This window comes from Arthrobacter sp. STN4, from assembly GCF_024539665.1.
Classification (GTDB): domain Bacteria; phylum Actinomycetota; class Actinomycetes; order Actinomycetales; family Micrococcaceae; genus Specibacter.
In genome coordinates this window covers 1-57,671 of record NZ_JAKZGX010000011.1, presented here as the reverse complement: position 1 = coordinate 57,671, position 57,671 = coordinate 1, and the positions used below count along the sequence as shown (strand labels likewise).

The following is a 57,671-nucleotide window of genomic DNA, read 5'->3' as shown; positions in this document are numbered from 1 at the left end:
CGTGCTGCTGGGCCACTCCTTTGGCTCCATCGTGGCCAGCCACTTCGTGGCGGCGCACCCGGGCCGGACGTTCCCGCTGATCCTGGTCAACCCCATTGCCGCCCCCGCCCTGGAAGGCTCCCAAGGCATCATGGCAAAACTCGCCGTGTCCTACTACTGGGCCGCTGCCAGGCTCCCCGCACCCCTGGGCAACGCGCTGCTGCGCAACTGGGCCATCGTGCACGTGATGAGCATGGCCATGGCGAAGACGAAGGACCGCACGCTGCTGGCGTTTATCCACGGCCAGCACCACGCCTACTTCAGCGCCTTCGCCAACCGGGACATGCTGCTGGAGTCCTTTCGCGCCTCCGTGGGCGGCACGGTGCGCCAGGTTGCACAGCAGCTGGCCGTGCCGGTGCTCCTGATCGCCGGGGCCGAAGACCAGATCGCCACGCTGCCCAACCAGCACAAACTCATGGAACTCCTGCCCGACGGCGAACTGGTGGTCATCGGCGGCGTGGGCCACCTGATCCACTATGAGACCCCGCAGCCGGCCGCTGCCGCCATCAACAACTTCCTGGAAAGGCACCCCGCCCCGTGACGCCCCGCAGCACCCCGGCCCCCCCTCACGACGGAGGCACGGCCGGCAGCCAGGGAGCCGCCGGCCCCGGCACCCGCCGGCCCCGGATCGTCATGGATGCCCGCTTCACCCGGCTGGACCACCACGACGGCATCAGCCGGTACGGCGCCAGCCTCATGGCCGCCGTCGCACCGTACGCGGACGTGACCATGCTCATCCACGACGAGCGCCAGCTGGCGCTGCTGCCGCAGCTGCCCTGGGTCAAGGTCAACTCGCCGCTGTCGCCGGTGGAACTGTTTGTTGCCCGCCACGTAAACAAGCTCCGCCCCGAGCTGGTGTTCTGCCCCATGCAGACCATGGGGAGCTGGGGCCGGAAATACCCGCTGGTGCTGACACTCCACGACCTGATCTACTACGAGCACCCGGCCCCGCCGGGCTTCCTGCCGGCGCCGGTGCGCGTGCTGTGGCGCCTGTACCACAAGGCGTACTGGCCGCAGCGGCTGCTGCTGAACCGGGCGGACACGGTTGCCACCATCAGCCGGACCACGCTGGGGCTGATGGAGAAGTTCCGGCTGACGCGCAGGCCCATCCGGATTGTCGGCAACGCACCCCAGGGCGGGCGCGTCCCGCGGGACCCCGCCGTGGCACCGGAAAAGTCCCTGGCCTACATGGGCTCGTTCATGCCGTACAAGAACGTGGAGACACTCATCGCCGGAATGGCCGGGCTGCCGGACTTCACGCTGCACCTGCTCAGCCGCATCACCCCGGAACGGCGCGCGGAGCTGGAGGCACTCATCCCTGCGGGCGCCAGGGTGGTGTTCCACAACGGCGTGACGGATGCTGCGTATGACGAACTGCTGCTGCGCACCACGGCCCTGGTGACGCTTTCCAAGGCCGAGGGCTACGGCCTGCCGCTGGTCGAGGCGATGGCCCTGGGCACGCCGGTGGTCGTGGCGGACACGGACATCTTCCGCGAAGTGGGCGGCACGGCCGCGCACTACGTCCCGGCCGACTCCCCCACCGCCTTCGCCGCCGCCGTCCGCGCCCTGGACGACCACGAGGCCTGGGCCGCCAGCTCCACGGCCTCCGTGGCCCGGGCGGCAACCTTCAGCTGGGACGATTCCGCCAGGGAACTGCTCGCGATCGTCGAGGAACTGCGCACACGGCGGTGATGCCCGCGTTGCACGGCATGGCGGAGCGGGCGTTCCGGGATGAAGCTTCCGCTTCGCTGAAGCCGGCGCCTAGATGTAGCAGCCGCCTAGATGACGTCGACGCCGTCGCAGCGGACCTGGACGGGCTGGCCGACGCGGCGGGCGGCATTGGACGCCTTGAGGGCACGCATGGCCGCCGTGACGGTGCCGGCGATCCCGTACGGGAAGAACAGCAGCGTGCGGTAGTCGGGGGCCTCCCCCGGAGCGGCCGGCCTGCCGGGGGACGGAGCGGGGAAGCGGGACGCCGCCAGTGGGGCGGGACCGATGACACGCACGGCCGCCGGCAGCTTGAGCGCGGCGGTGAACGCTTCCACGTCGTGCTCCGGGCCGGTCAGCGAGGCGACGCGGACGGCCGGCGGCAGGCCCAGCCCGTGGCGCAGCCCGAACTCCCGTTCGGCATAGCCGGCAGGGTCCCAGCGGACCAGGGCCGCCACCTCCACTGAGTCCTCGGCCGTCACCACCACGACGCCGCCGTCGCGGGCCGGGCGGACCAGCGCGGCCGCGTTCATCCACCGGCGCAGCGTGTCCTCCCCGGCGCGCAGCGATTCACGCCGCAGCAGGGAGTCGCCGTCCAGCAGCAGGGCCGCGGCGTAGCCGCGGGGCGCCACCGGTTCGGCGCCCACTGTCGCCACGACGATGGCCGGACGGTCGGGGATGACGGTCTTGATGTGGTCGCCGGAGGAGGAAACCACGGTGGCCGAGGGGAACGCCCGGCCCAGTTCCTCGGCCGTCCGTGAGGCGCCGACCGCCAGCGCCCGCAGGGACCGGTTGCCGCAGGTGGGGCAGTTGAAATTGTTTTCGGCGCGGCCGCACCACCGGCAGATGACCAGCACCTGCGTGGACCCGTCGGCACGGGCCTGCATGAGCGGGCCGGTGCAGGCGGTGCAGCGCGCCACTTCGCGGCAGCGCTGGCAGGCGAGGGCCGGGGCGTAGCCGGTCCGCGCCACCTGGACCAGGACGGGGCCGGCAGGCAGCGCCGCCCGGGCGGCTTCCCAGGCACGGTGCGGCAGCCGCGCCAGGGACGCCAGGGGGTCGCGTTCCTGTTCGTAGCTGTCCGAGGTGCTGATGACCCGGGCTGTGGCGGTGCGGGCCGCGGGCCGTCCGGCCACGAGGGACTGCGCCCAGCCGGTGGCCACGAGCCGCTGGGATTCGATGCTGCGGCTGTGGCCGGCCATGAGCACTGCCGTGTCTTCAATCCCCGAGCGCAGCAGGAGGACGTCGCGGCTGTGCTGGTACGGGGCGCGGCGTTCAAGGTGGAGCTCGTTGCCGTCGTCCCAGCAGCACACGAGGCCCAGATCCTGCACGGGGGCATAGGCTGCCGAGCGGGTGCCGATGACGATCTTCACCTCGCCGCTGAGCACGCGCAGGAAGTTCCCGTAGCGCAGGGTGGGGCCGTCGTCGGCAGTCAACTTCACAAAGCTGCCCGCCGGCAGCACGGCGGCAAAGGCCTGGTCAAGCAGCTCAAGGTCGCGCAGGTCCGGGACCACCACGATGGCGCCGCGGCCGGAGAGCCGGCAACAGGCCGCCGCCTCGGCCAGCTGGTGGTGCCACGACTGCGGGCCGTAGCCCTGCAGGGACTGCAGCACCCCCTTCGGCGAGGCGCCCATGGCCAGTTCCGCCAGGAACTCCCCGGCGTGGGAGTAGCCGGTGAACAGCGATGCGCCGGGAAGGGCCGGCGCCGCGGGCAGGGGGACGGCACCGCCGGCCTCAGCGGGCCCGCCCGGTCCGGCGGCGCCGCCCGCATCCGGCGCCTTGCGCAGGTAGTCCTTTTCCAGGCTGGCCACGCGGGGCGGGACGGCGACGCGCAGGACGTCGGCCACGGTGCCGCTGGAGCGCGCAGCCACCTGGCGGGCGAGTTCGAGCACCTGCGGCGCCAGGACCGGGACGGCCGAATAAACGCGGGACAGCGGCACCAGCCGCTCCGATTCCGATTCGGCGACGCGGTCCACGAGAAAGGCGTTGAGGTCCTGGCCGGAAAACTTCACCCGGACACGCACGCCCGGGCGGGCCTGCCCGTCGAGGGTCGTGGGCACCGAATAGTCGAAGATCCGGTCAAGGTGCGGCAGCGGTGAGTCGATGGACACCCGGGCCACGGGAAGCAGCGGGGCCAGTTCCACCCCGCTGTGCGGGTCCGCCACCCGTTCACGGCCCACGAAGCCGCTGAGCAGCGAAAGCTGGACGCCCTCCTTACGGGGCTGTTCCTGTCTGTCGTCCATGGCGTCCTCCTCCCCTGCCGTGCCGGCCCCGTTGCGAACTGCCGGGCCGGTCACGAAACCTGCCACCGGGGCCGCCGCCCGGCCCCACAACCAGCCAACCACAGGGCACCGACATGCGGACGGCCCCCGGGGCCGGTTGTGGACAACGCCCGTGCGTTGGCGGCCTTAGGCGTTGAAGAAGGCCTTCAGGGCGTCCACGCGGTCCAGGTTTTCCCACGTGAAATCCGGGTCGTCCCGGCCGAAGTGGCCGTGCGCGGCGGTCTTGGCGTAGATGGGGCGCTTCAAGTCCAGGTCCCGGATGATGGGACTGGGCCGCAGGTCGAAGACGGCCTCGATGGCCTGCTCGATCCGCCGAGGGTCCACGGTCTCGGTGCCAAAGGTCTCCACGTAGATGCCCACGGGGCGTGCCACGCCGATGGCGTAGCCCACCTGCACCTCGGCACGGGCGGCGAGCCCGGCGGCCACGACGTTCTTGGCCACCCAGCGCATGGCGTACGCGGCGGAACGGTCAACCTTTGACGGGTCCTTGCCGGAAAATGCGCCGCCGCCGTGCCGTGCCATGCCGCCGTAGGTGTCCACGATGATCTTGCGCCCCGTGAGGCCGGCGTCGCCCACCGGGCCGCCCACCACAAAGGGGCCGGCCGGGTTCAGGTGCGTCTTCACGGCCGAGAAGTCCAGGCCGGAGGCGTCCAGGACGGGCGCGATGACGAATTCCTGCAGGTCCGCCCGCAGCCGGTCCAGGGACGTGCCTTCGGCGTGCTGGCTGGAGATGACCACGGTGTCCACGGAGACGGGGACGTCGCCGTCGTAGCCGATCGTGACCTGGGTCTTGCCGTCGGGGCGCAGGTAGGCCAGCAGGCCGGACCTGCGCACGTCGGTCAGCCGTTCGGAGAGGCGGTGGGCCAGGAAGATCGGCGTAGGCATGAAGGATGCGGTCTCGTTGCTGGCGTAGCCAAACATGAGGCCCTGGTCGCCGGCACCCTGCGCGTCGTCCTCGTCCACGGCCGTGCCTTCGCGGACCTCCAGCGAGTTGAAGACGCCCTCGAAGATGTCCTGGGACTGCTGGCCGATCGATACCGACACGCCGCAGCGGGCCCCGTCGAAGCCGTTGGCGGAGGAGTCGTAGCCGATGTCCAGGATGGTGTTGCGCACAATCGCGGGGATTTCCACATACGCATCCGTGGTCACTTCCCCGGCGACATGGACCAGGCCGGTCGTGGCCATGGTCTCCACTGCGACGCGGGAATTGGGGTCCTCGGCCAGCAGCGCGTCCAGGATGGCGTCGCTGATCTGGTCGCAGATCTTGTCCGGGTGGCCTGCGGTCACGGATTCAGAGGTAAAAAGGCGCAAGGGGTTCGCTGTTGTCACTGCTCTACTCTACTAGTTTGTTGGCGGGCGCCGGCAGGCGCGGGGCGTGGGATGGCACACGGGGGCGGGCCGCCCGGTCAAGTGGTGCCGAGGCGCTCCGCGATGACCCGTACGACGGCGTCCGCCACCTGGCGCTTGGACCCTGCGGCCTGCACGGGGCCGGCACCGTCGCGGGCCAGGATCTCCACCTGGTTCCCGTCCCGGCCAAACACCCGCTCCTGCCCCGTCTCGCCCGGGCCGACCTCGTTGACCACGAGCAGGTCGCAGCCCTTGCGGGCCAGCTTGGCCTCGGCATAGCTGCGGGCATCGTGTTCCTCGTCGCCAGTCTCTGCGGCAAAGCCGACAATGAGCTGGGACAGGTTTTGCGCGGCGCGGTGCGCCACGACCTCCGCCAGGATGTCCGGATTGCGGACCAGCTTGATGACAGGGTCGGCGACGTCGTCGCGTTTTTTGATCTTGCCCGCGGAGATGGTGGCCGGGCGGAAGTCCGCCACGGCGGCCGCCATGATCACCACGTCGGCCCCTGCGGCCGCGGACAAGGTGGCCGCCCGCAGTTCCAGGGCGGTGTCCACGCTGTGCAGCTTGGCGTCCGGCGGCGGGGCCACGTCCATGTGCCCGTGGATCAGCATCACCTCGGCGCCGGCCGCGAGGGCTGATTCCGCCAGCGCGACGCCCTGCTTGCCGGAGGACTTGTTGCCAAGGAACCGGACCGGGTCCAGCGGTTCGCGGGTGCCGCCCGCTGTGATGACGACCCGCTTGCCGGCCAGCAGCCGGCTGCTGCCGTCGGCAGGTGCGGCGCCCGCGGCCGGCGCACCGGCCGCGGCATGGGAAGGCGCGGTACCGGCGGAACGATCAGTGCCGGGGGAAGGTACGGGGGCCGGGGACCCGGCGTCGTCCGCGGCGGAAGGACGGCCTCCCTCCACCAGCGCCATCGCGGCGGCGAAGATTTCCGCGGGCTCCGGCAGCCGGCCGGGGCCGCTGTCCGGGCCGGTGAGCCGGCCGGTGGCGGGCTCCAGGACATGCACGCCGCGTGAACGCAGGGTGGCCACGTTCGCGGCGGTGGCCGCATGCCGCCACATTTCGGTGTGCATCGCGGGGGCGAAGAGGACCGGGCCGCGCGCCATGAGCAGCGTGGTGGTCAGCAGGTCGTTGGCCAGGCCCGCGGCCGCCTTGGCCAGCACGTCGGCCGTGGCGGGTGCCACCACGATGAGGTCCGCCTCATGGCCGATCCTCACGTGGTTGACGCTTTCCACCGCGTCAAAGACGCTGTTGGTGGCGGGCCGGCCGCTGAGCGCCTCCCAGGTGGCCACGCCGACAAATTTCACGGACGCCTCCGTGGGGATGACCGTGACCTGGTGGCCCGCCTCGGTGAAGAGGCGCAGCAGCAGGGCGGACTTGTAGGCGGCGATACCGCCGCCCACCCCCAGGACGATGTTCAGTGCGGCCAAGGAACGCAATCCGCCCTTATGCGGTTTCGATCGGGGTGGAGACCAGCAGGCCCTCGTCGATCTCGCGGAAGGCGATGGAGAGGGACTTCTCGTTCAGCTTGGTGTCCACCAGCGGGCCCACGTACTCAAAGAGGCCCTCGTGGAGCTGCGCGTAGTACGCGTTGATCTGGCGGGCGCGCTTGGCACCAAAGATGACCAGCCCGTACTTGGAGTCCGCGGCCTTCAGCAGCGAATCAATGGACGGGTTGATGATGCCTTCGGGCTGTGTAGTCAATTTACTTCTCCAAAATGTGTATGGGTGGTGCCGGGTCAGCCACGGTGGTTGGGGGTTAGCCCCATCAGGGTGACAAGCTCGGCTGCGGCACGGCTGACATCATCGTTGACGATGGTGAAGTCAAACTCCGGTTGGGCAGCAAGTTCCAGTTTAGCCGTTTCCAGCCGGCGGTGCTGTTCCTGCTCCGATTCCGTGCCGCGGCCCACGAGCCGGCGGACCAGTTCATCCCAGCTGGGCGGGGAAAGGAACACGAAATCGGCTTCCGGCATGGCCGCCTTGACCTGGCGTGCGCCCTGCAGGTCGATCTCCAGCAGCACGGAGCGGCCGGCGGCGACGGCCGCCTCGACGGAGCTGCGCAGGGTTCCGTAGCGGTTGGTGCCGTGGACCACGGCCCATTCCAGCAGGTCCCCGTGCGCAACGAGCTCGTCGAACTGTTCGGGGGTCTTGAAGAAGTAGTGCACGCCCTCTTCCTCACCGGGGCGGGCCTGCCGGGTGGTGGCGGAGACGGACAGCCACACCTGGGGGTAGTTGTCCCGGATGAACGTGGAGACGGTGCCTTTCCCGACCGCGGTGGGTCCGGCGAGGACCGTCACCCCGCAGCGCGGCTTGGTGCGCAGGGTGTTTTCGCCCGGAACGTGGACGGCGCCGCCGGTCACAGGCCCTGGCCCAGGTAGTCGACGAGCATGCGGCGCTGGTGGATGCCCAGGCCCCGCAGGCGGCGGGTCGGGGCTATGCCCAGCTCGCTCATGATCACAGTTGCACGTACCTTTCCAATGCCCGGGAGGGCTTCCAACAAGTCTGTCACCTTCAGCCGCCCCAGGGCCGGTTCTGCGGCGGAGGCCGCTATGACGTCCGCCACGGACACGTCCCCCGTCTTGAGGCGCCGCTTGGTGTCCGAGCGGACGGTCCGGGCTGCCGCGGCCTTTTTCAGCGCCGCGGCCCGTTCCTGGTCTGAGAGTGGCGGCAAACTCACAACGGGCTCCTTGGCGTGGCAGCGGTGCGGACAGGTTCTGCACTACGGGGTGTGAATCGAACCTATCCGCACCTGGCCGCGAAAATCAATCCACAGCCGGCGGCACCGCCGCCCCTACAGACCCTGCAGGGTTTCCTGCGCGGCCCGGCGCAGGCCGGCAACGCTGGGCCCGGCCTGCAGGATGCCGCGGCTGGAGGTGGCCAGGACGGCCGGGTAGGCGGCCCCGAAGGTGTTCTTGATGTCCGACGCCGTTGCCCCCTGGGCGCCGAGCCCCGGTGCCAGGAGGGGCCCGTGCACGGCGGCCAGGTCGATCCCCAGCTCCGACAACGCGTTCCCCACCGTGGCGCCGACCACCAGGCCCACCGATCCGAGGGCCGCCCCGGCGTAGCGCTGGTTTTCGACGGCGGCCGCCCGGGCGATGCGCCGGGCCACCGAGTCGGCACCGCCCACGTGCTGGACGGAGGCGCCTTCCGGGTTGGAGGTCAGGGCGAGGACGAACACGCCGCGTCCGTTGGCGGCGGCCAGGTCCAGTGCCGGGCGCAGCGACTCAAAGCCCAGGTAGGGGCTCAGCGTCACGGAGTCCGCGGCGAGGGCCGAGCCGTCGCGCAGCCAGGCGTCGGCGTAGCCGGCCATGGTGGAGCCAATGTCCCCGCGCTTGGCGTCGGCGATGGTCAGCACGCCGGCCCGGGCGGCCGCAGCGAGCAGTTGCTCGAGCACGGCCAGCCCGGCCGAGCCGTGGCGTTCATAGAGGGCCACCTGCGGCTTGATGGCGGCCGCCACGGGTTCCACCGCTTCCAGGACGGCCAGCGAGAACGTGCGCAGGGACTGCACCGAGTCATCCAGCCCCCAGGCCGCGAGGAGCCCGGGGTGCGGGTCCACGCCCACGCACAGCGGGCCCCGGTCCGCCATGGCGGCGGCGAGCCGTGCCCCGAACGGTTCGCGGGTGCCGGCCTGCCCCGGGCGCGGGTCCCGGGAAGCCGGGCCGGCGGGGTCCGCGCTAGGCATTTTGCGCCGCCAGGCCGGCCTGGAGGACGGCCGCGTGTTCCTGCAGGCTGGTGACGCCCCACTCGTAGCTGCGCAGCGCCTCCATGGCCTGGACGGCTACGTTGAACTCCGCCACCGTGGTGATGCAGGGGCGGCCGTTGGAGACGGCCGCGGCACGGATCTCGTAGCCGTCGCCGCGCGCCTGGCCGCCGGAGGGGGTGTTGAAGACCATGTCGATCCCGCCGTCGTTGATGAGGTCCACAATGGTCGTCCCGCCGGCAGTGTCCTCGCCGATCTTGCGCACGGTGGTGGCAGGGATGCCGTTGCGGCGCAGCACATCGGCGGTGCCGCCCGTGGAGACGATCTCGTAGCCGAGGTCCACGAGGCGCTTGACGGCCATGATGATGGAGCGCTTGTCCCGGTTGGCCACCGAGACGAACACCTTGCCGGAGACGGGCAGGGCCCCGTTGGCCGCGGCCTGGCTCTTGGCGAAGGCCGTGTCAAAGTGCTTGTCGATGCCCATGACCTCGCCGGTGGAGCGCATTTCCGGGCCAAGCAGGGAGTCCACGACGTGGCCTTCGGGGGTGCGGAAGCGGCTGAAGGGCATGACGGCTTCCTTCACGGCCACCGGGGCACGGTCGGGCAGGGTGCCGCCGTCGCCCACTTCGGGCAGGATGTGGTGGACGCTGCGCAGGTGCGCGATGGACACCCCGGTGCCGATGAGGGCGGCCGCCTTGGCCATCTGCACGCCGGTGGCCTTGGAGACGAACGGCACGGTGCGCGAGGCGCGCGGGTTCGCCTCGAGCACGTAGAGGACATCGGAGGCGAGGGCGAACTGGATGTTGATCAGCCCGCGCACGCCCACGCCCTCGGCGATGGCGCGCGTGGCCTTGGCGACGCGTGCCTGCACGTCCTTGCCCAGCGTGATGGGCGGCAGCACGCAGGCGGAGTCGCCGGAGTGGATGCCGGCCTCCTCGATGTGCTCCATGATGCCGCCCAGGTACATGTCCTTGCCGTCATAGAGGGCGTCGACGTCGATTTCGATGGCGTCCTCGAGGAACCTGTCGATCAGGACGGGGTGTGCCTCGGTGATTTCCGTGGCGTTCTTGATGTAGCGCGAGAGGTTGGCCTCGTCGTAGACGATTTCCATGCCGCGCCCGCCCAGGACGTAGGACGGGCGGACCAGCACCGGGTAGCCGATCTCGTCGGCGATCTTCTTCGCGTCGCTGAAGGAGACGGCCGTGCCGTTCTTGGGCGCGACCAGCCCGGCCTCGTCCAGGACGCGGGAGAACATGCCGCGGTGCTCGGCCAGGTCGATCGCCTCCGGGGACGTGCCCAGGATGGGCACGCCGGCGTCGGCCAGCTCCTGCGCCAGCTTCAGCGGCGTCTGGCCGCCGAGCTGGACGAAGACGCCCATGACGCCGCCGGTGCGTTCCTCGGCCGCAATGACCTCCAGCACGTCCTCGAGCGTCAGCGGCTCAAAGTACAGGCGGGTGGAGATGTCGTAGTCGGTGGAGACCGTCTCCGGGTTGCAGTTGACCATGACCGTCTCGTAGCCGGCCTTGCGCAGTGCCATGGAGGCGTGGACGCAGGAGTAGTCAAACTCGATGCCCTGGCCGATGCGGTTGGGGCCGGAGCCGAGGATGATGACGGACGGCTTGGCGTGCAGGCCGATCTCGTCCTCTTCGTCGTAGGAGGAGTAGTGGTACGGGGTGTAGGCGGCGAACTCGGCCGCACAGGTGTCCACGGTCTTGTAGACGGGGCGGATGTCCAGTGCCCGGCGGACGCCGCGCACCACGGCCTCGCTGTTGTGCGTCAAGGCGCCGATCTGTGCGTCGGAGAAGCCGTGGCGCTTGGCCAGCCGCAGCATCTCCGGCGTCAGGGCCGTGGACCGGCGGATGGAGACGGCCACCTCGTTGAGCAGGACCAGCTGGTCCAGGAACCAGGGGTCGATCCCCGTGGCTGCGTAGAGTTCCTCCACGGTGCCGCCGCCGAGCAGGGCACGCTGGACCTGCGAGAGGCGCTCCGTCGTCGGGCGCTTGGCGGCCTCGATGAGCTCCGGGACGTCCAGGGCGTTGACGGAGGAGAAGTCCAGGCTGGCGCCCCGCTGTTCCAGGGAGCGCAGCGCCTTCTGCAGGGCCTCGGTGAAGTTGCGGCCGATCGCCATGGCCTCCCCGACGCTCTTCATGGTGGTGGTCAGGGTGGGGTCCGCCGCGGGGAACTTCTCGAAGGCGAAGCGGGGCACCTTGACGACGACGTAGTCCAGCGTGGGCTCGAAGGAGGCCGGGGTCTTCCGCGTGATGTCGTTGGGGATCTCGTCCAGCGTGTAGCCCAGCGAGAGCTTTGTGGCGATCTTGGCGATGGCGAAGCCGGTGGCCTTGGACGCCAGGGCCGAGGAGCGCGAGACGCGCGGGTTCATCTCGATGACGACGACGCGCCCGGTGTCCGGCTCGATCGCGAACTGGATGTTGCAGCCGCCCGTGTCGACGCCGACTTCGCGGATGACGGCGATGGAGATATCGCGCAGCTTCTGGTACTCGCGGTCCGTCAGCGTCATGGCCGGGGCCACGGTGATGGAATCGCCGGTGTGGACGCCCACCGGGTCAAAGTTTTCAATGGAGCAGACCACCACGACGTTGTCGTTCTTGTCCCGCATCATCTCCAGCTCGTATTCCTTCCAGCCGAGGATGCTCTCTTCAAGCAGGACCTCGGTGGTGGGGCTGTACTGCAGGCCCTGGCCCACGATGCGTTCCAGGTCTTCCGGGGTGTAGGCCAGCCCGGAGCCCAGCCCGCCCATCGTGAAGGACGGGCGGACCACCATGGGGTAGCCCAGGTCCTCGGCCGCCGTGTAGGCCTCGGCCATGGTGTGGATGATGTGGCTGCGGGCCGATTCGGCGCCGCAGCGGGCCACGACGCCCTTGAACTTTTCGCGGTCCTCGCCCAGCTCGATCGCGGCGATGTTGGCGCCGATCAGTTCCACGTCGTACTTGGCCAGCACACCGTTTTTGTCCAGGGCGATGGCCGTGTTCAGGGCCGTCTGCCCGCCCAGGGTGGGCAGGACGGCGTCGGGCCGTTCCTTGGCGATGATCTTCTCCACCACCTCGGGGGTGATGGGCTCGACGTAGGTGGCGTCGGCGAACTCGGGGTCGGTCATGATGGTGGCCGGGTTGGAGTTGACGAGGATGACCCGCAGGCCCTCCTCCTTCAACACGCGCAGCGCCTGGGTGCCGGAGTAGTCAAACTCGGCGGCCTGGCCGATGACGATCGGGCCGGAACCAATGACCAGGACGGACTTAAGATCTTCTCTCTTCGGCATTACTTGGCTTCCTCGGTCTTGGTCTTGGCGGTTTTGTTGTGGTCCATCAGCGCGATGAAACGGTCGAACAGGTAGGCGGCGTCGTGCGGGCCGGCCGCCGCCTCGGGGTGGTACTGGACCGAGAAGGCGGGGATGTCCAGGCACGACAGGCCCTCGACCACCTGGTCGTTGAGGCTGATGTGGCTGACCTGGACCCTCCCGAAGCGTTCCTCCGGGGCCTGGGTGGCGCCCTCCAGCGGGGCGTCGACGGCGAAGCCGTGGTTCTGGCTGGTGATTTCGACCTTGCCGGTGCTGCGGTCCATGACCGGCTGGTTCATGCCACGGTGGCCGTAGCGCAGCTTGTAGGTGCCAAAGCCCAGCGCGCGGCCCAGGATCTGGTTGCCGAAGCAGATGCCGAAGTAGGGCACGCCGGCTTCCAGGAAGCTGCGCACAAAGCCGACCTGGCGGTCCGCCGTGGCGGGGTCGCCGGGGCCGTTGGAGAGGAATACGCCGTCGGGCCGGTACGCCATGGCCTCCTCAAAGGTGGTGGAGGCGGGCACCACGTGGACGCGGACGCCGCGCTCGGCCAGGCGGTGCGGCGTCATGGACTTCATGCCCAGGTCCAGCGCGACGATGTTGAAAAGCGTCTCGCCCTCCCAGCCGTGGTCGGCCGGTTCGACGGCGTAGGCCTTCGGCACGGTGACCTCTTCGGCGAGCTGGAGGCCCTCCATGGACGGCTGGGCGAGGACTTCGCCGAGCAGTTCGGCCTCGGGGCGGGCGGCGGCGTCGCCGGAGAAGATGCCGGCCTTCATGGCGCCGCGCTCGCGCAGGTGCCGGGTGACGGCACGGGTGTCCACGCCCTGGATGCCCACGATCCCCTGGGCGGCAAGTTCGTCGTCGAGCGTCCCCTCGGAACGCCAGTTGGAGGGGCGGCGGGCGGCGTCGCGGACCACGTAGCCGGCAGCCCAGATGCGGGTGGACTCGTTGTCCGCGGCGTTGACGCCGGTGTTGCCGATGTGGGGGGCCGTCTGGACGATCAGCTGGCGGGCGTAGGAGGGGTCGGTCAGGGTTTCCTGGTACCCGGTCATGCCGGTGGTGAACACGGCCTCCCCGAGAGCGCTTCCCACTGCGCCATAGCTGGTGCCGCGGAACGCGCGGCCGTCTTCCAACAGCAGCAGGGCAGGTGTCGTTGCCTGTGCGGGCACGCTTGCTTCACTCATTCTCATCGTTCTTTCTTCCGTGGTCTGCGTCAGGTAATTCTGTTGCGGGCGGGTCCGGCTGCGCCGGGACCAGTGCCCGGAGGGCCGTCACGAGCGGCTTTTTCGCCGCGGCGTCGGTGGTGCGGAAGCCGGTGTCCACCAGCTTCTCCCCCAGCCGCCAGGTGATAACGACCAGGCCGTCCTTTTCGACAAATTTTCCGGCCATCCCCGCCTGTGTGGAGACTTCCGTCATGGCGTCCGCGGCGATGTACACGTCCGCGGCCCCCTTGCGGAGCAGGAGCACGCCGGTGGTGCGAAGTTCCAGGGTGGCGTTGGTGCGGATGCCCATGCCGTGCGCGGCGATCCTGTCCAGCCAGTCCCCGGCGGAGGTGGTGGTGACGTACTGGCCGGCCACACTCAAGGCGGCGGGCCCGGCGTCGTCCGGGACGGCGGGGAGCCCCGCAATGCCGGCCTGACGTCGGAGCCGGCCGCGCCAGCCCCACCACATGAGCACAAAGATGGCCAGCAGGATCGCGAACGTGATCAGCACCGGGACGGTGCGCGCGCCCACTAGTTCGCCCCGTGGAGGCAGGGGGTGTTCAGCGCGCCGTCCAGGACCGTGGGATGGCCGCGGAAGAACGTGGCCACCACGCGCCCGGGCAGTTCAAGTCCGGCAAACGGGGAGTTGCGGCCCTTGGTGGCCATGGCCTGCGGGTCCACCGTCCAGCGGGCGGCCGGGTCCACCAGGACCAGGTTCGCCGGCTCCCCCACTTCCAGCGGGCGGCCCTGGTCCGTGAGCCGGCCGATCCGTGCCGGGGTGGTGGAGGTGACGCGGGCAAAGTCCGCCCACGTCATCAGGCCGGTCTCGATCATGGTTTCCTGGACCACGGACAGCGCAGTTTCCAGCCCGGTCATGCCCATGGCGGCGGATGCCCACTCGCAGTCCTTGGCTTCGCTGGGGTGCGGGGCGTGGTCGGTGCCGACGATGTCGATGGTGCCGTCGGCCAGCGCCGCGCGCAGTGCGTGGACGTCTTCGTCGGCCCGCAGCGGCGGGTTGACCTTGTAGACGGGGTTCCAGCTGCGCACGAGTTCCTCGGTCAGCAGCAGGTGGTGCGGGGTGACTTCGGCCGTGACGTTGATGCCGCGTTCCTTGGCCCACCGGATGATCTCCACCGACCCTGCCGTGGAGACGTGGCAGACGTGCAGGCGGGAGCCGACGTGCTGGGCGAGCAGGACGTCCCGGGCGATGATGGATTCCTCGGCGACGGCGGGCCAGCCGGCCAGGCCGAGGACGGCGGAGACCTTGCCTTCGTTCATCTGGGCGCCGGCCGTCAGGCGCGGCTCCTGCGCATGCTGGGCGATGACGCCGTCGAACGCCTTGACGTATTCCAGGGCCCGGCGCATCATGACCGGGTCGCTGACGCAGATCCCGTCGTCGGAAAAGACGCGGACGCGGGCGCGCGAATCGGCCATGGCGCCCAGCTCGGCCAACTGGTCCCCGGCCAGGCCCACGGTCACGGCACCGACGGGGCGCACGTCCACCCAGCCGGATTCGCGGCCCAGCTGCCAGACCTGCTCCACCACGCCGGCCGTGTCGGCCACGGGCGAGCTGTTGGCCATGGCATGCACCGCCGTGAAGCCGCCCAGGGCCGCGGCGCGGGTGCCGGTCTCCACGGTCTCGGCGTCCTCGCGTCCGGGTTCGCGCAGGTGGGTGTGCAGGTCCACCAGGCCGGGCAGGGCAACCAGGCCGGCGGCGTCGATGACGGTGGTGCCGTCGTGGTCCAGTCCGTCGCCGATGGCGGCGATGGCCCCGTCGCGGACCAGCACGTCCGCCGTCGCGCCGCCCAGCAGGGAGGCCGAGCGGATGAGGTAGCTTGCGGGGGTCATGGCAGGTCCTTTACAAGGGGCAGGGCGGCAGATGGGGCGGGTGCCGGGGTGGACTTCAGGTCCCCTGAGAGCAGCAGGTAGAGGGCGGCCATGCGCACCGAGACGCCGTTGCGGACCTGGTCCAGCACGGTGGAGCGGGGCGAATCCGCGGCGGCGGAGGAAATCTCCAGGCCACGGTTCATGGGGCCCGGGTGCATGACGATGGTGTCCTTGAGCGCCAGCGCGTCCAGGCGGGCGAGCCGGGCGTCGTCGAAGCCCCAGCGGCGGGCGTATTCGCGGGTGGAGGGGAAGAAGGAGGCGTTCATGCGTTCGGCCTGCACGCGCAGCATCATGACCGCGTCCACGCCCTTTTCCAGGGCCGCGTCCAGGTCGTAGCTGACCTCGCAGGGCCAGTGTTCGACGCCGACCGGCAGCAGGGTGGGCGGCGCCACGAGCGTCACCCGGGCGCCGAGCGTGCGCAGCAGCCATACGTTGGAGCGGGCCACGCGCGAGTGCAGCACGTCCCCGGCAATGATCACGCGCATGCCGGCGAGATCCCCGCCCACGGAGGGCGTGCCGGCCAGCCCGGCCCAGTGGGCGCGCATGGTGAAAGCATCCAGCAGTGCCTGGGTGGGGTGGGCGTGGGTGCCGTCGCCGGCGTTGATGACGGCGGCGTCGATCCAGCCGGAGTTGGCCAGCCGGGCCGGGGCGCCCGAGGCCCAGTGCCGGATCACTACCGCGTCCGCGCTCATGGCCTCGAGGGTCTGGGCGGTGTCCTTCAGGGACTCGCCCTTGGACACCGAGGAGCCCTTGGCGCTGAAGTTGATGACGTCAGCGGACAGCCTTTTGGCGGCGGCCTCGAAGGAAATCCGGGTGCGGGTGGAGTCCTCAAAGAACAGGTTCACCACGGTGCGCCCGCGCAGGGCGGGCAGCTTCTTGACCTCGCGTTCGCCCACCGCCGACATTTCCTGGGCGGTGTCCAGGATGGCGATGGCGTGGTCCCTGCTGAGGCTTTCGGTGTCCAGCAGGTGCCTCATGCGCCGGCCTCGATGACAACTTCGTCGACAGTGCCGGGGCCGTCAATTTCGGCCAGCCGCACACGCACCTTTTCAGCGGAGGACGTGGGCAGGTTCTTGCCCACGTGGTCGGCCCGGATGGGCAGTTCGCGGTGGCCGCGGTCCACCAGGACCGCCAGGCGCACTGCCTGGGGCCGGCCGAGGTCGACGAGGGCGTCCAGGGCCGCACGGATGGTGCGCCCGGAGTACAGGACGTCGTCCACGAGCACCACCACCTTGCCGTCGATCCCGGAGGCGGGCAGTTCCGTGCGCTGCGGGGCACGGGTGGGCTGGTGGGCCAGGTCGTCGCGGAACATGGTGACATCGAGCTGTCCGGTGATGGCGGCCGGGTCGATGCTGGGATCGGTGGCGGCCAGCTTGGCGGCCAGGCGCTGCGCGAGCGGGAAGCCGCGCCGCGGAATGCCCAGGAGCAGGAGGTTTTCCGAGCCTTTGTTGGCTTCGAGGATTTCATAGGCAATGCGGGTCAGCGCACGGTCGATGTCCGCTGCGGATAGGACCATGCGGGACGGGCTGGGCGCTGCTGCGCCGGACGTGCGGTCCCCGGATGGTGCAGAGGTGCTGGTCATTTCCCTGGTGTCCCCTTTCCCCGCCTCACAGGACGGAATTAAAAGGTTGGTTAGTGCTTCCCAAGCTATCACAGCGTGCCTCCCCTCCTCCCCGGCAGCTCCCGCCGCCGGCAGGCCCGCCACGGCTCCCCGGCCGCCGCCGCGGGCCTCCGCGCGGGGCCGCCCGGCCGCTATAGGCTTAGGCGCATGACCGAACCGGGAAACTGGCGTGACCAGCAGTGGCAGCATCCGCAGGGCGGCGGGCCGGTGCAGCCGCCCGGGGGCGCCCCGGGCTCCCAGCTGACCCCCGCCCCCGCATATTGGGCCCATCCGGCACCGCCCGCGCACCGTGCCAAGCGGCGCACGCCCACGGCGAAGGTGACCAACATCATCGTGCTGTGCCTCTTCGTGGTCGTGGCCCTGGGCACCCTGGTGGTATTTTCCTTCTCCATCGGCACGAGCGTTTTTCTTGTCTGCGGGGCGCTGGCCCTGATCCCCCTGGCGATTTGCGTCCTGACGCTGGTGTGGATCGACCGGTGGGAGCCGGAGCCGAAGTCGGCACTGGCGTTGGGCTTCTGCTGGGGTGCAGGCATGTCCGTGGTGACCGCGCTGGTGGTGGGCGGCTGGGTGCAGCCCCTGCTGATCGCCTCCAATGCCTCCGCCGATCCCGGCATGGTCGGCGCCGTGGTGCAGGCCCCGCTGGTGGAGGAAGTCTGCAAGGGCGCCGGCGTCCTGCTGCTGTTCTTTCTGCGCCGGCGCACCTTTGACGGCCCCGTGGACGGGGTGGTCTACGCCGGCATCATTGCCGCCGGCTTCGCCTTCACCGAAAACATCCTTTACTTCGGGCAGGCCTTCAACGAAAGCGGCGGCCAGCCCGGCGGCCTTCTGGGGATCTTCGTCATGCGCGGACTGATGTCCCCGTTCGCGCACGTCATGTTCACCGGCGCCCTGGGCGCCTGTGTGGGCTATGCAGCCCGCCACGGCGGCACCGCCATGGTGCTCGTCGCCTGGGTGGTGGGCCTGGTCCCCGCCATGTTGCTGCACGGCCTGTGGAACAGCCTCACGTTCATCCACGGCAACTTCTTCGTGCTGTACCTGCTGCTTCAGGTGCCCATCTTTGTCCTGTGCATCACCGGCATCATCTTCCTGCGCCGGGCCGAGGCCAGGCTGACCCGGCGCCGCCTGTCCGACTACGTCCCGTCCGGGTGGTTCAGCCAGCCCGAGGTGCCGATGCTCGCCTCCGGTGCGGGCCGGCGTCGTGCGCTGGCGTGGTCCAAGACCTTCGGCGCCGAGAAGGTCATGCGGGAGTTCATCCGGCTGGCCACCAGGCTGGCATTCACACGGCAGCGGATCCTGGTGGATGCCAAGGGCGGCGCGGGCGGCGCCGCGGCGGCACGTCTCGCCGCCGCACAGGCGCAGGAGCTGCAGCTGCTCAACGCCGTCACGGCCGCCCGCAGCGAGCTGCTGGGCCGTCACGGCGCCGCGGCCTGGCAGGCCCGCCAGCACCCCTGAGCGGGCCCTTAAACGCAACTGGTTGCCAGTTGTTGCGGGTGATCAACTGATAAAAGTTGATGAATCCGCAACAACTGGCACCCAGTTGGGCGTGGGCCGGTGGACGCTAGGCGAGCAGGGTGGGCTTGACCTGTTGCAGGCGGCCCAGGAGCCCGTTGACGAACTGGGGAGACTCGTCCGTGGAGAGCACCTTCGCCAGCTCGACGGCCTCGCTGACCGCAACGGCGTCCGGGACGTCGTTGTTGTACAGCAGTTCCCAGGCGCCCAGGCGCAGGATGATGCGGTCGACGGCGGGCATGCGCTCCAGCGTCCAGCCCTGCGAATACGTCTGCAGGTGTTCGTCGATCTCCTCCTGCATGGCGCTGACGCCCTCGACCAGGTCAACCGTGTACGGGTTGATGATCTGGTCAGTCTTTTCACGGCGTGCGGTCAGCGCCGAAAATGCCGTGACGCCGCGCTGCTCGGACTCGAACAGGATGTCAAGGGCCCGGCGGCGGGCCTTGCTGCGTGCCGAGTTCGGCTTGCCCGAGGGGCCGTTTTGACTGCCGGCCACTACTCGTTGACTCGTCCCTGGTAGCTGCCGTCACGGGTGTCGACCTTGACCAGGGTTTCGTTTTCCACGAACAACGGCACCTGGATTTCGTAGCCGGTCTCCACGGTGGCGGGCTTGGTGCCGGCCGAGGACCGGTCCCCCTGCAGGCCGGGCTCCGTGTAGGTGATGCGCAGCTGGACTGACGGCGGCAGTTCCAGGTAGAGCGGGTTGCCCTCGTGGAGGGCGATGGTGACATGGAGGTTTTCCAGCATGAAGTTGGTCGCGTCGCCCACCACGGAGGCGGGCACGGTCAGCTGGTCGTAGTTGTGCGTGTCCATGAACACGAAGTCTTCGCCGTCCTGGTACAGGTACTCGTAGTCCGAGCGGTCGACGGTGGCTGTCTCGATCTTCAGGCCGGCGTTGAAGGTCTTGTCGACAACCTTGCCCGAGAGGACGTTGCGCATCTTGGTGCGGACGAACGCACCCCCCTTGCCGGGCTTGACGTGCTGGAACTCGATGATGTTCCAGAGTTGTCCTTCAAGTTTGAGAACAGTGCCGTTCTTGATGTCGTTGGTCGTTGCCACAGTAGCCTCTAACGTATAAGTGTTATCAAAAATCCCTTGACCATGTTACAGCATCGGGTGCCCGCGTCCCGCAGTTCCCGGTGGTCGTGCCTGCTAACCGCGCTCCTCCAGGTCCAGGGCGCGCTTGAGGGAAACGGTGGAGGAATAGATGGCCGCGGCGTCCGCCCCGGCCGCCACGCGCTGGTCCAGGGCCGCCGAGAAGCTGCGCGCCGCGGCCGGGTAGTTGCCGTTGCAGAAGAACACCTTGCCCAGCTGCTGGTTGATCCAGGCCCCCATGGACGGGTCCCCCACGGTGGGCAGCAACGCCTTGAGCACATGCTCCGCCCGGTCAAACTGCCCCCCGGCACGCAGCACCTCCGCGTCCAGGACCTGCAGCCGCAGCGATTCGGGGTCCAGCAGGCGGGCGTCGGCCGCCATCTCCGCGGCCTCGGCGTGGAGTCCGCGGGCCAGCAGCACGAAGACGTGGTCGGCCGCATCCCCGGATTCCTCCAGCGCAGCGGCGCACTGTTCCTCATCCACCACTTCCGGCAGCAGGGTGTGGGGGTTTACCGCCGTGCCCGGGAATCCCGCGAAGGGCCAGTCCTTGAGTCCCATCTAGGCTGCAATCTCCTGGTAGGCGGCGAAGAGCAGCGAAGGGTCCGGCACGTCCAGGATGCCGGGACGGCCGATCCCGTCCAGGACCACGAAGCGCAGCAGGTCCCCGCGGGTCTTCTTGTCCCGGCGCATGCCGTCCAGCAGTGCCTGCCAGCGGTCCTTCCGGTAGCTCAGGGGCAGGCCCATGAGCTCGAGGATGCTGCGGTGGCGGTCGGCGTCGGCGTCGCTGAGACGGCCCACGCTGCGGGCCAGCTCGGCGGCGAACATCATGCCGACCGAGACGGCCGCGCCGTGCCGCCACGAGTAGCGTTCGGCGTGTTCGATGGCATGGCCGAGGGTGTGGCCGTAGTTGAGGGTCTCACGCAGCCCCTGCTCCGTCAGGTCCGCGGAGACCACCTTGGCCTTGACGGCAATGGCGCGTTCGATCAGCTCGCGCAGCACGTCCGAGCGCGGGTCCTTGATGGCCTCCGGGTTGCCTTCAATCAGGTCCAGGATGACGGGATCGGCGATGAAGCCGCACTTGACCACCTCGGCCATGCCGGAGAGGAGTTCGTTCGGCGGCAGCGTGTCCAGGGTGTCCAGGTCCGCCAGCACGCCCGCCGGCGGGTGGAAGGCGCCCACCAGGTTCTTGCCTTCGGCGGTGTTGATGCCCGTCTTTCCGCCCACGGCGGCATCCACCATGCCCAGCAGGGAGGTGGGCAGGTGGACCACCTTGACCCCGCGCAGCCAGGTGGCGGCGACGAATCCGCCCAGGTCGGTCACGGCGCCGCCGCCGACGGCGACGATGGCGTCCGAGCGGGTGAAGTCGTTTTGTCCCAGGACCTGCCAGCAGAAGGCGGCGACCTGGATGTGCTTGCCTTCCTCGGCGTCGGGGATCTCCGCGGTCAGTGAGGTGAACCCGGCGGCCGCGAGGTCTTCGCGCACCGCCTCGCCCGTGGCCCGCAGCGCGCGGGGGTGGACCACCAGCACCCGTTTGACCCGCTCCCCCAGCAGGCCGGGGAGCTGGGCCAGGAGGCCGCGGCCCACCACAACGTCGTAGTTGTCGGTGGGGGCGGTGCCGGTGACCTTGATGACGGTGTTCATTGCATTCACGGTGCGGTGTTCTCTTTCCTTGATTCAGCGGCCAGGAGGGCAACGAGCTGGTCGACCAGCTCCGGCACGCTTGACTTGCCGACGTCGAGCGTGAGGTCGGCCAGGCGGTCGTAGACGGGGCCGCGGGCTGCCGCCAGCCGGGACCAGGCTGCGAGGGGATCGGCCGCCAGCAGGGGCCGGCCGGTGTTGCGGATGATGCGGTCCTTCACGGTTTCCACCGTGGCCCGCAGGAAAACGACGGTGGCGCGGGCCAGCAGCTGCTGCGTGCCGGTGTCAAGCACGGCGCCCCCGCCCAGGGAGAGCACCACGGCCTTGGGTTGCTGCGTGTCCAGGACATCGGCCACGGCGCGCGCCTCCAGCTGGCGGAAGTGCCGTTCGCCGCGGGAGGCAAAAATGCGCGGGATGGCCCCGTGCCTGGCCACGATCCGCTGGTCGGTGTCGACAAAGTCAATCCCGAGCTTGCGGGCCAGTTCGGCGCCGATCACGGACTTGCCCACGGCCATGGGCCCGATCATGGCGATCGGGCGCTCCGGCCGGTACTGCGGCTCCCCGGATGGACCCGTGCCCGCTGCCATCAATTCCCCAGTGTGTCCAGGTTGGCCGGGATGGCGGCCAGGTAGCTGTCCATGTTCCGCCGGGTTTCGGCCATCGAGTCCCCGCCGAACTTCTCCACGAGTGCTTCGGCCAGTACGAGGGCCGTCATGGCCTCGGCCACGACGCCGGCGGCCGGCACGGCACACACGTCCGAACGCTGGTGGTGTGCCTTGGCGGCTTCGCCGGTGGCCACGTCTATGGTTTTCAGCGCGCGCGGCACGGTGGCGATGGGCTTCATGGCCGCCCGCACACGCAGGACGTCGCCGATGCTCATGCCGCCCTCAATGCCGCCGGCGCGGTTGGAGGTGCGCATGACCTTGCCCGTGGCATCGCGCACGATTTCGTCGTGGGCGGCGGACCCGCGGCGGGCGGCGGTGGCGAAGCCGTCCCCCACTTCCACGGCCTTGATGGCCTGGATGCCCATGAGGGCCCCGGCCAGGCGGGAGTCGAGGCGGCGGTCCCAGTGCACGTAGCTGCCCAGTCCCGGCGGCAGTCCGTAGGCGAGGACCTCGACGACGCCGCCGAGGGTCTCGCCTTCCTTGTGGGCGGCGTCGACCTCGGCCACCATGGCGGCGGAGGTGGCCGCGTCAAAGCAGCGCAGCGGGTCGGCGTCGAGGGCGGCGACGTCGTTGAAGGTGGGGACGGCGGCATCCGCCGGGGACGCCACGCCGGCAATCTGGACGGTGTGGCTGACCAGGTGGACGCCGGCGGCGGCCAGGATCTGCGCGGCCACCACGCCCAGGGCCACGCGGGTGGCCGTTTCGCGGGCGCTGGCGCGTTCCAGGACGGGGCGGGCCTCGCCGAAGCCGTACTTTTGCATGCCGGTGAAGTCCGCGTGGCCGGGCCGGGGGCGGGTCAGGGGCGCGTTGCGTGCCTGCTCGGCCAGCTCGGCGGGATCCACGGGATCGGCCGACATGACCTGTTCCCACTTGGGCCATTCGGAGTTGGCGATCTGGATCGCAACAGGCCCGCCCTGGGTCAGCCCATGGCGTACGCCGCCCAGGATGGTGACGACGTCCTGCTCAAACTTCATCCGCGCGCCGCGGCCGTAACCGAGCCGGCGCCGGGCCAGCGCATCCCGCACCAGGGCGCTGGTGAGCTCCACCCCGGCCGGAACGCCTTCGATAATTCCCACAAGGGCCGGTCCATGTGATTCCCCGGCCGTCAACCATCGCAACATATCGTCCATCCTGCCATGTTCTGCCGGGGCTAATTGTGCGGGGGGCGCCGGCTGAGCCCAAGTGCGTCGCACATCACATCCAGCACGCCGGCGGCGCGCCGGCCTGCCACGTCCGCAAAACCGCCGGCCGCGGCGAACAGTTTGACCTGTTCCACGCCTTGGTACAAAAGCATCTCAATCCCGGGAACCACCGTTCCGCCGCACCTTTCCCAGGCAGCGGCCAGCGCACTGGGCCAGGGGTCGTAGGCAACGTCGAGCAGGCAGTGCCCGGCCGTGGCGGCCCCGGCGGCTGCGACGTCCGCGGCCAACGCGTCCGGGGCGTGGGGCGGAAGGGTGGAGATGACGACGCCGTACCCGGCGAGGGCGGCCGCCGCGCCCGAATAGGGCAACAGGGACGCCGGCACGCCCAACCTGCGGGCCACCTCCAGCGTGGCGGCCGCCTTGTCCGGGTTGCGCACGTAAATGTCGATGGCGGGGGCGCCCAGTTCCGCCAGGGCGGCGACGGCGGAGACGGCGGTCCCTCCCCCGCCAAGCACGGCAGCCCTGGGCAGCTCGGGGGCACCGGCGTGGCGCAGCGCATTGACGAGTCCGGCAACGTCCGTGTTGTCGCCCAACAGGTGGGTGCCGCCGTCGTCCGTGCGGGTGACCACCACGGTGTTGACCGAGCCCAGGGCGCGGGCGGCCGGGGTGAGCGTGTCCACGAGTTCGGCGGCCCGGTTCTTCAGCGGCATGGTCACCGAGAGGCCGTACCAGTTGCCGTCGGCGCGGACCTCTTCCAGGAAGGCCGCCAGCGCCGGGACCTCCAGGTCCACGGCGCTGTAGCGGTAGTCAAGCCCGAGTTCGGCATAGGCGCTGCGGTGCATCACCGGTGACTTGGAGTGACCGATCGGGTGCCCCAGCACGGCCCCTTGAAGCGCATGCGCCATTTACTTGCATTCCCCCGGGTTGGCGGCGCACCAGGCCGTGTACTTGGCCACGTTCTTCAGGTGTCCCGCATAGGTGGTGGAGTACAGGGTTTCGCCCGTCTTCAGGTTCACCGTGACCCAGAAGTAGTACGGGTTGCTCTCCGGGTGCGCCGCCGCCTCGATGGACGCCGCCGCGGGCGAGCCGATGGGTCCCACCGGCAGGCCCGGGCGGGCGAAGGTGTTGTACAGGTTCTTTTTGTCCGCCTTTTGGGCATCCGTGATGTTGTACGTCTTGATGCCCAGCCCGTACGCGACGGTGGCATCGGATTCCAGCCGCCCGCCTGTTTCCCCGTTGGGGTTGTTGATGCGGTTTTCGATGGCGCCGGAAATTTTGCCATAGTTGGCCTCGTTGCCCTCAAACTCCAGGATGCTGGCAATCGTCAGGTCGCGGTACTGCTGGGCCTGGTCGGTGACGCCGGCCTTGGCCAGGTTGGCCTTGGTGGCGCTGACCATTTGGGCCAGGATGTCCTTGGCGCCGAGCTTGACCGGGAAACGGTACTCCCCGGGTGCGAGATAGCCCTCCAGGTTTTTGGCCTTCGCGGGCAGGCCGAACAAGGCCGGTTCATTGGCCAGCTTTTCAAACTCGGCGACCGGGATGCCGGTACTCTTGGCCAGCACGGCCAGGGTTTCACCGATCCGCAGGTTTTGGTCCACGGCCGCATAGTGCACCTTGGCGGCGTCAATGGAGAGCAGGATCGACACGGCATCGGAGGACTTCATCTGCTTGCGCATCTTGAAGGAGCCCGGTTGCAGGGAACCGGCACCGTTGGCCGCGTCGAGGGCATCCAGGAAGGACTGTTCGCTGGCCACCACGTCCTGGGTGCGCAGCTCCTGGGCCACGTCGCGTGCGGAGGAGCCTTCGGGCACCACCACCTGCACCGTGCCGGTGCCCGGTCCGGGATAGTCCGCGGCCTGGAGCCCGCCCAGCATGGGCTTGACGGTTTGCACCACAAAGAAGACGACGACGGCGAAGAGGGCCAGGACCACGAGGAAGACGGCCGTGCGGCGCCGCCGCCGGACGCGCTTGGACACGCGGGCGCTGCGGCGGGACGGCAGGGGGTGCTCGTCAAAGAACGGGGCCGCCTCCTCCTGCTCCCAGGCCGGGTACCCTGCCGCATGGCCGGCGGCGTAGCCGGGCTCCTGCCAGGCGCCCTCCACGGGGAGGTCGTGTTCCTCGGACCAGTGCGGCCCGGACTCCATGGCCTCCCCATGGCTGTCGGCCAGGTGGGCTGCGTGATGGCCCCCGGTGCGCCCGCTCATTGTGCGGACCCCCCGTTGGTGTTCCCCTGCGGCCGGGTGGTCCCGACAGGTGGCACAGACATTGAATCGGAGATGGCCGAACCTTCTTTTTCCTCGGACGGATTGGCATTCCCCAAGGTGCCCGGCTGTGGTGCATGCACGAGTTCGCCAACGCTTTGGTTGCGCGCCTTCTGCATGTCCAGGGCCTGTTGGAGAATTCCAACGGCCGCTGCTTGATCCACCAGTTTACGATGATCACGGCTGCCAATGCCAGCCGCATGCAGCGCCTGGTGGGCGGTGACGGTGGTCAGGCGCTCGTCGATGAGCCTGACCGGCACGTCCAGGCCGGCCCCAGCCAGCGCCGCGGCGAGCAGCCCGGCATAGTCGCGGGCCATCCTGGCGGAGGCGGTTTCGGTGCCCTTGAGCGTCCGGGGCAGCCCCACAAACACCTCCACGGCGTGGCGGGCGGCTGCCTCCTTCACCACCACGCGGACGTCGGAGTTCTTTTTCACATCCCGCGAAAGCGTCTTCACGGGCGTGGCAAGAATGCCGTCGGGGTCGCAGGAAGCCAGGCCGACGCGGACCATGCCCACGTCGATGCCCAGCTTCACTCCGTGCAGGTGTTCCGGCTGCTCCATGCGGTCCTAGCGGTCCTTGACGGCGTTCATGACTGCGGCCAGGGCGGCCGGGATGGCCGCCACGTCCGTGCCGCCGCCCTGGGCCACGTCCGGCTTGCCGCCGCCGCCGCCGCCGAGGACCCCTGCGGCCAGTTTGACCAGCGCACCCGCCTTCACGCCGGCGTCGCGGGCGGCTTCATTCGTGGCGATCAGGATCACGGGACGGCCGTTGGCGGCCCCGGCCACGGCCACCGTGGCGGGCGCCGAGCCGAGGCGCCGGCGCAGGTCCAGGGCCAGGGCGCGGAGGTCGTCGGCGCCGGAGACCTGCCCGGCGTCGTGCGCGATCACCGTCACGCCGTTGGCATCCACGGCCGTGCCCGCCAGGTTTCCGGCGGCTGCGCTGAGCTGTTCCCTGCGCAGGCGCTCGAGCTCCTTTTCGGCGGCCTTGAGCTTGGCCAGGGTTGCGGCCACCCGTTCCTGCAGCAGGTTGGAGGGGACCTTGAGCATGTCCGTCAGCGACGAGACCAGGGCGCGCTCGGCGGCCAGGTGGCGGAAGGCGTCCATGCCGACGAAGGCTTCCACGCGGCGGTTGCCGGAGCCCACGGACTGCTCGCCGAGCAGGGTCAGGGAGCCGATGCGTGAGGTGCTGTCCACGTGGGTGCCGCCGCACAGTTCGCGCGACCACGCGCCGTCGATCTCCACGACGCGCACCTCGGAGCCGTAGTTCTCGCCGAACAGCGCGGTGGCGCCCAGTGCCTTGGCGGCGGTGAGGTCCATGACGGTGGTGTTGACCCGGTAATTGTTGCGGATGGCGATATTGGAGACTTCCTCAATCTCCGAGCGGGTCGCGGCACTGAGTCCCTCGCCCCAGGAGAAGTCGAAGCGCAGGTAGCCGGCCTTGTTGAACGAGCCGCGCTGGAGCGCTTCGGGGCCGAGGATCTGGTGCAGGGCGGCGTGCACAATGTGGGTGCCGGTGTGCGCCTGTTCGGCCGCATGGCGGCGTTCACGGTCGACGGCGGCACGCACCAGGGCGTCGGCAGGGAGTTCGCCTTCACGCACGATGGCCTTGTGGACGCTCAGGCCCTTGACCGGCTTTTGCACGTCCAGCACCTCGACGACGAAGCCGTCGCCGGTGATCAGCCCCGTGTCCGCGGCCTGCCCGCCGGCCTCGGCATAGAAGGGCGTCTCATCGAGGACGATCGACACCTCGTCGCCGGTGGCGGCGTGGGCGACGGGGGCGCCGTGGGAGAGGATGGAGCGCACGCGCCCTTCGCCCTCCAGTTCGGTGTACCCGGTGAACACCGTCTCCCCCTGGGCCAGCAGCTCGTGGAACACGGTCAGGTCCGCGTGGCCGCTCTTTTTGCTCTTGGCGTCCTTGCGGGCGCGGTCGCGCTGCTCCAGCATGAGGGTGCGGAAGCCGGCCTCGTCCACGGCCAGGCCGGCCTCGCCGGCCATTTCCAGGGTCAGGTCGATCGGGAAGCCGTAGGTGTCGTGCAGGGCAAAGGCCTCGGCGCCTGAAAGCGGCGTGTTGGCGGCCTTGGATTCCTTCACGGCCTCTTCCAGGCGGGCGGTGCCGCTGGCGATGGTGCGCAGGAACGCCCGTTCTTCGGCGTAGGCGATGCGGGCGATGCGGGCGAAGTCGTCTTCCACCAGCGGGTAGGCGCCTTTCATGGCGTCGCGGGAGACGGGCAGCAGCTCGGGCAGTACGGCCGTCTCCACGCCCAGGAGGCGCATGGCGCGCACGGCACGGCGGATCAGGCGGCGCAGCACGTAGCCGCGGCCCTCGTTGGAGGGCGTCACGCCGTCGGAAATGAGCATCAGCGCAGAGCGGATGTGGTCGGCCACCACGCGCAGGCGCACGTCGTCGGTGTGGTGCGGGTCGGCCGGGTCCTCGGTGGACGTGTACTGCTTGCCGGAGAGTGCGGCGGCCTTGTCCAGGACGGGGCGCACCTGGTCGGTCTCGTACATGTTCTCCACGCCCTGCAGAATCATGGCGAGGCGTTCCAGGCCCAGGCCCGTGTCGATGTTCTTGTTGGGCAGCTCGCCGACGACGTCAAAGTCGACCTTGGAGGTGACGTTGTCGATCTGGTACTGCATGAACACGAGGTTCCAGATCTCGATGTAGCGGGTCTCGTCGGCGATGGGGCCGCCCTCAACGCCATACTCCGCACCGCGGTCGTAGAAGATTTCCGAACAGGGGCCGGCCGGGCCGGGCTGGCCGGTGGACCAGTAGTTGTCCTCCTTGCCGATCTTCTGGATGCGGTCGGGGGCGACGCCGACCACGTCGCGCCAGATGGACAGGGCTTCCTCATCCTCGGTGTAGACCGTAACCCACAGCCTGTCCACGGGCAGGCCGAAGCCGCCGTCGGCCACGGGCGTGGTGAGCAGTTCCCAGGCGAACGGGATGGCCTTTTCCTTGAAGTAGTCCCCGAAGGAGAAGTTGCCGCACATTTGGAAGAAGGTGCCGTGCCGGACCGTCTTGCCGACCTCGTCGATGTCTGCGGTGCGGATGCACTTTTGCACGCTGGTGGCGCGCTTGTACGGCGGCTCCTCGCGGGCCGTCAGGTACGGGATGAACGGCACCATGCCGGCCACCGTGAACAGCAGGGACGGATCCGACGAGATCAGCGACGCCGAGGGCACGGCCGTGTGGCCCTTGCTGGTGAAGAATTCGATCCAGCGCTCTGCAATTTCGTGGGATTTCATCGTGCCTGGTGGCTCCTTCAATGGTTCTGTGGCAAAAAAGTCTGTTGTGTTGGTCCCGCCGCAGGCGCGCGGCCCGGCTGCGGGGCAGGGGCGCTAGTGGCGCGGTCCCACGGGGCGTTCGGCGTCCAGTCCGAGGGCTGCCCGGAGGTCCCCTTCGCGCTGCCCCATGTTCTGGCGCATGGCGTCGGCGAAGTCGTGGACGGCGTCGGACGCACGGCCCACGGCACGGTTGAGGCCCTCGGGCCCGACGGCCCCCCTGGCGGCGGCGAGCTTGCGGGCGGCCACCACGCCGATGGTGATGCCGACGCCCAGCCAAAATATCTTCTTCATGCGTGCTTTCCCTTCAAAACGTACTCCCGGGTTCCGTCCCTTTCGGCTCCGCGTTGCACGGCGGTGCCGGGGGCGGCGTTTTCCGGGTGGTCCGCACCGCCCCCTAGCGGCTGCGGCGGGCCCGGACGGGCTTCTTCCGCCCGGCAAACGCCTGGCGGACGCCGTAGGAGAACGCCGCGACCTTGATCAGCGGCTGGCCCAGCGTGGCGGCAAACAGTGAGGACAGCGCGGAGATGTTGGCGGTGGCGTCGGAGATGTTGTTGGAGATCCCGTCCACCTTGCCCAGCTGCGTGTTGGTGGTGGCCACGGTGTTGGTGACCTCGTCAATGAGGGGCGTGGTGCCGTCCCCGATTTGCCGGATGGTGGTGCGGATTTCGTCAAGCACCTTGCCGAGCTTGACGATGGGCACGGCCAGCAGCGCCACCAGGATGGCAAATACCGCCGCTGCAATCAGTCCCGCAATGTCTCCACCAGTCATGGAGGGCCGCCTCATTTCCGTTGATCTGAATGTTACCCATAGGTACTGTACCTAAAAAGCAGCCCGCGGCGAGTGCCGCGGGCTGCTCCCAAGGTGTCGAACCGGACAGTGCCGGCCCTACGTTCCGCCAGAAATTTAGCGTGAGTAGAATTCGACGACCAACTGCTCTTCACAGGTTACGGGAACCTCGACGCGCTTGGGCTTGCGAACCAGGCGGGCCTGCAGGCTCTCCAGCTTCACGTCCAAGTAGGCCGGAACGGCGGGCAGTACATCGCGGTGTGCACCGGCGGCAGCAAGCTGCAGCGGAACCATGGTCTGGCTGCGCGGGTGCACGTGGATCAGCTGACCCTCGGCAACGCGGAACGAGGGACGGTCCACGCGGGCGCCGTCAACCATGATGTGGCGGTGCACAACCAGCTGGCGTGCCTGGGCGGTGGTGCGGGCAAAGCCGGCACGCAGGACCAGGGCGTCCAAACGGGTTTCCAGGATCTCGACCAGGTTTTCACCGGTCATGCCCTTGGTGTGCTTGGCTTCCTCGAAGGCACGGGTCATCTGTGCTTCGCGGATGCCGTACTGGGCGCGCAGGCGCTGCTTTTCGCGGAGGCGGACGGCGTAGTCGCTGTCCTGCTTCTTGCGGGCGCGTCCATGCTCGCCGGGGCCGTACGGGCGGCGCTCAAGGTACTTGGCTGCCTTGGGGGTCAGAGCAATGCCGAGGGACCGCGAAAGGCGGGCCTGCCGGCGGGCACGTGTGCTGTTAGCCACTTGTGTCCTTCCAATATTTGCAACAACTGTGTGTCCTGGCCTCCATGGTGGAGAGTTGGGGCTGTTGCCGCCCTTTCGCTGCAGCACCCGGGCATGGCCATCCGCACAGGTTGGGGCGGCCGGGGCCGCATCAAAAGTTCCTGGGGTTGGGCATGGAGCCGGGGCTTGCCAGTGCGCCATCAACTCTACCACCCGCGGCCTTGCCTGTTCGACGCAGCGGTCCCGGCCTGGCCGGAACCCTGGGCCTGGCCGGAACCCTGGGCCTTGCCGGAACCCTGGGCCTTGCCGGGACCCTGGGCCTGGCCGCGGATGATCTCGCGCAGGCGTTGCACCCGCACCGTGAGGTCCCGTTCCAGTCCGTTTCCCGTGGGCTGGTAGTAGTCGCGTCCCACGAGGTCGTCGGGCGGGTACTGCTGTGTGGCGATGGAGTGGGGCGAATCGTGGGAGTAGATGTAGCCCTTCCCGTGGCCCAGGCCGGCGGACCCTGCGTAGTGGGCGTCGCGCAGCGGGGCCGGGACCATGGTGCCCCGCCCGGCCCGGACATCCGCGATCGCGGCGTTGATGCCGTTGTAGGCGGCGTTGGACTTGGGCGCGGTGGCCACGTGGACCACGGCCTCGGCCAGGATGATCCGGGCCTCGGGCATGCCAATGAGCGCCACGGCCTGGGCTGCGGCAACGGCCGTCTGCAACGCGGTGGGGTCGGCCATGCCCACGTCCTCGGCGGCGGAGATCATGATGCGGCGGCTGATGAAGCGCGGGTCCTCCCCTGCCTCCAGCATCCGGGCCAGGTAGTGCAGGGCGGCGTCGACGTCGGAGCCGCGCACCGACTTGATGAAGGCGCTGATGATGTCGTAGTGCTGGTCCCCGGCCCGGTCGTAGCGCACCGCGGCAGCGTCAATGGCGCGCTCAGCAATGGCGAGGTCGACTTCCACGGGGGTGCCGGCGTCCGGCAGGCCGCCCTCGGACAGTGCCACGCCGGCGGCGGCCTCCAGGGTGGTCAGGGCACGGCGGGCATCGCCGGCGGCCAGCCGGACCAGGTGGTCCAGCGCCTCGTCGGTGAGCGTGACCAGGCCGTCCAACCCGCGCGGATCGGCCACTGCGCGCTCCACCAGGCCCTGGATGTCGGCGTTGGTCAGGGGCTTGAGGGTCAGCAGGATGGAGCGGGAGAGCAGCGGCGCCACCACGGAAAACGACGGGTTTTCGGTGGTGGCGGCGATCAGCACCACCCAGCGGTTTTCCACCCCGGGCAGCAGCGCGTCCTGCTGGGCCTTGTTGAAGCGGTGGATCTCGTCGAGGAAGAGCACCGTGGTGCGCCCGTGCAGGTCACGGTCGGTGAGCGCCTGGTCCATGACCCGGCGGACGTCCTTGACGCCGGCGGTGATGGCGGACAGTTCCACAAACTTCCTGCCCGGGCCGCGGGCAATGACATGGGCCAGCGTGGTCTTCCCCGTCCCGGGCGGGCCCCAGAGCATGACCGAGGCCGGGCCGGCCGCTCCCCCGCTGCTGCCGCCTGCTGCCAGCATTTGCAGCGGGGATCCGGCGCCGAGCAGGTGCTGCTGGCCCACCACCTCGTCGAGGGTGCGCGGGCGCATCCGCACGGCCAGGGGGCTGCGGGGCCGCGAACCGCCGGCGGGGGTCCCGCCCAGGGAGGGGGTGCCGGCGTCGTCCCCGTCATCGTCGCCGAACGCACTGTCAAAGAGGTCAGTCACCCCTTTAGCCTATCGGCCGCCCGCGGGCGGTATCGTGGCAGGCGTGAGAGAGCCGAGCCGCACCGCCTTCGTTCCCGCCAACCGCCTGTCCGGCTGGGTGGCCCGGTTCGCCGACGGCCACGGCGGCCGCGACTCGCTGGCGGACACGGACGACGGCGTCAGGCTGGGCATGCGCGACGGCGCCGAGGCGGTGTTCGCCCCGCCGTGGCCCGAGGACGGGCGCCCCGGGCGCGGGCCCGGCCTGCTGGAGCGGCTGGAATCGCTGGCGTCGCAGGAGCGGACCCTGGGCCTGGTGCTGGTGCGCCGGGGCGGCTATGCCGTGGGCGTTGCGGTGGGCGGGGAGCTGCTGGGGCACAAGTGCGGCAGCAAGTATGTGCAGTCGAAGACCGCCGCGGGCGGCCAGTCACAGCACCGTTTTGCCCGGCGCCGCGCGAACCAGGCCGATTCGCTCGTGGCCAAGGCGGCCGCGGACGCTGCCCGGATTTTCCACGGACACACCTTTGAATACCTGGCCACGGGCGGCGACAAGGCGCTGGTGGAGGCCGTGCTGGCGGAGCCGGCCCTGCGGCCCTACGCGGCCCGGCCGCGGCTGGCCCCCCTCGCGGTGGGCGGGCCCAACCTGGCGGTGCTGGCCCGGGCGGCGGCCGACTTTTGTGCCGTCCGGATCCGCGTCACCGACCCGCCGGCCTAGCGCGCCCCGGGCGGACCGGCGTGCCGGGTCAGCAGGCCGGGGGTGCCCGCCGCAGCGGCGCCTGCCGGTAGTGGTAGCGGCCGGCCTCCGCGAATCCGGCCGATTCATACAGGGCCCGCGCCGCGGCATTGGCCTCGGTGGCCATGAGCCAAAAACGGGCTGCCCCGGCCTCCCGCCCGGCGCCCAGCAGCGCGTCCAGGACCGCCGAGGCAATGCCCTGCCGGCGGAACCCGGGATGGGTGGCCATGCAGTACACGCCGCCCCAGCCGTCGAGCAGGCTCAGCCGCCCGGTGCCCATGACCGTCCCCTGCCCGTCGACCGCCGACGCGTACAGGGACGGCGTGCCCTGGATGATGGACCGTGCCAGGTGGCGCTCCGCCGCGCCGCCCCTGCCGTCCACGCGCCACCACAGGTCCAGCCAATCCTCCGACGGTGTGTCCGCCAGGCTGACTGCCACACCGGGCGCCGTGCCGATGCCCGCCGCCGGGCCGGATACGGGCGCGGCGCCCGGCCCGGCCGCCGTCATGATCAGGGTCTCCGACTGGCGTGAATAGCCGTGCCGGTCCAGCAGGCGGGCCACGGCAGCATTTTCCGGCCGGTCCGTCAGCTGGAAGATGACCGGCTGGCGGCGGGTGGCATACCAGGCGGTGGCTTCCCGGAACGCCGCCTCCAGGTCCGGCGGCGCGGCGGCGGGCCACACCGAATTGGCCCGCTGGGTGACGGACCCGGCGGAACGCAGGACCCAGCCGTCAAGGACCTCCCGCACGGGTGCCGGCCAGGCCCGGTCCATCAAGGCTTCCAACTCGTCCAGTGCGGCGGGCGGAGGGGCGGCGTGGGTCATGGCACCATGTTACGTGCGCTGCCCGCCGGAAATTTCCTCCCGCCCCTGCCCACCGTCCCGGAGACGAACTAGAGTTTCACCAAGCCACTGCCCTCGGATTGCGGGCAGGCGGCCATCCAGCACGGCGGAAGTCATCCAAGGGGCGGTCAGCATGGAATGGACAAAAGTGACAAGCGCGCAGGAACTGGCGGACGCGTTCGGTTCCGGGAACCTGGCGGTGGAAGTGGTCGGCAGCCTGCGCGGCATGCCGTCGTTGACGCTGCCGCCCGGCGCGTCGCTGCGCGGCGGCAGCCTGGCCTTTGGCGCCAAGGGGCTGCGGCTCACGAGCAACAACACGGTGCAGGACACCACCATCACCACGGCGCCGCATGAGGTGGCCATCCATAACGACACCACCGTCACCGCACTGGGCACCCTGTCGCTGGCCAACGTCACCACCACCGGACAGGTCTTCCTCGCAGCGGACGGGCAGGTCCGTTCAGGGCGCATCGAGGCCGACGGCGTCCACGTCACCGCGGCCGACACACGAGGGCGCTTCGACCGGCCCGCAGGGTTCGGCGTGGAGGCCCTGCAGGGCGCGTTTACCGTCTGGAACCGCCAACCGGACCCTGCCGTGCGGCTCACGGCGCGCCTGGAACGCATCTCGGCCGGCAGCGCCGGCGAGCCGGTGCACGGCGGCGGCGTGTTTGTCGGCGGCCACGGCGACACTGCGGGGAAGGCGGACGGCGGGACGGTTGACGTCGAGCTGCTGAGCACAGGCGACGTCTTTTCCAACGGCGGCATTGCCCCCGGGACGCCGGATTTGATCAGCGGCGGGGTGTTTGTCATCAGCGGCGCCAACGTCGCGGAGGTCCGCAACCTGGGCACCACCACCACCTACGGCCAAAACGACATGGTCCTGGACAATTGGGGCGTCGTCACGGCCTGGTACGCCCACGGCGCCGTGACGTCATGGGGGCCCAGCGGGATCGGCTTTGTGAACTTTGGCGCCATCGGCACCCTGACCGTCGACGGGCCGGTGGAAACATTTGGCCTGGGCGCGCGCGGCTTCAACGTCTACGACGGCACCCTGCGCGAGGCCGTATTCGACTCCATCACGACCCACGGTGACGGTTCCGTGGGCGTGCAGGTCAGCCGTGAGCTGCCCCGGCTGACCATCCGGGCAGACCTGCGCACGGAGGGCGGCACGGGCGAATCACTCGTCAAGGGCGTACTGCTCCCCCTGTCGGCCATCGCCTTGAGCATCAAGCCCGGCGGGCGCATCGGCACGGTGTCAGTGGGCGGGGACGTCCGCACCGAGGGGGCGGGGGTGCCGGCCATGGAGCTGGAGGGCGGCCTCGGCTCCATCACCGTGGGCGGTTCCGTGACAGCGGCCGGCGTCCCCTCCGGCGTCGTGCACGCCGTTCCGGAACTGGCGGGCGTCCTGGCGGGCCTCACGGTTGAAGGACGGTAGGCGGGGCCGGCGTTGGAGCAAAAAATGCCGGCCCCCCGCTCGGGGGCCGGCACCTGTCGGGGCACTGTACGGGGCGCCTACTTGACCTCGGGCTTGAAGTCCACGCCGGCTTCCTTGCGCTGCTGCTCCGTGATCGGGGCGGGCGCCGCGGTCAGCGGGTCGTAGCCGCCGCCGGACTTCGGGAAGGCAATGACGTCGCGGATCGAGTCCATGCCGGCCAGCAGGGACACGGCCCGGTCCCAGCCAATGGCAATGCCGCCGTGCGGCGGCGCACCGAACTTGAATCCCTCGAGAAGGAAGCCGAACTTCGTCTGCGCCGCCTCCTTGTCCAGGCCCATGAGTTCAAACACGCGCTCCTGGACGTCGCGCTGGTGGATACGGATGGACCCGCCGCCGATCTCGTTGCCGTTGCAGACAATGTCGTAGGCGTAGGACAGCGCGCTCTCCGGATCCTTGTCAAAGGTGTCCATGAACTCGGGCTTGGGCGAGGTGAAGGCGTGGTGGACGGCCGTCCACTGGCCGCTGCCCACGGCGACGTCGCCGGAAGCCACCGCGTCCGCGGCACGCTCAAACATGGGCGCGTCCACGATCCAGACAAAGGCCCAGTCGGCGGGGTTGATCAGGCCGGTGCGGTGGCCGATCTCCACGCGGGCGGCACCGAGCAGGGCCCGCGAGGGGTTGACCTCGCCGGCGGCGAAGAAGATGCAGTCGCCGGGCTTCGCCCCGACGGCCTCGGCCAGGCCGGCACGCTCGGCGTCGGTCAGGTTCTTCGCCACGGGGCCGGCCAGTTCGCCGTCCTCCTTGTACAGGACGTAGGCCAGGCCCTTGGCGCCGCGCTGCTTGGCCCATTCCTGCCATGCGTCCAGCTGGCGGCGCGGCTGCGAGGCCCCGCCCGGCATGACCACGGCGCCAACGTAAGGTGCCTTGAAGACGCCGAAGCCGGTGTCCTTGAAGAATTCGGTCAGGTCGCTCAGTTCCAGGCCGAAGCGCAGGTCCGGCTTGTCGGAGCCGTAGCGGGCCATCGCATCGCGGTAGGTCATGCGCTGGATCGGCGTCGGGATTTCCACGTCGATCAGCTGCCACAGCGCGGCAACAATCTTCTCACCCAGGGCAATGATGTCGTCCTGGTCCACAAAGCTCGCCTCAATGTCCAGCTGCGTGAACTCGGGCTGCCGGTCGGCGCGGAAGTCCTCGTCGCGGTAGCAGCGTGCGATCTGGAAGTACTTCTCAAAGCCGCCCACCTGCAACAGCTGCTTGAACAACTGCGGGGACTGCGGGAGCGCATACCAGGAACCTGGCGCCAGGCGGGCGGGGACCAGGAAGTCACGGGCGCCTTCCGGCGTCGAACGGGTCAACGTGGGCGTCTCGATTTCCACGAAACCGTGCTCGTGCAACAGGGTGCGGGCCACGCGGTTGGCTTCGGAGCGCAGCCGCAGGTTGCGTTGCATGACGGGGCGGCGCAGGTCCAGGTAGCGGTGCTTCAGGCGCGCTTCCTCGCCAACTTCCACATGCCCGTCCAGCTGGAAGGGCAGCGGCGCGGCCTCGTTGAGCACGACGACGTCATCGGCCACGACTTCGATCCCGCCCGTGGCGAGGGCCGGGTTTTCGTTTCCGTCGGGACGGCGGGAGACGGTGCCGGTGACCTTGAGCACATACTCGTTGCGCAGCGCGTGGAACACTTCCTCCTCGCGGACGACAATCTGCGACACACCTGTCTCGTCACGCAGGTCAAGGAACGCGACGCCGCCGTGGTCGCGGCGGCGGGCAACCCACCCCGCGAGGGTTACAGTCTGTCCAATGTGTTCAGCCCGCAAGGAGCCCAGGTCATGTGTGCGCAGCACAGCATTCCTTTCAATGGTGGTGGACGGCCGCATTGCGGGGCCGCAAAAAATGGTTTGTCTAGAAGCTTACCGGTGAATCGCCAGCGCGCGCCGCTTCAGCTGCGCGGCCCTGCGCCGTGACGATTTGCGGGTGCAGGTCTTCGGCGGGGGGCATCCAGGCAGCGGGATCGGCGGCCAGCTGCTCGCCGGAGCGGATGTCCTTGACCTGGTGGGCGCCGTCGCCGTCGGTGAACCAGACGAACGGGATGCCGCGCTTGTCCGCATACTTGATCTGTTTGCCGAACTTCTCTGCCTTGGCCGCCACCTCGGTGGAGATGCCGCGGGCACGCAGGGCGGCCGCGACGTCCTGCGCCGCGGGCCAGGAGTCCTCGTCGGCCAGGGCGACCAGGACGGCGGTGGGTACGGCGCGGGATGCGGTGGCGAATTCCTGGCTGAGGATGCGTGAAACCAGGCGCGTGACGCCGATGGAAAGCCCGACGCCGGGGAACTTGCGGCTGCCCTTGTGGGCCAGTGCGTCATAGCGCCCGCCCGAGCAGATGGAGCCGAGCTGCTCGTGGCCCACCAGCACCGTCTCGTAGACGGTGCCGGTGTAGTAGTCCAGGCCGCGGGCGATCGAGAGGTCCGCCACGACGGAGCCGGGTGCGCTCCGCACGGCCGCGGCAATGACCTGCTCCAATTCGTCCAAGCCCTCCTCCATGAGTTCGTCGGTGACGCCCAGTGAGCGCACCTGCGCCGCGAAGGACGTGTCCTCGGTGCGGATGGACGCCAGCGCCAGGGCCTTCGCGGCTTGTTCGTCGCTGGCGCCGAGTTCGCTTTTAAGCAGCCCGGCCACGGCCTCTGCGCCGATCTTTTCCAGCTTGTCGATGCTGCGCAGCACCCCGGCGGTGTCGGCCAGGCCGATGCCCCGGTAGAAGCCCTCGGCCAGCTTGCGGTTGTTGATGCGCAGCTTGAAGGCGGGGATCGGCAGGGCGGACAGCGCCTCGGCGATGACCAGCGCAAGTTCCACATCGTAGCGGAACGGCAGGACGCCGTCGGCCACCACGTCGATGTCCGCCTGGGTGAACTCCCGGGCACGGCCCTCCTGGGGGCGCTCGCCGCGCCACACCTTCTGGATCTGGTAGCGGCGGAACGGGAAGGAGAGGTAGCCGGCGTTTTCCACCACGTACCGGGCAAACGGCACCGTCAGGTCAAAGTGCAGGGCCAGCTGGTTGGGGTCCTCCTTGGCGCTGGAGGAGGCGTTGCCGTCGTCGTCCTGGAGGCGGGAGAGCGCATACACTTCCTTGTCGATCTCGCCCTTGCGCAGCAGCTGGCCCACGGTTTCCACCGCGCGGGTCTCCACGGAGCTGAAGCCGTGCAGTTCAAAGGTGCGCCGGAGCGTGTCCAACACATGCTGCTCCACCAGCCGCTCCTGTGGCAGCCACTCGGGGAAACCTGACAGGGAAGCATTGCGTGCCATGGGTGGAACTCTCCTAACAAGGGGTGCAGGACGGCGCGTCCCCGGCAAATGTGGCAGGGGACGGTCCTGGTAACGAAGTGATTGCGCTGCGGATGCCGCCACCGTGTCCGGCCTCAGGTGCGCAGATCCATGGGTAAACTGACATCCGGCTGCCATTTTATAAGGTTTGGCCCGCCGTCCCCAACCAGCTCCGGTCCCATGCACGGCGTGCAGGCCCGGAACACGCGACGAAACCATGGAGAAGCACCGTTGGCTAACAACAAAAAGGACGGCCGGGAGGCCAGGGCACGCATGGCCCGGCTGGCTGCCAACCGGCAGATGCACCAGGACCAGCTGGCCCGCCGCAAACGCGACAACATCATTGCCGCCGCGGCCATGGCCGTGGCCATCGCCGTCGCCGTGGTCCTTGCCCTGACGGTCTTCTCCGGCCCGAAGAACGACTCCGTTGCCACGAACACCCCCACCGCCGGCGCGTCCCCCACGGCGGCTGGGACCAACAGCCCCACCGTCCCCAAGGCGGCCACCGCGGCCGGCAAGACGTTCACCGGCACGCTGACGCTGAACGGGCAGCCGATGGGCGTGGAAATTGACGGCACCAAGGCGCCGCAGGCCGCCGCCGTCTTCAAGTCGCTCGCGGACAGCAACTTCTTCAAGGGCAAGACCTGCCACCGCCTGACGGACTCCTCCAACTTTGCGCTGCTGCAGTGCGGCTCGCTCAACGGCGACGGCGCCGGCGACCCGAACTACCAGTGGGGCCCGGTGGAAAACTCCCCCGCCAACGGCCTCTACCCGGCCGGAAGCATCGCGGTGGCCCGCGGCGCCAGCACCTACAGCAACGGCACGCAGTTCTTCATTACGTACAAGGACACCACGCTTCCCCAGACCGACGGCGGCTACACCCTCATGGGCAAGGTCACCAGCGGCCTTGACGTAGTGGAGAAGATTGCCGCCGGCGGCATCACCCCGGGCGCCTCCGGGGCCGGGGACGGTGCACCCAAGACCAAGGTGACGATAGACTCGTTTACGCTGAAGTAGTTTCAAAAGGCCACCCCGTCCAGGCGCCAGCGCGCCCCCGGGACCGCAGCACGTTCGATCCCGGCCACATCGATCAACGATTTTTTCCTGCCAGACTTCCATCGACGCGAAAGACTTTTAGCGGTGACACACAGTCAACAATCCGACGAATCAACGGCCCTGCACACTGACGCGGAGGACACCCAGGCACCAGCCAACGGGGCCTCCCCCGAAACGGCTGCCCCCACGGAGGCAGCCCCGGCGGACCCTGCAGGGACCGAGCCAACGCCCGAGGAAACCTCCGAGGCAACGCGAGGGGCGGCACCCGAACCGGCACAGGAAGAGGAGGCCGCGGCTGCCGACGTTCCCGCGCCGGCCCCCGCGGCATCTGAGGCACCGGCCCCCGCGGCCGCCACACCCGCCGCGCCCTCACCTGCTGCTCCCTCCCCCGTGGCGCCCTCACCGGCGGCCTTTGCGGCCCGGCCCAAGGTTCCCGGTGCACCGGCCGCCGCGGCACCGGTGCCCGCACCGGCACCGGCACCGGCAGCACCCGTGGACCTTGCCGAAGCGGCAAAGTTTGGCCGCGCCGAAGAGGACGGCCACGTTTTCCTGAAGCTGGACGGCGAAGAGTTCCCGGTGGGCCAGTACCCCGGTGCCAGCAAGGACGAGGCCCTGGCCTACTTTGCCCGCAAGTTCGAGGACATCACCGCCCAGATCACGCTGCTGGAACAGCGCGTCGAGGCCAAGGCCGCCACGACCGACATGAACAAGACCGTGAACCACCTGCGGTCCCAGCTGGGCGAACGCAACAGCGTGGGCGACGTCAACGCCGCGCTGGCCCGCCTGGCCACCTTGGAGGAGTCCATCAAGGCCCTCCAGGCGGCCGAGCGCGCCACCCACGAGGCCGCCCGGGGCGTGGAGCTCGCGGCCCGTGAGGCCATTGTTGCCGAGGCCGAGGCGATTGCCGCCGAGGATCCCGCCACGGTCATGTGGAAGGTCAGCAGCGCCCGCATGAACGAGCTCTTTGAGTCGTGGAAGCAGGCACAGAAAACGGGCATGCGCCTGGGCCGGGCCACCGAAGAGGGCCTGTGGAAGCGCTTCCGCAGCGCCCGCACCGTCTTTGACCGCCACCGCCGCGCCTACTTCTCCCAGCTGGACAACAACAATGCCGCGGCCAAGGCTGCCAAGGAAGCCTTGATTGCCGCCGCTGAGGAGCTCTCCACCTCCACCGAATGGGGCTACGCAGCCGGGGAATACCGCCAGCTGATGGACCAGTGGAAGGCCTCCCCGCGCGCCAGCCGAAAGGACGACGACGCCCTCTGGAACCGCTTCCGGGCCGCCCAGGACAAGTTCTTCAAGGCCCGCCAGGCCGCCAACGAGGCCATCGACGAAGCGTTTGGTGCCAACCTGGTGGTCAAGGAAGCACTCATCACCGAGGCCCAGGCCCTGCTGCCCGTCACCGACCTGGCTGCCGCCAAGAAGGCACTGCAGTCCATCCGGGACCGCTGGGAAGAGGCCGGCAAGGTGCCGCGTGCGGACATGCAGCGCGTGGAGGGTGCACTCCGCAAGGTGGAGGACGCCGTCAAGGCCGCCGACGACGACAACTGGCGCCGCAGCGACCCCGAGGCCAAGGCCCGCACCAGCAGTGCGCTGGCGCAGCTGGAGGCGACCATCGCCGGGCTGAAGGAAGAACTGGCCGCCGCGGAGAAGGCCGGCGATGCCCGCAAATCAGCGAAGGCCAAGGAGGCACTCGCAGCACGCGAGCTCTGGCTTGAGCAGGTCCGCAAGGCTGCCGAGGACTTTAGCTGAGCCAAGCGCTTCACAGGGCCCCCGGGCCGGGTTGTCCACAATCCGCCCCCGGGGGCCTTTTTGCGTCCCCGTCCCATGGTGCAGGCTGGGCACATGCCCGATTCACTTGAGCCCGACGGCATCCTGGCCCCGGATGCCCAGTTCACCCTGGCCGAGCTGTGCGCCATGGAGCTCGACGGCGTGCTGGTGCGTGTGTTCGGCAAGGCCTTCCGGTCCGCCGCGGAGCCGGAATCGCCGGCACTCCGCGCGGCCGCGCTGGCCCACCAGGTGCCGGCCGCCATGGCAGCGCGGGCGGTGCTGGGACGTGGCTCGGCCGCCTGGATCCACGGCTGCGCCCCGCCACCCGCGGCCATCTGCCTGCTCCTGGACCGCCGCCACCGCACCACCTCGCTGCCGCCGCACAGCGGATGCACCGTCCATGAAGTGCACCTGGGGACGTACGACGTCGAACAGCTTGGCGGAGCGCGCGTCACGTGCGCGCTGCGCACGGCCGTGGACGTCGCCATGCACGAACCACCGGCGGCCGCCGTACCCGTGCTGCTGGCACTGTCCGCGGCGCCGGAACTGCAGTGTCCGCTGGGGCGCATCAATGCCGCGCTGGCCACGGCGCACCACATCCCCGGCAGGCGCCGGGCCCTGGCCCTGCTCCGCCGGCTGCTGGAGCCCTGACCGAGGCCCCGGTGGGCGGGCCCTAGTTGCGGCGCTGGGAGCCGGACGTCCGGTAGACGTCAAACACGCCGTCAATGCGCCTCACGGCGTTGAGCACGTGGTGCAGGTACTTCGGATCGCCCATTTCAAACGCAAAGCGGGAGAGCGCCACCCTGTCGCGCGAGGTCTTGACGCTGGCGGCCAGGATGTTGACGTGGCTTTCGGACAGCACCCGGGTGACGTCCGAGAGCAGGCTCTTGCGGTCCAGCGCCTCCACCTGGATCTCCACCAGGAACACCCCGGACTGCGTGGGGGCCCATTCGACGTCGACGAGCTTGCCGGGATCACTGTTCTTCAGGTGCACCAGGTTGGGGCAGTCCTCCCGGTGCACGGACACGCCCGAGCCCTTCGTGACATAGCCGGCGATCGGATCCGGCGGCACGGGCGTGCAGCAACGCGCCAGCTTGACCAGCACGTCGTCCACGCCGTGCACGATCACCCCGGAATCCGAGACCCGCGACCGGGCGTTGGAGACGTGGGTGGCCACGGGCCGGGCGGCGTCCTCAATGTCGTCGTTGACGCCCAGGACGTCAATGAGGCGTTCGACGACGGACTGGGCGGAGGTGTGCCCGTCGCCCACGGCGGCGTACAGCCCGGCGATGTCCACGTACCGGAAATGCTGGGTGACGGCGGTGAGGGCGTCGTGCGTCATCATTTTTTGCAGCGGCAGGTTTTGCTTGCGCATCTGCTTGGTCAGCAGTTCCTTGCCCTTTTCGATGGACTCTTCGCGGCGTTCCTTGCTGAACCACTGCCGGATCTTGTTCCGGGCCCGTGCGCTCTTGACGAAGTTTTGCCAGTCCTGGCTGGGGCCGGCCCCCTCGGCCTTCGAGGTGAAGATCTCCACGGTGTCGCCGTGTTCCAGCTCGCTGTTGAGCGGGACGAGCTTGCCGTTCACGCGGGCACCGATGGTGCGGTGCCCGACCTCGGTGTGCACGGCATAGGCAAAGTCGACGGGCGTGGAGCCGGCGGGCAGCGCGATGACCTGGCCCTTGGGGGTGTAGACAAAGACTTCGCGGGCGTTCATCTCGTAGCGCAGGGAGTCCAGGAACTCCCCCGGGTCCGAGGTCTCCTGCTGCCAGTCAACCAGGGTGCGCAGCCAGTTCATGTCCTCCTGGCCGGAGACGGGGCTCTTGTTCCCGGTCTTGTACTTCCAGTGTGCCGCCACGCCGTATTCGGCGCGCTGGTGCATTTCATGGGTGCGGATCTGGATTTCCACCGGCTTGCCGTCCGGGCCGATCACCGTGGTGTGCAGCGACTGGTACATGTTGAACTTCGGCATGGCAATGTAATCCTTGAACCGGCCGGGCAGCGGGTTCCAGCGGGCATGGATGGTGCCCAGGGCGGCGTAGCAGTCGCGCACCGTGTCGACCAGGACGCGCACGCCCATCAGGTCGTTGATGTCGTCAAAGTCCTTGGCCCGGACCACCATCTTTTGGTACACCGAGTAGTAGTGCTTGGGACGGCCGGTGATCTCCGCCTTGATCTTGGCTCCGCGCAGGTCTTCGCTGATCTGGCGGCGGATGACGGCCAGGTGCCTTTCCCGCTGCGGCGTACGGTCCTGCACCATGCGGACCAGTTCCTCGTACACCTTGGGGTACAGCGCGGCAAACGACAGGTCCTCAAGTTCCCACTTGATGGTGTTCATGCCCAGCCGGTGGGCCAGGGGCGCAAAGATGTCCAGGGTCTCGCGTGCCTTGCGGCCGGAGGACTCGGCGGAGACGAACCGCCAGGTGCGGGCGTTATGCAGCCGGTCGGCGAGCTTGATGACCAGGACGCGGATGTCCTGCGCCATGGCGATGACCATCTTGCGCACGGTCTCCGCCTGCGCCGAGTCGCCGAATTCCACCTTGTCCAGCTTCGTGACCCCGTCCACCAGCTTGGCGATCTCGTCACTGAAGTCGTGCCGCAGTTCATCAAGCGTGTAGGCCGTGTCTTCGACGGTGTCGTGCAGCAGGGCGGCGGCCAGGGTGGGCCCGGTCATGCCAAGCTCCGCCAGGATGGTGGCAACCGCCACCGGGTGGGTGATGTAGGGGTCCCCGCTCTTGCGCTTTTGCCCCTCATGGTATTTCTCGGCCACCGTGAAGGCACGGGTGATCAGGTCGAAGTCTTCCTTGGGGTTGTTGGCCCGGACAATGCGCAGCAAGGGTTCCAGGATCGGCGAGTGGCTTTCCGTATTCCAGCCGGCCAGCCGTGCCAGGCGGGACCGGGTGCGTTCGCGCCGTCCCGGAAAGGTTGGCCGCAGCTCGGCCGCAGCGTGCCCGGTGCGCCCGCCATGCCCGCCTGCGTTGCCGTCGCCGGATCCGTCGGCCACAATTCCATGCGAGGGTGATTGATCGCTCACTACGCACTCCCTCCCTCGTCTGTCCGGCCCCGGTCCGCCTTTGACAGGCCGGCCGGCGCCGTGCGGCATTTACCTAGTGTAATCCCGGCGCGGCCCGCCGCCTGACACGCAGCGAACGGGCCGGGACCGGTGCGTGCTGCACCCGTCCCGGCCCGTTCAGGCTGCCGTCCCGGCAGGCGCTATGCCTCCGCCGTATCGGCGGCGCGCCGGGCCAGGACCTTCTTGGCCTGCTTGGCCAGTTCGGGTTCGTTTTCACGCAGCCAGGCGTACATGGGTGCGGCGACAAAGACCGTCGAGAAGGTGCTGACAATGATGCCGATGAACAAGGCCAGGGACAGGTCGCGCAGCGTGCCGGCACCCAGCAGCAGCGCACCGATGAACAGGATGGATCCCACGGGCAGCACGGCTACCATCATGGTGTTGATGGAGCGCACCAGCGTCTGGTTCACGGCAAGGTTCACCTCCTCGCTGAAGGTCCGCCTTGTCGAGGTCTTGATGTCTGCCGTGTTCTCCCGGATCTTGTCGAAGACCACCACCGTGTCATACAGCGAATAGCTGAGGATGGTCAGGAAGCCGATGATGGCCGACGGCGTCACCTCAAAGTTCGATGCCCCGTAGACGCCGGCGGTGACGATCATGACGACGAGAAGCCCCACGATGGCCGCCAGCGACATCCGCCAGGTGCGGAAATACAGGGCCATCAGGAGGGTGGCCAGCAGCACGAACACGACAAAGCCGATGATCGCCTGCCGTGAGACGTCCTGTCCCCAGGTGGGGCCCACGAAGGTGGAGGCAATCTGTTTGTCGGGCACCCCGTAGGCGCCCATGAGCGCGTTCTTGAGCTTGATGGTCTGGTCGTCGGAGAGGCGGTCCGTCTGGACCTGCATGGTCTTGCCGGCAATGTTTGTCACCACGGCCACCGTTCCGGGGACGCTCTCGGCGGCAGCCTTTTCACCGATGGCCGGGCTGGTGTTGGCCACGTCGGAGATGGTGAACTGCGAGCCGCCGCGGAACTCGATGCCAAAGTTGAAGCCGCCGTTGAGCAGCGGGACCAGGATTGACAGCAGGACCGCCACGGCAGTGATGCTGAACCAGATCTTGCGCTTGCCAACGAACGGGTAGGCCCGCTGGCCGGTGTACAGCTCATTGCCGAATGTGGCGAAACTCTTCATTACTTGCTCTCCTTGGAGTCGTCACTGGACTCGGGCTTTTTGGCCCCGGCACCCCGGCTGCCGACCATTTCCGCTTCCTTGGCGGCCAGCCGCCGTTCGGCGATGGTCTGGCGGCGTTCGGCCTCGCCGGCGGCGCGGGCGTTCTTCCCCTGCGCCCTGGCAAGCGTGTCCTCGGGCGAGCGGAACCTGCCGGCCCCGCGGTACAACGGAACGGCTCCCAGCTGGACGGGGTCCAGGCCGGAGAAGCGGTGGCCGCCTCCGAAGAACTTGGTGCGTGCCAGCAGCAGCAGCGTGGGATGGGTGAACATGAAGACCACAATGAGGTCGGCCACGGCCGTCAGGCCCAGGGTGAAGGCGAAGCCCTTCACGTTGCCGACGGAGACAAAGTACAGCACCACCGAGGCAAGGATGTTCACGGCCTTGGACGCCAGGATGGTGCGTTTGGCACGCATCCAGCCGTTGTCGACGGCGGCCACCAGCCCGCGTCCTTCACGCAGTTCGTCCCTGACCCGTTCAAAGTAGACAATGAAGGAGTCGGCGGTCTGGCCAATGGAAACGATGATGCCGGCCACGCCGGCCAGTGAAAGGCGGTAGTTTTCGCTCCAGCCCAGCAGGATGATGGCCAGGTAGGTCAGGCCGCCGGCGATGACCAGGGACAGGATGGTGACGGTGCCCAGGGCGCGGTACTGGAACAGCGAATAGATCACGACCAGGCCCAGGCCGATGAGGCCTGCCAGCAGGCCCATTTCAAGCTGCTGGAGGCCCAACGTGGCGGAAATCTGTTCGTCGGACTGGATGTCGAAGCTGATCGGCAGGGCGCCGAACTTCAACTGGTCCGCCAGGGTCTTGGCGCTGGCCTCGGTGAAGTTGCCGGTGATCGAGGACTGCCCGTCCGTGATGACGGCCTGGGAGGCAGGGGCGGAAACCACGTTGCCGTCCAGGACAATGGCGAAGCGTGCCTGGGGGTCGTTCGGGTTGGCCAGGTATTTGGCATACAGGCGCTGGGTGACGTTCTTGAACGCTTCGGCGCCCTGCGGCTTGATGAGCGTGAGGGCGACCTGCCACTGGTTGGTGGTTGCCCCCTGCGCGCCGGTCTGCAGGCCATAGGATGCGGTCTGGATCCACTTGCCCGGTATCTCCACCGGACCGAGGATGTATTTGAAACCGGTGTCCGCTTCACAGGCCACCATGGGCTTGGCCGGGTCCGCGGTGGTGTCCGGCTCGCTCAGCGGGGCAACACAGCTGGTGGCTTCATACTTTTTCATGACCGCCGCATCGATCCAGTTCGGGTCGCTGGCGTTGGCGGGCTTGGCCGTGGGCTTGGGCAGCTTGTCCGCGGGCGTGCGCTTGGCAACGGGCACGGCGCCGGCGGGCGCCTCGCTGGAAACAATGACCGGACGGAAGTTCATGTTGGCGGAGGCCTTGATGAGGTTCCGCTGTTCGGTGGTGGGCGTGCCGGGCATCTGGACCACGACGTTGCGGCCGCCCTGGGTGGAGATCTGGGATTCGGACACGCCGGAACCGTCCACACGCTGGCGGATGATGGACACGGCCTGGTTGAGCTGGTCGGCCGAGATGCTGCCGGCCCCTTCAATCTTGGGGGCCAGGATCATCTGGGTGCCGCCCTCAAGGTCCAGGCCAAGCTTGGGGGCCCAGGATGCCGCACCGGAGAGGACTCCGGCCCCCACGGCCATAATGCATACGAGAATAAGCGCCCCCAGCCACAGAAGGGTTCTGCGCGCCGTGGTCGTCGGGCCGGTTCGTGCCATCAAGGGATCCTTCTACTGGTCACGGGTTAATGAACATGGCAAAACTGCCGCAGCGCACATTCCCGCCACAGCAGTGCCAACCCCGAAAATTCCTAGTTGTCTTTGTTGTTTTCTTGGTTCAGGCGGGCCACGGTTTCCTCAACCGTTTCCTGCGAGGTTCCCGGCTTGTCCAGGTTGAGGGTCAGGGAGGAGGCGTCGTCCGGAACGGCGGAGCCGTCCACGGAGGCCTCGACGGGGTCGATGATCTTGGCGACGGTCTGGCTGTGCACATTGAGCACCACGCCGGGGGCGACCTCCAGCTGGATCTTGTTGGCTTCGGTGTCCACGGCCTTGACGTGGCCGAACAGGCCAAAGTTGGTCATGATGTCCACGCCGGGAGCCAGCTTGGACGCCTTCTCCTGGGCTGCCGCCTTGGTCTTGCGTTGTTTGCGGATCATCATGATGATGAGCAGCGCAAACAGGGCAAACAGGACGAGGTTCATCGGGTTGAATCCGCCGGCGGGAGCGGCCTGGCTGGCGGCCAAAATGCTACTGAGGGTCACTGCAAAAGGTCCATTCATAGAAAAACAGGTGGTGCCAGGGACGCAGGGGGCGTGCCGGACGTCATACCAGTCTAGGGGGTAATCCTGAGTATCGGGTGAAGGGCCGGCGCCCGGGCCCCACAATCCCCCCGGCCGGCGGCTGCCGAACCCTGCATCCAGGCCCCGGCACCGCCGTTACGCGTCGGTTTCGCCCTCGTCGAACGGCAGCATGGCGGCGGCCACGGCATTGCCCGGCATCCGCAGGCCCAGATGGTCCCAGGCGGCCGGCATGGCGATGCGCCCGCGCGGGGTCCGGCCCAGCAGGCCTTCGCGCACCAGAAAGGGTTCCGCCACGGTTTCCACGGTTTCGGATTCCTCGCCCACCGCGATGGCCAGGGTGGACAGGCCCACAGGGCCCCCGTTGAACTTGTTGACGAGGGCTTCAAGGACGGCACGGTCCAGGCGGTCAAGCCCGCGGGCGTCCACTTCGTACATGTCCAGGGCGGCGGAGGCCGTACGGGCGTCAATGGTTTCGATGCCGTGCACCAGCGCCCAGTCGCGCACGCGGCGCAGGAGCCGGTTGGCGATGCGGGGCGTGCCGCGGGAGCGCCCGGCGATTTCGGCGAACCCCGCGCTGGTCAGCTTCAGGTCGAGCATGCCCGCGGAGCGCCGGAGCACCAGTTCCAGCTCCTCCACGGAGTAGAACTCGAGGTGGCCCGTGAAACCGAAGCGGTCGCGCAGCGGCCCGGGCAGCAGCCCGGCGCGCGTGGTGGCACCCACCAGGGTGAAGGGCGGCAGTTCCAGCGGGATGGCCGTGGCGCCGGCGCCCTTGCCGACAATGATGTCCACCCGGAAATCTTCCATGGCCATGTACAGCATTTCCTCGGCGGGCCGGGACATGCGGTGGATCTCGTCGAGAAACAGCACCTCCCCGTCGGAGAGCGAGGAGAGGATGGCGGCCAGGTCCCCGGCGTGCTGGATGGCCGGTCCCGAACTGATGCGCAGGGGTGCGTTCATCTCTGCGGCGATGATCATGGCCAGTGTGGTCTTGCCCAGTCCGGGCGGGCCGGACATCAGCACGTGGTCGGCGCTGCGGCCGCGGATCTTGGACGCGGCCAGCACCAGGGCCAGCTGCTTGCGCACCCGTTCCTGCCCCACAAAGTCGTCAAGGTTTTTGGGGCGCAGCGCGGCCTCGAGTTCGCGCTCCTCGGGCTCGGCGGCCGGGGCCACCTCCCGGGATGGCCGGTTCCCGCCGCCGGAGCCGATGTTCATTTGGCCCGGGAGCAGGGCGCCGTCGTCCAGTTCGGCCACGGCCTAGCGCACCCGGCTTGGCTGGCGGGCCCCGCCCTGGCGTGCGGTGTCCTGGCCCAGCCAGCGCAGGGTGGCCCGCAGGATGGCGGGGACGTTTGCGCCTTCGGCAAGTTCCGGTTCCGCCGCCAGCGCCGCATCAATGCTCTTCAACGCATCCTTTTCGTTCCAGCCAAGGCTGGTCATGGCCGCCACGACCTGGTCCTTCCACGCCAGCGGCGCGCCTGGCGTCGGGGCTGCCGCGGCCGGCCCGCTGCCGGTGGGTTTGAGCTTGCCCTTGAGTTCGAGGACGATCCGCCCGGCCACCTTCGGCCCCACCCCGGGGACCTTGGTGAACACGGTGCCGTCGCCGGCGGCCACACCACGGCGGATGCTCTCCGGTTCCAGCACGGCCAGGATGGCCAGGGCCAGGCGCGGACCGATCCCGCTGACGCCCATGAGGATGTCGAAGACCTCGCGCTCCCCGGCATCGGCAAAGCCGTACAGGGTCATGGAGTCCTCACGGACAATCATCGAGGTGGTCAAGGTGCCCTCCTCGCCCACCGTGAGGCTGCCCAGTGTCTTGGGCGTGGCGTGCACCAGCATGCCCACCCCGTTGACGTCGATCACGGCCTGCGCCAGTGAAAGGTGGGCCACGGGTCCGCGGACAAAACTGATCATTGCCTTTGCTCCTTATGAAACGATCCTGGCACCCATTCTATCGAACACAGCTACGAACGGCTAACGCCAGGCCGCACCGGGCTTTTCCTTGTTCTTGGTCAGTTTCGCCTTGGCCTCGGCGTCGCGCCACAACTTTTGGGCCGCCGTCGTGCCCCGGGAGCCTGTGCCGTCCCCGCCAAGGGCGCTGCCGCTGCGCCACGCGTGGGCAATCGCGAGGGCCAGGGCGTCGGCCGCGTCGGCGGGTCGCGGCGGTTCGTCCAGCCGCAGGATCCGGGTCACCATGGCGGTGACGGAGGCCTTGTCGGCGCGCCCGCTGCCGGTCACCGCGGCCTTGACCTCTGACGGCGTGTGCATGGCCACCGGGATGTTGCGGCGGGCGGCGGCCACCATGACCACGCCGGACACCTGTGCCACGCCCATCACCGTGCTGAGGTTGGTCTGGGCGAAGACCCGTTCAATGGCCAGCACCTCGGGCTTAAAAACGTCCAGCCACCGGTCGATCGCATTCGCGATGACGAGCAGCCGGGCATCGAGCGGCAATTCGTGGGAGCTGCCCACCACACCGACCCCCGCGAGGGTGGCGGTGCGGTTCGGGGCAACGTCCACCACGCCCAGACCGCAGCGGGTCAGGCCGGGGTCGACGCCCAGGACGCGCAGGTCCTAGTCCTCTTCGAGCGCGGCGAGGACTTCCTCGCTCATGTCCGCGTTGGAGTAGATGTTCTGGACGTCGTCCAGGTCCTCGAGCGCGTCGTAGAGCTTCATGAACTTCCGGGCGTGTTCGACGTCCAGTTCCACCTGCATGGACGGGACAAAGCCGGCCTCATCGGTTTCGTATTCAATGCCGGCATCCGTCAGGGCCGCGCGGATCGCGGGCAGGTCCGCGGTGTCGGAGATGATCTCAAAGTTCTCGCCCTCGTCCTTGACCTCCTCGGCGCCGGCGTCGAGGACCGCCATGAGGAGGTCGTCCTCGGTGAGCCCGTTCTTGGGCAGGCCCACGATTCCCTTGCGGGTGAACATGTACGCCACGGAGCCGGGGTCGCCCATGTTGCCGCCGTTGCGGCCCACGGCGAGGCGCACCTCGGAGGCGGCACGGTTCTTGTTGTCGGTGAGGCACTCGATCAGCAGCGCGGTGCCCTGGGGGCCGTAGCCTTCGTACATGATGGTCTGGTAGTCGACGGCTTCGCCGAGCAGGCCCGCGCCGCGCTTGATGGCGCGGTCAATGTTGTCGTTGGGCACCGAGGTCTTCTTGGCCTTGGACACGGCGAGTTCCAGGGCCGGGTTGCCGGCGAGATCGGCCCCGCCCATGCGGGAGGCAACCTCGATGTTTTTGATCAGTTTCGCGAACGACTTGGCACGGCGGCTGTCAATGATGGCTTTTTTGTGCTTGGTGGTCGCCCATTTGGAGTGGCCTGACATGGTTACGCTTCTCCTCTGATCATTCGAATAAAAAGTTCGTGGATGCGGCGCTCGCCCGTCACTTCCGGATGGAAGGAGGTGGCAAGCAAGTGCTGCGACCGCACGGCGACGGCACGTTCAACGGAACCAATTCTACCGTTTTGCGGTGCCGGGTGCGCCTCGGCCGGGATTTCCACACTGGCAAGGACCTCCACGGAGGCGCCCACGCGCTCCACCCACGGGGCTCGGATGAACACGGCGTGGACCGGCTTGGCCGCCCGGCCGCCGGCTTGCCCACAGGGCTCCAGCCGGGAAAAGTCCAGCTCGGTCTCGAAGGAATCGACCTGCCGGCCGAACGCGTTGCGGCGTACCGTGATGTCCAGCCCGCCGAGGGTCTGCTGCGCGTTGCCGGCCAGGTCGGTGGCGGGGTCGGCGATTTCGTCGGCCAGCAGGATCATGCCGGCGCAGCTGCCGTACACGGGCAGGCCGGACTGGATGCGCTCGCGCAGCGGCCCGCGCAGCCCAAAAATCCGCGTCAGCTTGTCGATGGTGGTGGATTCCCCGCCGGGAAGCACCAGGCCGTCGACGGCGGCCAGCTCGGCGGGGCGGCGCACGGCCGACACGCGCGCACCGCAGGCCTCCAGGGCCCGGGCGTGTTCACGCACGTCGCCCTGCAGGGCGAGGATGCCCACGAAAGGGCGGGAGCCGCCGTCGTACGGGGAAGAATCAGGGATGGGAACAGTCACTTTTCCATCATAGATGGGCGCAATGTCACTTGTTTGCACGCCTCCCGCACCGGGGCCTGGCAGGCCCCCGGGCGCCAAGCAAGTAGCATTGGGCGAGGACTGACGTACTAAAGATGAGGTAATGCAGTATGTGCGGAATCGCCGGATACTACGGTTATGGGGAAGACGAAACCCTCCTGGGGGCAATGAACGCGTGCATGGTGCACCGCGGGCCCGACGGGGAAGGCCTCTACACACATGGCAACGTAGGACTCGCCCACCGGCGCCTCTCGATCATCGATGTGGCCCACGGCCAGGAGCCCATGTACAGCGCCGACGGGGAAACCGTCCTGGTGTACAACGGCGAGGTGTACAACTACCTGGACCTGCGCGCCGAGCTGGAGTCCCTGGGCCGCGACTTCGCCACCCAGTCGGACACCGAAGTGGTGCTGCAGTCCTACCAGGAGTGGGGCGACGCCGCCTTTGACAAGTTCAACGGCATGTTCGGCCTGGCCATCCACGACCGCAAAAACAACCGCCTGGTGCTGGCCCGCGACCACTTCGGCATCAAGCCGCTGTACTACGCCACGGCCGGCACGCCCGAGGCGCCCACGCTGCTGTTCGGCTCGGAGATCAAGCCGCTGCTGGCCGCCGGGAAGCTGGAGCAGGAAGTCAATGAGCGGATCCTTTTCCGCTACCTGCAATTCCGCATCCACGACGAGGAGGCCGAGACGTTCTTCGCCGGCATCCACAAGCTCATGCCGGGCGAAAAACTGGTCCTGGACACGGTGGACACGGAAGCCGGTCCCGCGGGGACCATCACCATCAGTCCGTACACGCGACTGAAGGAGGAACTGGCCGAGCTGGCCAAGATCGAAACCCCCTACTCGCAGGCCGTCATCGACGAATACCGCGACCGGTTCACGGAGGGCGTGCGCCTGCGCCTGCAGTCCGAAGTCCCCGTCGGCACGGCCCTGTCCGGCGGGCTGGACTCCTCCGCCGTCGTGGCCACCATCAACAAGCTCATGCAGGACAAGGCAGCTGCCACGGACTCGCTGGGCGCCACGCAGCAGACCTTCTCCGCCGTCTTCCCCAACTCGCTCAACGACGAGGAAAAGTACGCCGACGCCGTGCTGGCGCGCTGCGCAGGCAACGTCACCAGCCACAAGATCCGTCCGCAGGCCGCCGAGTTTGTGGCTGACCTGGAGGACTTTGTGCGCACCATGGAGGAGCCCATCATCTCCTCCGGCCCGTACGCCCAGTACCAGGTGATGCGCGAGGCGTCCAAGCACGTGACCGTCCTGCTCGACGGCCAGGGCGCCGACGAGATGATGGCCGGCTACATCCCCTACTACTTTGCCTACCTGCGCCAGCTGAAGAAGAACGGCCAGACCGCCAAGCTCGCCAAGGAACTGGCCTCCAGCGCGGACATCCTGTTCCGCCTGGCCCGTTTCCGCATCCAGGGCGCCCTGACGTTCAAGAAGGCCACGGGCATCACCCCGCTGCTGAACAAGAAATTCACGTCAAAGTGGAAGTCCGAGACCTTCTCCAACATCCCGGACAACCTCAAGCTGCGCCTCATCGACGACCTGTTCCACAAGTCCCTGCCGGCCGTGCTGCGCTACGAGGACAAGAACACCATGCGCTTCTCCCTGGAGGGCCGTGTGCCGTTCCTGGACAAGGAAGTGGTGAAGTTCCTGTTCAGCCTGGACGATGAATCCATCATCAAGGGCGGCTGGAACAAGCGGATCCTGCGCGACGCCACGCGCGGGCTGCTGCCGGAGATGATCAGCAACCGCCGCAACAAGATCGGCTTCACCACGCCGGAGGCCGAGTGGTTCTCGTTGATGAAGGAAAAAATCTACGAGATCTTCCTCTCCTCCTCCTTCGGCGCCCGCCCGTACTGGAACCAGGACGCCGTCATCTACGCCTTCGAGGAGTACCTCAGCGGCAAGTCCGCCGGCTCCACCATGGTGTTCTGGCGCCTGATCAACACCGAGCTTTGGCTGCGCGAGTTCTTTGACGTGCCCGAGGCCAAGGCCGGGATCGAGGGCAAGAGCGACTACATCCCCAACGCAGACAAGCAGCTGGACATCACCGTCCCCAACGGCGCCGGCACGTTCCGCCGCTACCCGCTGCGCACCGAGGTCTTTTACAAGGAAACCGACTTCGACCCGACCGTCATGCAGTACGTCAAGCGCTTCTTTGACGGCCTGCCCGCCGCCGGCGGCGACCACGGCACGGCGACGGCGGACACCCCCTGGTACCTGTTCGTCTCGGAAAAGATCGTGGCCATGACCCAGGGCCGCTCCATCCCGGTCTGGGACATCAAGGTCTCCGGCGCGGCGCGGATCTTCAGCAAATTCGTCACCCGCAACCCGGGCGGGATCGGCCTGGCCAGCCCCTGGTCCATGCAGCTGGCCATCGACGAGGTGGGCCTGCCCCGCATCATGTACGCCTCCGCCCGCTCCGTGATCGGCAAGCTGCAGGGCAAGTCCGGCGTGTTCTACGAGGTGGTGGGCCACAACATCAACGCCATCGACGGCGCCGCCGGCTACCAGGTGGGCACCTCCACCCATTCGGTGAAGTACGCGCCGCTGGACCCCGACGGCGTGGCGGCCCGCCTCAGCGCCCTAGTCCGGGCCACGGTGCCCGCCGAATACGCCGCAAACTTTGCCGGCACGGCGGTCATGGACGCCAATGACCTCGGCGTCGTGGCCCTGGGCCACGACACGCAGCTGGAGAAGGACGTGCTGCAGGACATCTTCCGTGACAACCCGCAGGGCCAGACCACGGAAACCACGCCGATGTCCCTGGTGTTCCAGCAGCAGGGCGTGCCCGCCCAAAAGTAGCGGCACCACGGCACGGCACAACCGGCGGACGACGGCGAAACGTACCTTTCGCCGTCGTCCGCCGGTTAAACGTGAAAGAGTGGCGAACATGACTGAGGAATTTTCCGGCAACCCCTTCCGGGCCGCCAGCACGCTGCCGTACCAGCTGCCCGATTTCGCGGCCATCGCCGACAGCGACTACCTGCCGGCCTTTGAGGCCGGGTTTGCCCGGCAGCTGGCGGAGATCGAGGCGATCACGGCGAACCCGGAGCCGGCGTCGTTTGGGAACACCGTGGCGGCCATGGAACGCAGCGGGGCCGTGCTGGGCCGCGTATCCAACGTTTTCTTCAACATCGCCTCTTCCTGCGGCACGCCGGCCATCCAGGAGATCGAGCAGCAGATTGCCCCGCGCCTGGCCGCGCACACGGACGCGGTGCTGCTCAACGCCGACCTCTACCGGCGGTTCCTGGACGTGCCCACGGACGCCCTGGACGCCGAGTCCGTGCGGCTGGTGGACGAATACCGGAAGTCGTTCACCCGGGCAGGGGTGGGGCTTGACGCACCCGGGCAGGCGCGGCTGCGCGGGCTCAACGGCAGGCTGTCCTCGCTCAGCACCGAATTTTCCCAAGGGGTCATGCAGGCCGGCAACGACGCCGCCCTCCTGGTCGAGGACGCAGCGGAGCTTGACGGGCTCACCTCCGATGACCTGGCCACGGCGGCCGCCGCGGCCCGTGCCGCCGGGCACGGCTCCGGCTACCTGCTGACTCTGGTCCTGCCCACTGCCCAGCCGGCACTGGAGGTGCTCACGAACAGGGAAACGCGGCGCCGGCTGCACCTGGCCTCCGTGGGGCGCGGCGGTGCCGGCTCCACGGTCCCCGGCCTCGCCGCCACCATCGCCGCGCTGCGGGCCGAGCGCGCTGCGCTTTTGGGATTTGCCAGCGAGGCCGAACGGGCCATCGAGCCGCAGACCGCGCCGTCGGTGGGGGCCGTCCACGCCATGCTCATTCCCCTCACCGCCGCCGCCGTGCGGAATGCACGGGCCGAGGAGGCGAAGCTGGCGGCGGCGGCCGGGCACCAGATCGAGGCCTGGGACTGGGCGTTTTATGCCGCGCAGGTGCGCCGGGACGAATACGGCGTGGATCTGGCTGCCCTGCGCCCCTGGTTCGAGCTCGAATCCGTCCTGCACAACGGCGTGTTTTACGCAGCCTCCGCCCTGTACGGGCTGTCCTTCACCGAGCGCCACGACCTGGCCGGGTACCACCCGGACGTGCGTGTCTGGGAGGTGTTCAACGCGGACGGCTCCGCACTGGGCCTGTTCCTGGGCGACTGGTTCACGCGCGGGACGAAGCGCGGCGGGGCGTGGATGAACTCCTTCGTGGAGCAGTCGGCGCTCGAGGGGACGCACGCCGTCGTGGTCAACAACCTCAACATCCCGAAGCCGCCGGAGGGTGAGCCGGCGCTGTTGACGTACGACGAGGTCGTGACGTGCTTCCACGAGTTCGGCCATGCGCTGCACGGCCTCTTCTCCAACGTCGGCTGGCCACGGTTCTCCGGGACCAACGTGCCCCGGGACTTCGTGGAGTACCCGTCCCAGGTCAACGAGATGTGGATCCTGTGGCCCGAGGTGCTGGCCAACTACGCCCGGCACCACCGCAGCGGTGAGCCGCTGCCGGAGGGCACGGCGGGGAAACTGCAGGCCGCCGCCCTGTGGGGCCAGGGCTTCGCCACGACCGAATACCTGGCAGCTGCGCTGCTGGACCTCGCCTGGCACGAACTGCCCGCCGGTGCCCCGGTGGAGGACCCGCTGGCGTTCGAGGCCGCGGCCCTGGCGGCTGCCGGCGTGGACCTGCCCGCCGTGCCGCCGCGCTACCGCACCGGCTACTTCAACCACATCTTCGCCGGCGGTTATGCGGCCGGGTACTACTCCTACCTTTGGAGCGAGGTGCTCGACGCCGACACGGAAGCCTGGTTCAAGGCCAACGGCGGACTGGCCAGGGCCAATGGGGACCATTTTCGCGAGACGCTGCTGGGCCGCGGCTTCTCGGTGGACCCCCTGGCGGCCTTCAGAGAATTTGCCGGGCGCGACGCGGACACGGCGCCGCTGCTTGCCCGGCGGGGGCTGGCGTAGGCCATGGTGACGCTCGCAGACTGTGAACGCACGCAGCACGCCTGGTTCCGGGCCCAGGCCGCCGCGACGGGCGGGCGCGCCTTTGGCACACACCGCATGGACTGGGTGTGGCTGCCCGAAACCCGGGAAATGCTGTGCCTGTTCCCCACCGAAATCACCGAAGCCGGCCTGCTGCCCGCCCTGGCCGAAGCCGAACGCCGCGGTGCCGCCGTGGTGGGCGTGTGGCTGAACGCCGCCGTGAAGCCCGGCGAGCTGGAGCGGCGGCGTTTTGGGCGCGGCTGGCAGCCGTGGTGGATGACGGTGCCGCTGGACCCGGAAAGGCAGGCGGCCGGCGGTGACGCCCCCGACGGGCGGGTGCGCCTCGATGCACCGGCTGAGGGCGTCTGTGCCCTCGACCCGCCGCAGGCCTGGCGGGCCACCGCGCACGTCGGGGACGAATGGGCCGGGCAGTCCTATGTTTTTGTGCCACCGGAACAGGGCGGCAAGCACCTGGCTGGCATCTTCGACATGTACGTGGCGCCGGAGCACCGCCGCACCGGGCTGGGCACCGCCCTGCTCGACCGCCTCTCGCAGGCCGCGGCCGACGCCGGTGCGGAGCACCTGCTGCTCAACGCCACCCCGGAGGGGCTCGAACTGTACCGGAACCGCGGCTTCCAGCTCATCGGCAAGGGCCGCACATGGTGGTACCACCTGCCGGCCTGAAGACGCTCCCGCACAACCGGGGCACTCTTGACCAACGCTCCCGCACAACCGGGGCACTACGGGCAAACGCTCCCGCGCGACCGGGACAAAGAAAGCGGCATTCCCGCAGCTCGCGTAAAGGCGAGGCGGGAATGCCGCTTCTGCGGTGTTGTGTTACCAGCCGCGCTCGGCGAGGCGGTGCGGCTCGGGGATGTCGGCGACGTTGATGCCGACCATCGCCTCGCCCAGGCCACGGGAGACGTCCGCGATGACCTTGGGGTCATCGTAGAACGTGGTGGCCTTCACGACGGCGGCCGCGCGCTGGGCGGGGTTGCCGGACTTGAAGATGCCGGAGCCGACGAAGACGCCGTCGGCACCAAGCTGCATCATCATGGCGGCGTCGGCCGGGGTGGCGATGC

50 protein-coding genes and 1 pseudogene (1 of these 51 running past the window's edge) are annotated in these 57,671 nt (G+C 68.9%); 11 read left to right on the top strand and 40 right to left on the bottom strand.

Going from position 1 to position 57,671, the window contains the following annotated elements:
- Together MMF96_RS10100 and MMF96_RS10095 are read left to right on the top strand one after the other, a co-directional pair.
- A protein-coding gene (locus MMF96_RS10100) for an alpha/beta fold hydrolase (RefSeq protein WP_375141426.1) crosses the window boundary here: on the top strand, positions 1 to 580 show its 3' portion. It extends 311 nt beyond the left edge of the window; 580 of the gene's 891 nt are visible here — the last part of the coding sequence; its start codon lies off the left edge, out of view; it ends in the stop codon at positions 578 to 580.
- A gap of 92 nt (positions 581 to 672) precedes the next feature.
- Positions 673 to 1,731: a glycosyltransferase family 1 protein gene (locus MMF96_RS10095; RefSeq protein WP_256883495.1), complete on the top strand. Its 1,059-nt coding sequence runs from the start codon at positions 673 to 675 to the stop codon at positions 1,729 to 1,731.
- Between the two features lie 86 nt (positions 1,732 to 1,817).
- Here the strand turns inward: MMF96_RS10095 and MMF96_RS10090 are convergent, their stop codons facing one another.
- The 13 genes from MMF96_RS10090 to pyrR all read right to left on the bottom strand — a co-directional run bounded on the left by MMF96_RS10090 (position 1,818) and on the right by pyrR (position 17,035).
- Complete coding sequence (locus tag MMF96_RS10090; protein WP_256883466.1) at positions 1,818 to 3,986, bottom strand: primosomal protein N'; 2,169 nt, start codon at positions 3,984 to 3,986, stop codon at positions 1,818 to 1,820.
- A gap of 165 nt (positions 3,987 to 4,151) precedes the next feature.
- The gene (metK, locus tag MMF96_RS10085; RefSeq protein WP_256883465.1) at positions 4,152 to 5,354 is read right to left on the bottom strand and encodes a methionine adenosyltransferase; all 1,203 of its coding nucleotides are present in this window, start codon (positions 5,352 to 5,354) and stop codon (positions 4,152 to 4,154) included.
- A gap of 77 nt (positions 5,355 to 5,431) precedes the next feature.
- Complete coding sequence (locus MMF96_RS10080; RefSeq protein WP_256883494.1) at positions 5,432 to 6,793, bottom strand: phosphopantothenate--cysteine ligase family flavoprotein; 1,362 nt, start codon at positions 6,791 to 6,793, stop codon at positions 5,432 to 5,434.
- Positions 6,794 to 6,818: 25 nt separating this feature from the next.
- A complete protein-coding gene (gene rpoZ / locus MMF96_RS10075; RefSeq protein WP_176615894.1) occupies positions 6,819 to 7,076 on the bottom strand; it encodes a DNA-directed RNA polymerase subunit omega in 258 nt (85 codons plus the stop codon).
- A gap of 35 nt (positions 7,077 to 7,111) precedes the next feature.
- Positions 7,112 to 7,732: a guanylate kinase gene (gmk, locus tag MMF96_RS10070; protein ID WP_375141425.1), complete on the bottom strand. Its 621-nt coding sequence runs from the start codon at positions 7,730 to 7,732 to the stop codon at positions 7,112 to 7,114.
- Positions 7,729 to 8,049, bottom strand: a complete 321-nt coding sequence (mihF, locus tag MMF96_RS10065) for an integration host factor, actinobacterial type (protein WP_176615892.1) — start codon at positions 8,047 to 8,049, stop codon at positions 7,729 to 7,731. The genes gmk and mihF overlap by 4 nt, the downstream gene beginning before the upstream one ends.
- Before the next feature lie 114 nt (positions 8,050 to 8,163).
- Complete coding sequence (gene pyrF, locus MMF96_RS10060) at positions 8,164 to 9,054, bottom strand: orotidine-5'-phosphate decarboxylase (protein WP_256883464.1); 891 nt, start codon at positions 9,052 to 9,054, stop codon at positions 8,164 to 8,166.
- Entirely contained in the window at positions 9,047 to 12,349 is a 3,303-nt protein-coding gene (gene carB / locus MMF96_RS10055) for a carbamoyl-phosphate synthase large subunit (RefSeq protein WP_256883463.1), read from the bottom strand. Before carB ends, pyrF begins: the two co-directional genes overlap by 8 nt.
- Positions 12,349 to 13,548 (bottom strand): glutamine-hydrolyzing carbamoyl-phosphate synthase small subunit, encoded by a 1,200-nt coding sequence (gene carA, locus MMF96_RS10050; RefSeq protein ID WP_256883462.1) that lies wholly within the window; start codon positions 13,546 to 13,548, stop codon positions 12,349 to 12,351. The genes carB and carA overlap by 1 nt, the downstream gene beginning before the upstream one ends.
- Positions 13,541 to 14,098: a hypothetical protein gene (locus tag MMF96_RS10045; RefSeq protein WP_256883461.1), complete on the bottom strand. Its 558-nt coding sequence runs from the start codon at positions 14,096 to 14,098 to the stop codon at positions 13,541 to 13,543. The genes carA and MMF96_RS10045 overlap by 8 nt, the downstream gene beginning before the upstream one ends.
- Positions 14,098 to 15,414, bottom strand: a complete 1,317-nt coding sequence (locus MMF96_RS10040) for a dihydroorotase (RefSeq protein ID WP_256883460.1) — start codon at positions 15,412 to 15,414, stop codon at positions 14,098 to 14,100. The genes MMF96_RS10045 and MMF96_RS10040 overlap by 1 nt, the downstream gene beginning before the upstream one ends.
- Positions 15,411 to 16,430: an aspartate carbamoyltransferase catalytic subunit gene (locus tag MMF96_RS10035; protein WP_176615887.1), complete on the bottom strand. Its 1,020-nt coding sequence runs from the start codon at positions 16,428 to 16,430 to the stop codon at positions 15,411 to 15,413. The genes MMF96_RS10040 and MMF96_RS10035 overlap by 4 nt, the downstream gene beginning before the upstream one ends.
- A complete protein-coding gene (gene pyrR, locus MMF96_RS10030) occupies positions 16,427 to 17,035 on the bottom strand; it encodes a bifunctional pyr operon transcriptional regulator/uracil phosphoribosyltransferase PyrR (protein ID WP_256883459.1) in 609 nt (202 codons plus the stop codon). Before pyrR ends, MMF96_RS10035 begins: the two co-directional genes overlap by 4 nt.
- Before the next feature lie 186 nt (positions 17,036 to 17,221).
- On the opposite strand from pyrR, the gene MMF96_RS10025 reads away from it, so the two are divergent.
- Positions 17,222 to 18,526, top strand: coding sequence for a PrsW family intramembrane metalloprotease (locus MMF96_RS10025; protein ID WP_256883458.1), 1,305 nt, complete (start codon positions 17,222 to 17,224; stop codon positions 18,524 to 18,526).
- A 106-nt stretch (positions 18,527 to 18,632) separates the two neighbouring features.
- Here MMF96_RS10025 and nusB read toward each other — a convergent pair whose 3' ends face one another.
- The 14 genes from nusB to MMF96_RS09955 all read right to left on the bottom strand — a co-directional run bounded on the left by nusB (position 18,633) and on the right by MMF96_RS09955 (position 31,908).
- On the bottom strand, positions 18,633 to 19,079 hold the full coding sequence (nusB, locus tag MMF96_RS10020) for a transcription antitermination factor NusB (RefSeq protein WP_176615884.1): 447 nt from the start codon (positions 19,077 to 19,079) through the stop codon (positions 18,633 to 18,635).
- Positions 19,079 to 19,642 (bottom strand): elongation factor P, encoded by a 564-nt coding sequence (gene efp, locus MMF96_RS10015; RefSeq protein ID WP_176615883.1) that lies wholly within the window; start codon positions 19,640 to 19,642, stop codon positions 19,079 to 19,081. Before efp ends, nusB begins: the two co-directional genes overlap by 1 nt.
- 93 nt (positions 19,643 to 19,735) lie before the next feature.
- Positions 19,736 to 20,236, bottom strand: coding sequence for a tetratricopeptide repeat protein (locus tag MMF96_RS10010; protein WP_256883457.1), 501 nt, complete (start codon positions 20,234 to 20,236; stop codon positions 19,736 to 19,738).
- The gene (gene aroB / locus MMF96_RS10005; protein ID WP_218062965.1) at positions 20,237 to 21,319 is read right to left on the bottom strand and encodes a 3-dehydroquinate synthase; all 1,083 of its coding nucleotides are present in this window, start codon (positions 21,317 to 21,319) and stop codon (positions 20,237 to 20,239) included.
- A gap of 5 nt (positions 21,320 to 21,324) precedes the next feature.
- Entirely contained in the window at positions 21,325 to 21,903 is a 579-nt protein-coding gene (locus MMF96_RS10000) for a shikimate kinase (RefSeq protein ID WP_176615880.1), read from the bottom strand.
- Positions 21,903 to 23,102: a chorismate synthase gene (gene aroC, locus MMF96_RS09995; protein WP_176615879.1), complete on the bottom strand. Its 1,200-nt coding sequence runs from the start codon at positions 23,100 to 23,102 to the stop codon at positions 21,903 to 21,905. Before aroC ends, MMF96_RS10000 begins: the two co-directional genes overlap by 1 nt.
- A 29-nt stretch (positions 23,103 to 23,131) precedes the next feature.
- On the bottom strand, positions 23,132 to 24,028 hold the full coding sequence (locus tag MMF96_RS09990) for a shikimate dehydrogenase (RefSeq protein WP_176615878.1): 897 nt from the start codon (positions 24,026 to 24,028) through the stop codon (positions 23,132 to 23,134).
- Positions 24,029 to 25,327: an endolytic transglycosylase MltG gene (mltG, locus tag MMF96_RS09985; RefSeq protein ID WP_256883456.1), complete on the bottom strand. Its 1,299-nt coding sequence runs from the start codon at positions 25,325 to 25,327 to the stop codon at positions 24,029 to 24,031.
- Complete coding sequence (gene ruvX / locus MMF96_RS09980) at positions 25,324 to 25,944, bottom strand: Holliday junction resolvase RuvX (protein ID WP_176615877.1); 621 nt, start codon at positions 25,942 to 25,944, stop codon at positions 25,324 to 25,326. Before ruvX ends, mltG begins: the two co-directional genes overlap by 4 nt.
- 6 nt (positions 25,945 to 25,950) lie before the next feature.
- Complete coding sequence (gene alaS / locus MMF96_RS09975; protein ID WP_256883455.1) at positions 25,951 to 28,629, bottom strand: alanine--tRNA ligase; 2,679 nt, start codon at positions 28,627 to 28,629, stop codon at positions 25,951 to 25,953.
- A gap of 93 nt (positions 28,630 to 28,722) precedes the next feature.
- Positions 28,723 to 28,959: a hypothetical protein gene (locus tag MMF96_RS09970; RefSeq protein WP_256883454.1), complete on the bottom strand. Its 237-nt coding sequence runs from the start codon at positions 28,957 to 28,959 to the stop codon at positions 28,723 to 28,725.
- Between the two features lie 103 nt (positions 28,960 to 29,062).
- Positions 29,063 to 29,437 (bottom strand): DUF948 domain-containing protein, encoded by a 375-nt coding sequence (locus MMF96_RS09965; protein ID WP_176615874.1) that lies wholly within the window; start codon positions 29,435 to 29,437, stop codon positions 29,063 to 29,065.
- Between the two features lie 135 nt (positions 29,438 to 29,572).
- Entirely contained in the window at positions 29,573 to 30,199 is a 627-nt protein-coding gene (gene rpsD / locus MMF96_RS09960; protein ID WP_176615873.1) for a 30S ribosomal protein S4, read from the bottom strand.
- Between the two features lie 185 nt (positions 30,200 to 30,384).
- A complete protein-coding gene (locus MMF96_RS09955) occupies positions 30,385 to 31,908 on the bottom strand; it encodes a replication-associated recombination protein A (RefSeq protein WP_375141424.1) in 1,524 nt (507 codons plus the stop codon).
- A 43-nt stretch (positions 31,909 to 31,951) separates the two neighbouring features.
- On the opposite strand from MMF96_RS09955, the gene MMF96_RS09950 reads away from it, so the two are divergent.
- The gene (locus tag MMF96_RS09950; RefSeq protein ID WP_256883453.1) at positions 31,952 to 32,599 is read left to right on the top strand and encodes an acVLRF1 family peptidyl-tRNA hydrolase; all 648 of its coding nucleotides are present in this window, start codon (positions 31,952 to 31,954) and stop codon (positions 32,597 to 32,599) included.
- A gap of 28 nt (positions 32,600 to 32,627) precedes the next feature.
- On the opposite strand, the gene MMF96_RS09945 is transcribed toward MMF96_RS09950, so the two are convergent.
- Complete coding sequence (locus MMF96_RS09945; protein WP_256883452.1) at positions 32,628 to 33,440, bottom strand: GNAT family N-acetyltransferase; 813 nt, start codon at positions 33,438 to 33,440, stop codon at positions 32,628 to 32,630.
- 151 nt (positions 33,441 to 33,591) lie between these two features.
- On the opposite strand from MMF96_RS09945, the gene MMF96_RS09940 reads away from it, so the two are divergent.
- Entirely contained in the window at positions 33,592 to 34,893 is a 1,302-nt protein-coding gene (locus MMF96_RS09940; RefSeq protein WP_256883451.1) for a hypothetical protein, read from the top strand.
- 77 nt (positions 34,894 to 34,970) lie between these two features.
- Here the strand turns inward: MMF96_RS09940 and aspS are convergent, their stop codons facing one another.
- Entirely contained in the window at positions 34,971 to 36,734 is a 1,764-nt protein-coding gene (aspS, locus tag MMF96_RS09935; RefSeq protein WP_256883450.1) for an aspartate--tRNA ligase, read from the bottom strand.
- Positions 36,735 to 36,792: 58 nt separating this feature from the next.
- Positions 36,793 to 38,190 carry a histidine--tRNA ligase gene (gene hisS / locus MMF96_RS09930; protein WP_256883449.1) on the bottom strand — a complete coding sequence of 466 codons (1,398 nt, stop codon included), beginning with the start codon at positions 38,188 to 38,190 and terminating at the stop codon, positions 36,793 to 36,795.
- A 249-nt stretch (positions 38,191 to 38,439) separates the two neighbouring features.
- On the opposite strand from hisS, the gene MMF96_RS09925 reads away from it, so the two are divergent.
- The 3 genes from MMF96_RS09925 to MMF96_RS09915 all read left to right on the top strand — a co-directional run bounded on the left by MMF96_RS09925 (position 38,440) and on the right by MMF96_RS09915 (position 41,682).
- Positions 38,440 to 39,225: a peptidylprolyl isomerase gene (locus tag MMF96_RS09925; RefSeq protein ID WP_176615867.1), complete on the top strand. Its 786-nt coding sequence runs from the start codon at positions 38,440 to 38,442 to the stop codon at positions 39,223 to 39,225.
- A 123-nt stretch (positions 39,226 to 39,348) separates the two neighbouring features.
- Positions 39,349 to 41,013 carry a DUF349 domain-containing protein gene (locus MMF96_RS09920; RefSeq protein ID WP_256883448.1) on the top strand — a complete coding sequence of 555 codons (1,665 nt, stop codon included), beginning with the start codon at positions 39,349 to 39,351 and terminating at the stop codon, positions 41,011 to 41,013.
- 93 nt (positions 41,014 to 41,106) lie between these two features.
- Complete coding sequence (locus MMF96_RS09915; protein ID WP_256883447.1) at positions 41,107 to 41,682, top strand: hypothetical protein; 576 nt, start codon at positions 41,107 to 41,109, stop codon at positions 41,680 to 41,682.
- Positions 41,683 to 41,704: 22 nt separating this feature from the next.
- Here the strand turns inward: MMF96_RS09915 and MMF96_RS09910 are convergent, their stop codons facing one another.
- The 9 genes from MMF96_RS09910 to pdxT all read right to left on the bottom strand — a co-directional run bounded on the left by MMF96_RS09910 (position 41,705) and on the right by pdxT (position 51,633).
- Entirely contained in the window at positions 41,705 to 43,963 is a 2,259-nt protein-coding gene (locus MMF96_RS09910) for a bifunctional (p)ppGpp synthetase/guanosine-3',5'-bis(diphosphate) 3'-pyrophosphohydrolase (protein WP_256127742.1), read from the bottom strand.
- Between the two features lie 278 nt (positions 43,964 to 44,241).
- Positions 44,242 to 45,234 (bottom strand): protein translocase subunit SecF, encoded by a 993-nt coding sequence (secF, locus tag MMF96_RS09905; protein ID WP_176615863.1) that lies wholly within the window; start codon positions 45,232 to 45,234, stop codon positions 44,242 to 44,244.
- Positions 45,234 to 47,003 carry a protein translocase subunit SecD gene (gene secD, locus MMF96_RS09900; RefSeq protein WP_256883446.1) on the bottom strand — a complete coding sequence of 590 codons (1,770 nt, stop codon included), beginning with the start codon at positions 47,001 to 47,003 and terminating at the stop codon, positions 45,234 to 45,236. The genes secF and secD overlap by 1 nt, the downstream gene beginning before the upstream one ends.
- A 92-nt stretch (positions 47,004 to 47,095) precedes the next feature.
- A complete protein-coding gene (gene yajC, locus MMF96_RS09895) occupies positions 47,096 to 47,545 on the bottom strand; it encodes a preprotein translocase subunit YajC (RefSeq protein WP_256883445.1) in 450 nt (149 codons plus the stop codon).
- A 174-nt stretch (positions 47,546 to 47,719) separates the two neighbouring features.
- Entirely contained in the window at positions 47,720 to 48,796 is a 1,077-nt protein-coding gene (ruvB, locus tag MMF96_RS09890) for a Holliday junction branch migration DNA helicase RuvB (protein ID WP_176615993.1), read from the bottom strand.
- A 42-nt stretch (positions 48,797 to 48,838) separates the two neighbouring features.
- Positions 48,839 to 49,492: a Holliday junction branch migration protein RuvA gene (gene ruvA / locus MMF96_RS09885; RefSeq protein ID WP_256883444.1), complete on the bottom strand. Its 654-nt coding sequence runs from the start codon at positions 49,490 to 49,492 to the stop codon at positions 48,839 to 48,841.
- A 60-nt stretch (positions 49,493 to 49,552) separates the two neighbouring features.
- A complete protein-coding gene (ruvC, locus tag MMF96_RS09880) occupies positions 49,553 to 50,149 on the bottom strand; it encodes a crossover junction endodeoxyribonuclease RuvC (RefSeq protein WP_256883490.1) in 597 nt (198 codons plus the stop codon).
- A gap of 3 nt (positions 50,150 to 50,152) precedes the next feature.
- Positions 50,153 to 50,908, bottom strand: a complete 756-nt coding sequence (locus MMF96_RS09875) for a YebC/PmpR family DNA-binding transcriptional regulator (protein WP_176615859.1) — start codon at positions 50,906 to 50,908, stop codon at positions 50,153 to 50,155.
- A gap of 2 nt (positions 50,909 to 50,910) precedes the next feature.
- Positions 50,911 to 51,633, bottom strand: coding sequence for a pyridoxal 5'-phosphate synthase glutaminase subunit PdxT (pdxT, locus tag MMF96_RS09870; protein WP_375141423.1), 723 nt, complete (start codon positions 51,631 to 51,633; stop codon positions 50,911 to 50,913).
- 128 nt (positions 51,634 to 51,761) lie between these two features.
- On the opposite strand from pdxT, the gene asnB reads away from it, so the two are divergent.
- From asnB to MMF96_RS09855, 3 genes are all read left to right on the top strand, one after another.
- Positions 51,762 to 54,464, top strand: coding sequence for an asparagine synthase (glutamine-hydrolyzing) (gene asnB, locus MMF96_RS09865; protein WP_176615857.1), 2,703 nt, complete (start codon positions 51,762 to 51,764; stop codon positions 54,462 to 54,464).
- An 88-nt stretch (positions 54,465 to 54,552) separates the two neighbouring features.
- Positions 54,553 to 56,571 carry a M3 family metallopeptidase gene (locus MMF96_RS09860; RefSeq protein ID WP_256883443.1) on the top strand — a complete coding sequence of 673 codons (2,019 nt, stop codon included), beginning with the start codon at positions 54,553 to 54,555 and terminating at the stop codon, positions 56,569 to 56,571.
- Positions 56,572 to 56,574: 3 nt separating this feature from the next.
- Positions 56,575 to 57,273: a GNAT family N-acetyltransferase gene (locus tag MMF96_RS09855; RefSeq protein ID WP_176615855.1), complete on the top strand. Its 699-nt coding sequence runs from the start codon at positions 56,575 to 56,577 to the stop codon at positions 57,271 to 57,273.
- 153 nt (positions 57,274 to 57,426) lie between these two features.
- On the opposite strand, the pseudogene MMF96_RS09850 reads toward MMF96_RS09855, so the two are convergent.
- Positions 57,427 to 57,671 (bottom strand): annotated as a pseudogene (locus MMF96_RS09850) (pyridoxal 5'-phosphate synthase lyase subunit PdxS); the annotation flags it as partial.

Coding starts and splice junctions, on each gene's coding strand:
- MMF96_RS10095 (WP_256883495.1), top strand. CDS start 673: ATGGATGCCCGCTTCACCCGGCTGGACCACCACGACGGCATCAGCCGG.
- MMF96_RS10090 (WP_256883466.1), bottom strand. CDS start 3,986: ATGGACGACAGACAGGAACAGCCCCGTAAGGAGGGCGTCCAGCTTTCG.
- pyrF (WP_256883464.1), bottom strand. CDS start 9,054: ATGCCTAGCGCGGACCCCGCCGGCCCGGCTTCCCGGGACCCGCGCCCG.
- carB (WP_256883463.1), bottom strand. CDS start 12,349: ATGCCGAAGAGAGAAGATCTTAAGTCCGTCCTGGTCATTGGTTCCGGC.
- carA (WP_256883462.1), bottom strand. CDS start 13,548: ATGAGTGAAGCAAGCGTGCCCGCACAGGCAACGACACCTGCCCTGCTG.
- MMF96_RS10040 (WP_256883460.1), bottom strand. CDS start 15,414: ATGACCCCCGCAAGCTACCTCATCCGCTCGGCCTCCCTGCTGGGCGGC.
- MMF96_RS10035 (WP_176615887.1), bottom strand. CDS start 16,430: ATGAGGCACCTGCTGGACACCGAAAGCCTCAGCAGGGACCACGCCATC.
- pyrR (WP_256883459.1), bottom strand. CDS start 17,035: ATGACCAGCACCTCTGCACCATCCGGGGACCGCACGTCCGGCGCAGCA.
- MMF96_RS10025 (WP_256883458.1), top strand. CDS start 17,222: ATGACCGAACCGGGAAACTGGCGTGACCAGCAGTGGCAGCATCCGCAG.
- MMF96_RS10010 (WP_256883457.1), bottom strand. CDS start 20,236: ATGGGACTCAAGGACTGGCCCTTCGCGGGATTCCCGGGCACGGCGGTA.
- aroB (WP_218062965.1), bottom strand. CDS start 21,319: ATGAACACCGTCATCAAGGTCACCGGCACCGCCCCCACCGACAACTAC.
- MMF96_RS10000 (WP_176615880.1), bottom strand. CDS start 21,903: ATGGCAGCGGGCACGGGTCCATCCGGGGAGCCGCAGTACCGGCCGGAG.
- aroC (WP_176615879.1), bottom strand. CDS start 23,102: ATGTTGCGATGGTTGACGGCCGGGGAATCACATGGACCGGCCCTTGTG.
- MMF96_RS09990 (WP_176615878.1), bottom strand. CDS start 24,028: ATGGCGCATGCGCTTCAAGGGGCCGTGCTGGGGCACCCGATCGGTCAC.
- mltG (WP_256883456.1), bottom strand. CDS start 25,327: ATGAGCGGGCGCACCGGGGGCCATCACGCAGCCCACCTGGCCGACAGC.
- ruvX (WP_176615877.1), bottom strand. CDS start 25,944: ATGGAGCAGCCGGAACACCTGCACGGAGTGAAGCTGGGCATCGACGTG.
- alaS (WP_256883455.1), bottom strand. CDS start 28,629: ATGAAATCCCACGAAATTGCAGAGCGCTGGATCGAATTCTTCACCAGC.
- MMF96_RS09970 (WP_256883454.1), bottom strand. CDS start 28,959: ATGAAGAAGATATTTTGGCTGGGCGTCGGCATCACCATCGGCGTGGTG.
- MMF96_RS09965 (WP_176615874.1), bottom strand. CDS start 29,437: ATGACTGGTGGAGACATTGCGGGACTGATTGCAGCGGCGGTATTTGCC.
- MMF96_RS09945 (WP_256883452.1), bottom strand. CDS start 33,440: ATGACCCACGCCGCCCCTCCGCCCGCCGCACTGGACGAGTTGGAAGCC.
- MMF96_RS09940 (WP_256883451.1), top strand. CDS start 33,592: ATGGAATGGACAAAAGTGACAAGCGCGCAGGAACTGGCGGACGCGTTC.
- hisS (WP_256883449.1), bottom strand. CDS start 38,190: ATGGCACGCAATGCTTCCCTGTCAGGTTTCCCCGAGTGGCTGCCACAG.
- MMF96_RS09915 (WP_256883447.1), top strand. CDS start 41,107: ATGCCCGATTCACTTGAGCCCGACGGCATCCTGGCCCCGGATGCCCAG.
- secF (WP_176615863.1), bottom strand. CDS start 45,234: ATGAAGAGTTTCGCCACATTCGGCAATGAGCTGTACACCGGCCAGCGG.
- secD (WP_256883446.1), bottom strand. CDS start 47,003: ATGGCACGAACCGGCCCGACGACCACGGCGCGCAGAACCCTTCTGTGG.
- ruvB (WP_176615993.1), bottom strand. CDS start 48,796: ATGAACATCGGCTCCGGCGGCGGGAACCGGCCATCCCGGGAGGTGGCC.
- ruvA (WP_256883444.1), bottom strand. CDS start 49,492: ATGATCAGTTTTGTCCGCGGACCCGTGGCCCACCTTTCACTGGCGCAG.
- MMF96_RS09875 (WP_176615859.1), bottom strand. CDS start 50,908: ATGTCAGGCCACTCCAAATGGGCGACCACCAAGCACAAAAAAGCCATC.
- asnB (WP_176615857.1), top strand. CDS start 51,762: ATGTGCGGAATCGCCGGATACTACGGTTATGGGGAAGACGAAACCCTC.
- MMF96_RS09860 (WP_256883443.1), top strand. CDS start 54,553: ATGACTGAGGAATTTTCCGGCAACCCCTTCCGGGCCGCCAGCACGCTG.
- MMF96_RS09855 (WP_176615855.1), top strand. CDS start 56,575: ATGGTGACGCTCGCAGACTGTGAACGCACGCAGCACGCCTGGTTCCGG.